The sequence below is a fragment of the Pseudomonas sp. NPDC089743 genome (assembly GCF_044748785.1).
Taxonomy (GTDB): domain Bacteria; phylum Pseudomonadota; class Gammaproteobacteria; order Pseudomonadales; family Pseudomonadaceae; genus Aquipseudomonas; species Aquipseudomonas putida_X.
Genome location: NZ_JBIVGS010000004.1, coordinates 227,040 through 284,710, shown reverse-complemented (window position 1 = coordinate 284,710; position 57,671 = coordinate 227,040). Strand labels below are relative to the sequence as shown.

The 57,671-nt window shown below is 63.9% G+C and carries 40 protein-coding genes (2 of these 40 cut by a window edge); 19 read left to right on the top strand and 21 right to left on the bottom strand.

Annotated features, from left to right (window positions below; genetic code table 11):
• From ACIPZC_RS10430 to ACIPZC_RS10405, 6 genes are all read left to right on the top strand, one after another.
• Positions 1–804: the 3' portion of a vWA domain-containing protein gene (locus tag ACIPZC_RS10430; protein ID WP_400626708.1), read on the top strand. 189 nt of this gene lie to the left of the window's left edge; the window shows 804 of its 993 coding nt (coding positions 190–993); the start codon falls outside the window, past its left edge; its stop codon occupies positions 802–804.
• Complete coding sequence (locus ACIPZC_RS10425; RefSeq protein WP_400626706.1) at positions 805–2,400, top strand: VWA domain-containing protein; 1,596 nt, start codon at positions 805–807, stop codon at positions 2,398–2,400.
• On the top strand, positions 2,400–3,704 hold the full coding sequence (locus ACIPZC_RS10420; protein WP_400626704.1) for a hypothetical protein: 1,305 nt from the start codon (positions 2,400–2,402) through the stop codon (positions 3,702–3,704). Before ACIPZC_RS10425 ends, ACIPZC_RS10420 begins: the two co-directional genes overlap by 1 nt.
• A 43-nt stretch (positions 3,705–3,747) precedes the next feature.
• Positions 3,748–4,749: an HAD family hydrolase gene (locus ACIPZC_RS10415; RefSeq protein ID WP_400626702.1), complete on the top strand. Its 1,002-nt coding sequence runs from the start codon at positions 3,748–3,750 to the stop codon at positions 4,747–4,749.
• 98 nt (positions 4,750–4,847) lie between these two features.
• Positions 4,848–6,413, top strand: a complete 1,566-nt coding sequence (locus tag ACIPZC_RS10410; protein ID WP_400626700.1) for an arylsulfatase — start codon at positions 4,848–4,850, stop codon at positions 6,411–6,413.
• 83 nt (positions 6,414–6,496) lie between these two features.
• Positions 6,497–9,025 (top strand): fused MFS/spermidine synthase, encoded by a 2,529-nt coding sequence (locus ACIPZC_RS10405; protein WP_400626698.1) that lies wholly within the window; start codon positions 6,497–6,499, stop codon positions 9,023–9,025.
• Positions 9,026–9,063: 38 nt separating this feature from the next.
• Here the strand turns inward: ACIPZC_RS10405 and ACIPZC_RS10400 are convergent, their stop codons facing one another.
• Positions 9,064–9,936: a DMT family transporter gene (locus ACIPZC_RS10400; RefSeq protein WP_400626696.1), complete on the bottom strand. Its 873-nt coding sequence runs from the start codon at positions 9,934–9,936 to the stop codon at positions 9,064–9,066.
• Between the two features lie 121 nt (positions 9,937–10,057).
• Here ACIPZC_RS10400 and ACIPZC_RS10395 point away from each other — a divergent pair, with 121 nt between their 5' ends.
• Together ACIPZC_RS10395 and ACIPZC_RS10390 are read left to right on the top strand one after the other, a co-directional pair.
• Positions 10,058–11,440 (top strand): PLP-dependent aminotransferase family protein, encoded by a 1,383-nt coding sequence (locus ACIPZC_RS10395; protein ID WP_400626694.1) that lies wholly within the window; start codon positions 10,058–10,060, stop codon positions 11,438–11,440.
• Positions 11,441–11,545: 105 nt separating this feature from the next.
• Positions 11,546–12,061, top strand: coding sequence for a ProQ/FinO family protein (locus ACIPZC_RS10390; RefSeq protein WP_400626692.1), 516 nt, complete (start codon positions 11,546–11,548; stop codon positions 12,059–12,061).
• 185 nt (positions 12,062–12,246) lie between these two features.
• Here ACIPZC_RS10390 and ACIPZC_RS10385 read toward each other — a convergent pair whose 3' ends face one another.
• The 4 genes from ACIPZC_RS10385 to lpxO form a co-directional block, all read right to left on the bottom strand.
• Positions 12,247–13,950 carry an amidase gene (locus tag ACIPZC_RS10385; RefSeq protein ID WP_349974861.1) on the bottom strand — a complete coding sequence of 568 codons (1,704 nt, stop codon included), beginning with the start codon at positions 13,948–13,950 and terminating at the stop codon, positions 12,247–12,249.
• Positions 13,951–14,117: 167 nt separating this feature from the next.
• Entirely contained in the window at positions 14,118–14,957 is an 840-nt protein-coding gene (gene yghU, locus ACIPZC_RS10380; RefSeq protein ID WP_400626690.1) for a glutathione-dependent disulfide-bond oxidoreductase, read from the bottom strand.
• Between the two features lie 85 nt (positions 14,958–15,042).
• The gene (locus tag ACIPZC_RS10375; RefSeq protein ID WP_349974860.1) at positions 15,043–15,612 is read right to left on the bottom strand and encodes an N-acetyltransferase; all 570 of its coding nucleotides are present in this window, start codon (positions 15,610–15,612) and stop codon (positions 15,043–15,045) included.
• Between the two features lie 23 nt (positions 15,613–15,635).
• Positions 15,636–16,535, bottom strand: coding sequence for a lipid A hydroxylase LpxO (gene lpxO, locus ACIPZC_RS10370; protein WP_267816723.1), 900 nt, complete (start codon positions 16,533–16,535; stop codon positions 15,636–15,638).
• Between the two features lie 169 nt (positions 16,536–16,704).
• On the opposite strand from lpxO, the gene thpR reads away from it, so the two are divergent.
• Entirely contained in the window at positions 16,705–17,250 is a 546-nt protein-coding gene (thpR, locus tag ACIPZC_RS10365; RefSeq protein ID WP_241805228.1) for an RNA 2',3'-cyclic phosphodiesterase, read from the top strand.
• 70 nt (positions 17,251–17,320) lie between these two features.
• On the opposite strand, the gene ACIPZC_RS10360 is transcribed toward thpR, so the two are convergent.
• Positions 17,321–18,226 (bottom strand): AraC family transcriptional regulator, encoded by a 906-nt coding sequence (locus ACIPZC_RS10360; protein WP_241805227.1) that lies wholly within the window; start codon positions 18,224–18,226, stop codon positions 17,321–17,323.
• Positions 18,227–18,407: 181 nt separating this feature from the next.
• Between ACIPZC_RS10360 and calA the strand changes: the two genes are divergently transcribed.
• A complete protein-coding gene (calA, locus tag ACIPZC_RS10355) occupies positions 18,408–19,460 on the top strand; it encodes a vanillin reductase (RefSeq protein ID WP_241805226.1) in 1,053 nt (350 codons plus the stop codon).
• Positions 19,461–19,669: 209 nt separating this feature from the next.
• Positions 19,670–20,869, top strand: coding sequence for a sugar transporter (locus ACIPZC_RS10350; RefSeq protein WP_400626687.1), 1,200 nt, complete (start codon positions 19,670–19,672; stop codon positions 20,867–20,869).
• 62 nt (positions 20,870–20,931) lie between these two features.
• Here ACIPZC_RS10350 and ACIPZC_RS10345 read toward each other — a convergent pair whose 3' ends face one another.
• The 3 genes from ACIPZC_RS10345 to ACIPZC_RS10335 all read right to left on the bottom strand — a co-directional run bounded on the left by ACIPZC_RS10345 (position 20,932) and on the right by ACIPZC_RS10335 (position 23,370).
• Complete coding sequence (locus tag ACIPZC_RS10345) at positions 20,932–21,516, bottom strand: LysE family translocator (protein ID WP_400626685.1); 585 nt, start codon at positions 21,514–21,516, stop codon at positions 20,932–20,934.
• Positions 21,517–21,566: 50 nt separating this feature from the next.
• Positions 21,567–22,397 carry an AraC family ligand binding domain-containing protein gene (locus ACIPZC_RS10340; RefSeq protein WP_400626683.1) on the bottom strand — a complete coding sequence of 277 codons (831 nt, stop codon included), beginning with the start codon at positions 22,395–22,397 and terminating at the stop codon, positions 21,567–21,569.
• 82 nt (positions 22,398–22,479) lie between these two features.
• The gene (locus ACIPZC_RS10335; protein ID WP_400626681.1) at positions 22,480–23,370 is read right to left on the bottom strand and encodes a LysR family transcriptional regulator; all 891 of its coding nucleotides are present in this window, start codon (positions 23,368–23,370) and stop codon (positions 22,480–22,482) included.
• A gap of 103 nt (positions 23,371–23,473) precedes the next feature.
• Here ACIPZC_RS10335 and nfsB point away from each other — a divergent pair, with 103 nt between their 5' ends.
• Complete coding sequence (gene nfsB, locus ACIPZC_RS10330) at positions 23,474–24,127, top strand: oxygen-insensitive NAD(P)H nitroreductase (RefSeq protein ID WP_241805221.1); 654 nt, start codon at positions 23,474–23,476, stop codon at positions 24,125–24,127.
• A gap of 33 nt (positions 24,128–24,160) precedes the next feature.
• On the opposite strand, the gene ACIPZC_RS10325 is transcribed toward nfsB, so the two are convergent.
• Positions 24,161–25,315, bottom strand: a complete 1,155-nt coding sequence (locus tag ACIPZC_RS10325) for a cysteine desulfurase family protein (RefSeq protein WP_400626679.1) — start codon at positions 25,313–25,315, stop codon at positions 24,161–24,163.
• 166 nt (positions 25,316–25,481) lie between these two features.
• A complete protein-coding gene (locus ACIPZC_RS10320) occupies positions 25,482–26,408 on the bottom strand; it encodes a LysR family transcriptional regulator (RefSeq protein WP_400626677.1) in 927 nt (308 codons plus the stop codon).
• 139 nt (positions 26,409–26,547) lie between these two features.
• On the opposite strand from ACIPZC_RS10320, the gene ACIPZC_RS10315 reads away from it, so the two are divergent.
• Positions 26,548–27,777 carry an acyl-CoA dehydrogenase gene (locus tag ACIPZC_RS10315; protein ID WP_241805218.1) on the top strand — a complete coding sequence of 410 codons (1,230 nt, stop codon included), beginning with the start codon at positions 26,548–26,550 and terminating at the stop codon, positions 27,775–27,777.
• Positions 27,778–27,839: 62 nt separating this feature from the next.
• On the opposite strand, the gene ACIPZC_RS10310 is transcribed toward ACIPZC_RS10315, so the two are convergent.
• The 8 genes from ACIPZC_RS10310 to ACIPZC_RS10275 all read right to left on the bottom strand — a co-directional run bounded on the left by ACIPZC_RS10310 (position 27,840) and on the right by ACIPZC_RS10275 (position 49,011).
• Entirely contained in the window at positions 27,840–28,904 is a 1,065-nt protein-coding gene (locus ACIPZC_RS10310; protein WP_400626675.1) for a TerC family protein, read from the bottom strand.
• A 171-nt stretch (positions 28,905–29,075) separates the two neighbouring features.
• A complete protein-coding gene (locus ACIPZC_RS10305; RefSeq protein WP_400626673.1) occupies positions 29,076–30,383 on the bottom strand; it encodes a substrate-binding domain-containing protein in 1,308 nt (435 codons plus the stop codon).
• Positions 30,384–30,482: 99 nt separating this feature from the next.
• Positions 30,483–32,375 carry a penicillin-binding protein 2 gene (gene mrdA / locus ACIPZC_RS10300; RefSeq protein WP_400626671.1) on the bottom strand — a complete coding sequence of 631 codons (1,893 nt, stop codon included), beginning with the start codon at positions 32,373–32,375 and terminating at the stop codon, positions 30,483–30,485.
• Between the two features lie 271 nt (positions 32,376–32,646).
• Entirely contained in the window at positions 32,647–34,155 is a 1,509-nt protein-coding gene (locus ACIPZC_RS10295; RefSeq protein ID WP_400626669.1) for a TolC family protein, read from the bottom strand.
• 35 nt (positions 34,156–34,190) lie between these two features.
• Positions 34,191–44,729, bottom strand: a complete 10,539-nt coding sequence (locus ACIPZC_RS10290; protein WP_400626668.1) for a VCBS domain-containing protein — start codon at positions 44,727–44,729, stop codon at positions 34,191–34,193.
• Positions 44,730–44,826: 97 nt separating this feature from the next.
• Entirely contained in the window at positions 44,827–46,917 is a 2,091-nt protein-coding gene (locus ACIPZC_RS10285) for an HlyD family efflux transporter periplasmic adaptor subunit (RefSeq protein ID WP_400626666.1), read from the bottom strand.
• Positions 46,917–48,263: an efflux RND transporter periplasmic adaptor subunit gene (locus ACIPZC_RS10280; RefSeq protein WP_400626664.1), complete on the bottom strand. Its 1,347-nt coding sequence runs from the start codon at positions 48,261–48,263 to the stop codon at positions 46,917–46,919. The genes ACIPZC_RS10285 and ACIPZC_RS10280 overlap by 1 nt, the downstream gene beginning before the upstream one ends.
• Positions 48,250–49,011, bottom strand: coding sequence for an efflux RND transporter periplasmic adaptor subunit (locus ACIPZC_RS10275; RefSeq protein ID WP_400626662.1), 762 nt, complete (start codon positions 49,009–49,011; stop codon positions 48,250–48,252). Before ACIPZC_RS10275 ends, ACIPZC_RS10280 begins: the two co-directional genes overlap by 14 nt.
• Before the next feature lie 285 nt (positions 49,012–49,296).
• On the opposite strand from ACIPZC_RS10275, the gene nhaA reads away from it, so the two are divergent.
• The 4 genes from nhaA (at position 49,297) to ACIPZC_RS10255 (ending at position 52,686) form a co-directional block, all read left to right on the top strand.
• Positions 49,297–50,655: a Na+/H+ antiporter NhaA gene (gene nhaA, locus ACIPZC_RS10270; RefSeq protein WP_400626660.1), complete on the top strand. Its 1,359-nt coding sequence runs from the start codon at positions 49,297–49,299 to the stop codon at positions 50,653–50,655.
• A 145-nt stretch (positions 50,656–50,800) separates the two neighbouring features.
• Positions 50,801–51,316, top strand: a complete 516-nt coding sequence (locus tag ACIPZC_RS10265) for a DUF3455 domain-containing protein (protein ID WP_372490496.1) — start codon at positions 50,801–50,803, stop codon at positions 51,314–51,316.
• A 105-nt stretch (positions 51,317–51,421) separates the two neighbouring features.
• A complete protein-coding gene (locus tag ACIPZC_RS10260) occupies positions 51,422–51,970 on the top strand; it encodes a sigma-70 family RNA polymerase sigma factor (RefSeq protein ID WP_400626658.1) in 549 nt (182 codons plus the stop codon).
• On the top strand, positions 51,967–52,686 hold the full coding sequence (locus ACIPZC_RS10255) for an anti-sigma factor domain-containing protein (protein ID WP_400626656.1): 720 nt from the start codon (positions 51,967–51,969) through the stop codon (positions 52,684–52,686). The genes ACIPZC_RS10260 and ACIPZC_RS10255 overlap by 4 nt, the downstream gene beginning before the upstream one ends.
• A 66-nt stretch (positions 52,687–52,752) precedes the next feature.
• Here ACIPZC_RS10255 and ACIPZC_RS10250 read toward each other — a convergent pair whose 3' ends face one another.
• Entirely contained in the window at positions 52,753–54,111 is a 1,359-nt protein-coding gene (locus ACIPZC_RS10250) for an 8-oxoguanine deaminase (protein WP_400626654.1), read from the bottom strand.
• A gap of 448 nt (positions 54,112–54,559) precedes the next feature.
• Between ACIPZC_RS10250 and ggt the strand changes: the two genes are divergently transcribed.
• Both ggt and ACIPZC_RS10240 read left to right on the top strand, forming a co-directional pair.
• Positions 54,560–56,350 (top strand): gamma-glutamyltransferase, encoded by a 1,791-nt coding sequence (gene ggt, locus ACIPZC_RS10245; RefSeq protein ID WP_400626652.1) that lies wholly within the window; start codon positions 54,560–54,562, stop codon positions 56,348–56,350.
• A gap of 44 nt (positions 56,351–56,394) precedes the next feature.
• A complete protein-coding gene (locus tag ACIPZC_RS10240; RefSeq protein WP_400626650.1) occupies positions 56,395–57,276 on the top strand; it encodes a LysR substrate-binding domain-containing protein in 882 nt (293 codons plus the stop codon).
• A 55-nt stretch (positions 57,277–57,331) separates the two neighbouring features.
• Here the strand turns inward: ACIPZC_RS10240 and dctM are convergent, their stop codons facing one another.
• Positions 57,332–57,671: the 3' portion of a C4-dicarboxylate TRAP transporter large permease protein DctM gene (dctM, locus tag ACIPZC_RS10235; RefSeq protein ID WP_241805207.1), read on the bottom strand. 944 nt of this gene lie beyond the right edge of the window; 340 of the gene's 1,284 nt are visible here — the last part of the coding sequence; the start codon falls outside the window, past its right edge — the gene reads right to left on this strand; the stop codon is at positions 57,332–57,334.

Here is a 57,671-nt window from a genome sequence, read left to right as displayed (position 1 = left end):
AACCTGCTGGTATGGGGCCTTCTGCTGGCCGCCTGCGCGCGGCCCGTACTGGTGGAAAAGGCCATCGAGCGTGAGCAGCCCATCCGCGACATGCTGCTGGCGATCGATATTTCTCAGTCCATGCAGGCCAAGGACTTTACCGACGCCAATGGCCAGCAAGTGGACAGGTTGAGCGCGGTGAAAGCGGTGGTGCGCGACTTCATCGCCCAGCGCAAGCAAGACCGCATCGGCTTGATCGTATTCGGCACCGGTGCCTACCCACAGTCGCCCCTGACCCTCGATCACGCCAGTCTCTCGCTGCTGCTCGATGAAGTCGAGGTGGGCATGGCCGGGCCGAATACCGCCATAGGCGATGCCATTGGCCTTGCCATCAAGCTGCTGGATCAGGCCAAGGAGCAGGAAAAGGTGATGGTGCTACTGAGTGACGGCAATGACACCGGCAGTGCGATCACACCCGAACACGCGGCAGGCTTGGCCAGTGAGCGGAACATCGTGGTACATACCATTGGGATCGGCGACCCCCAGGCCAGCGGTGAAGACAAGGTCGATCTGCAAGCGCTGGAGGGCATCGCACGCACCACCGGTGGCAGGTTCTTCCGCGCCGACGACCGGGGCGCGCTGGCCCAGGTGTATGCCACGCTGGACCGGATCACCCCCCACAGCGTGAAGACCTTCAGCCACCAGCCCAAGCGTGACCTGTTCTGGTGGCCACTGGGGGCGGCCTTGCTGTTGCTGGCCTTGGGGCATAGCCTGGCAGCCGTGGCTGGCCCGTTGCGGGCACGGCCTGCGCAGGGGAGGCCATGAATGGACATCGACCTTAGTGCCTTGCACCTGCTGCGCCCCTATTGGTTGTTACTGTGGCTACCGGCCGCGCTGCTGCCCTGGGCATGGCAGCGGCGCAATGACCTGAAGCGGCAGTTGCACGGCGTGATCGCTCCACACCTGGTCGAGCATCTGCTCATCACCCCCGAGGAGCAAGCGCGGTTGCGGCCCGTTCACCTGCTGGCAGCACTGCTCGGCCTGGGTGCCCTGGCCGCCGCGGGGCCGACCTGGCAGCGCGACATCCCCGCGTTCGTCGACAACCGTGCGCCGCTGATCCTGGCGCTGGACCTGTCGCCGTCGATGGATGCCGACGACGTACCCCCATCCCGCCTGCAAGCCGCCAAACATACCTTGCACGACCTGGTGATGCGCCGCGCAGGGGCACGCACAGCGCTCATCGCGTATGCCGGCAGCGCGCACCTGGTGCTGCCCGCCACCGAAGACCCACACTTGCTCGACACCTTCTTGCAAGCACTGACCACCGATTTGATCGCGCAACCCGGCAAGGATGTAGCAGGGGTGATCGACGTGGCGAAACGCTTGCTGGCAGCCGAGCAGGTGCCCGGCACGCTGGTGCTGCTGACCGATGGCGCCGATACCGGGCAATTGTCGGCACTGACGGGCGCGCTCAAAGGCAGCGACCTGCAGGTGATGGTCCTGGCCGTGGGCAGCCAAGACAGCGGGGTTGTGCATGACGCTCAGGGCCGTACCCGGGTCGATGCCGAAGGGCGCCCGCTGCAGGCGGACTTCGATCAGCAGGGCTTGAGGCAGTTGGCCGACGCCGTCAACGGCCCGCTGGGCAGCCTGACCCTGAGCGACGATGATCTGGACTGGATCGAACTGCATGCGCAGCAGCATTTTCAGGCAGCCCAAGGCGACCCGCAGCAGGTGCACTGGAAGGACGCCGGCTACTGGCTGTGCTGGCCGCTGGCGCTGCTTGCGCTGCTGTGCCTGCGCCGTGGCTGGAAGGTGCACTGGCTGGCCACCGTGCTGGTGGCGGTCGTGTTGGGCACGCAGCCGCAAAGCGCGCGGGCCGGGCCTGTCGCGGATGCCTTCTTCACCCCCGACCAGCAGGGCCGCTGGGCCTTCGAGCATGGCCATTACCCGCAGGCCGCAGCGCATTTCAACGACCCTTACTGGAAAGGCCTGGCTGCCTACACCGCCGCCGACTATGACGTTGCCTTGGCCAGCCTCGGCAAGCTCGATACCGCCCAGGCTTTTTTCTACCGGGGCAATATCTACGTGCGCCAGTTCAAGTTTCCCCAGGCGGTTCAGGCCTACCAACAGGCTTTGCAGCGCCAGCCTGCGTTCCCCGAGGCCAGTGCCAACCTGGCACTGGCGCAGGCGCTGCTCAAAGACTATGAAGACCAGCAAAAGGCAGGCACACCCGACGAGAAGGCCGACAAGGTGGTGGAGGACCAGACGCCTTCCAAAGGCGCCCGGCAAAAGCAGCAGCAAACGCCCCAGGCCGCTTCGGACCAGGTCTGGCTGAATAACCTGACGACGTCGCCGGAGCAGTTCCTCAGGCGCAAGTTCCTGCTTCAGGATGCCTCACGACAAACAGCGGAGGGCACCTGATGAAACGCATGCTGTTGCTGCTAGGGCTCTACCTGCCATTGCTCGCGGTCGCGGCACCCGAGGCTCGTGTGCAGGCGCGCCTGCTGCCGGCCGGCGACACGGTGGTAGGCGCGACGCTCGAGTTGCAGGTCGATCTGCTGGTAGACACCTGGTTCACCCAGCCGGCCGTGCTGCCGGTGATCGAGTTGCCGGGTGCTACGGTGAGCGCACCCAGCGGAGAAGCGCAGCATCTGAACGAACGGCTCGACGGCAAGGCCTTCTTCGGCCTGCGCTACACCTATCAGATCACCCCGCAAACGGCCCAGGCCTTCACCCTTCCTGCGCAAACCTTTCAGGTGTTCCCCGGCCAGTCGGATGCGCCGGTCACACTCGCCAGCGAGCCGCTTTCATTCGTCGCCAAGGCCCTCGCCGGTGATGCGACCGTGCACCGCCTGGTGGCACGCAAGGTCAGCCTTGAGCAACAAACGCAGCTGTCGCATTCACCGCTGCGTGCAGGGGACAGCATTACCCGTCGGGTGGTGACGCGAGCCGAAGGTGCGCAGGCGATGCTCATACCACCGCCACCGCTGATCGAGATCGAAGGCCTCAAACGCTATGTGCAAACCCCTCGTGTTGCGCCGCTAAGCGATGGGCGAGGGGGCTCGACCGGCGGCCAGCGCGAGGACAGTGTGAGCTATGTGGTATCGACCGCCGGACGTTACCAGCTGCCCGCGATCGAACTGCAGTGGTGGGATGCGGCGACGGGTGAGGCCAGGCAAGCAACGTTGCCCCCGATCGATGTCACCGCCATCGAGGGTGGTTACAAAGCGCCGTTTTCCATCGACCAGGACCTGCGCGCGCTCGGCCGTCAGGCACAGTTGCGCCTGCCTGGCCACTGGTTGTGGGCTGCAGGCTTGCTGCTGCTTGGCGGGGCGCTGATTTACGTTGCACGGCCGTGGCTGTGGGCGGTATGGCGGCATTTGCAAAGCTGGCAAGCAGCGCGGCGTATGACGCGGTTGCACTCTGTTGAGCATGCCTGGCGGCAGGCGCGTGCTCAACTTGCGCAAGACCCGCCGCAGCTCGACGGGCTGTACCTGTGGATTCGCAGGGCTACCGGGCAGCGCACAGTGTCAGCATTTTCCTCAGCTTTGCCGCCCCAATTGCGAATACGTCTACTAGACTGGCTCCAGAACCGCTACGGCAATGGCCGTGAAGTACGCCAGAGCGCGCCGTCACTGAGCCCGATCCTACCAGCGTTGCGGCGAGCGGCAGTGAGCGGGCGGCAGGTCAGCCACCCTGAAGGCTTGAAACCACTCAACCCATGAGTCTTTGCCTGAAGTGATAGGCAGCACTGAGAAGGGATACTTCATGCTCGATCTACACCGTGCGCGCTGGTGGTTGGCCTTGTTACTCGTGTTGCCTTTGGCGGTGCAGGCGGCCAATGCGCTGCCTTCCTGGCGGGATGGCCCCTCACGGCAAGCCATCGAAGCGTTCGTGGGCGCTGTGACCACCGAAGGCAGTGAAGACTATGTGCCCGAGGCCGAGCGCATTGCCGTCTTCGACAATGACGGCACGCTATGGAGCGAGCAGCCGCTGTATTTTGAGGTGTTGTTTGCCCTTGATGAGGTCAAGAGGCTCGCACCGCAACACCCGGAATGGACCAGCCAGCAGCCGTTCAAGGCCGTTCTGGAGGGCGACCAGAAGGCTTTGAGTGACAGCGGCATGGACGGCATGCTCAAGATCGTCGCCGCCACTCATGCCGGGGTCAGCACCGAGGCGTTTATCGCCAATACCCAGCGTTGGCTGGCAACGGCCGTACACCCTCGCACCCACAGGCCGTACACCGAGATGGTCTTCCAGCCCATGCTCGAACTTTTGCAGTACCTGCGGGGCAACGGTTTCAGGACCTACATCGTCTCGGGCGGTGAGGTGGCGTTCATGCGTGCATTCGCAGAGGAAGTCTACGGGGTGCCGCCAGAGCAGGTGATCGGCACCACGCTGGAGGCTCGCTTCATCGATGACAACGGCACACTGTCGATCGAACGTCTGCCCAAGTTGCTGCACAACGACGATGGCCCAGGCAAGCCGGTGAGCATCGATGCCCATATCGGCCGTCGCCCGATCTTCGCCTTTGGCAACTCCGACGGCGACCTGCAAATGCTGCAATGGACCATGGCTGGCGAAGGCAAGCGCTTTGCCGGCCTGGTCCATCACACCGACGCGACACGCGAATGGGCCTATGACCGCGACAGCAAGGTCGGGCGCTTGGACAAGGCGCTGGATGCCGCCAAGGGTGCGAACTGGACCTTGGTCGATATGGCCCGCGAGTGGCAGCGCATCTACCCATTCGAAAGCAACCAGGCTCAATGAAAGAGAACCGCAGGGCACAGGGAACCAGCCAAGCAGTAGGTCGATCGTGCACGTAGTCGTGGCCAACGCCAGTAGACGTGATACGGAGGAACCGCCCCATGAAGTCCAGCAGAAGATGGATAACCACATTCGCGCTAGCCGCTACTGCAGCGGTGAGCGTGTGCACGGCAACCGCCGCGGAAAAGCCCAATATCCTGGTGATATTCGGCGATGACATTGGCCAGACCAACATCAGCGCCTATGGCAAGGGCGTGGTCGGCTATCAGACGCCCAACATTGACCGCATCGGTCAGGAAGGCATGTTGTTCACTGACTATTACGCCGAGAACAGCTGCACCGCTGGGCGTTCCTCCTTCATCACCGGGCAGACACCGCTGCGCACCGGCTTGTCCAAGGTCGGCATGCCGGGTGTGCCCGTGGGTTTGCAGGCGCGCGATGTCACCATTGCCCAGGCGCTCAAGGCGCAGGGCTATGCCACTGGCCAGTTCGGCAAGAACCATTTGGGCGACCGGGATGAATACCTGCCGACCAATCATGGCTTCGACGAGTTTTTCGGCAACCTGTATCACCTGAACGCCGAGGAAGAGCCGGAGCGTGAACTGTGGCCCAAGGATGACGAGGCATTCGTCAAGGCTACGTCGCCACGGGGTGTGATCAAGTCGAGCGCCGATGGCAAGATCGAGGATACCGGTGCGTTGACCAAGTCGCGCATGGAGACCATCGACGACGAGACCACCCAGGCGGCAATCAACTTCATCGACAAGCAAGCCAAGGCTGACAAGCCGTTCTTCGTGTGGATGAACACCACCCGGATGCACCTTTATACCCACGTGCGCGAGTCGATGCGCGGGCAGAGCGGTATGCAGGGCAATGAGTATGCAGATGGCATGGTCGAGCACGACGGTGACGTGGGCAAACTGCTCAAGACCCTCGATGATCTGAAGATCGCCGACAACACCATCGTGGTTTACACCACCGATAACGGCCCTAACCAGTTCTCCTGGCCTGATGCCGCGACCACACCGTTCCGCAACGAGAAGAACTCCAACTGGGAAGGCGCCTACCGCGTGCCGGCGATGATCCGTTGGCCTGGCAAGGTCAAGCCGGGCACGGTGTCCACCCAGATGTTCTCGGGGCTGGACTGGTTCCCGACACTGCTGGCCGCAGCCGGTGACACGGGCATCAAGGACCGCTTGCTCAAGGGCGCCGATGTGGGTGGCAAGAACTTCAAGGTGCATCTGGACGGTTACAACCAGCTGGACTACCTGACCGGTAAAACGGACAAGAGCGCACGTAGCGAATTCTATTACTTCAACGATGACGGTGAACTGGTGTCGATGCGCTTCGGCGACTGGAAGCTGGTGTTCTGCGAACAGCGTGCCCCCGGTGGTTTCGCGGTTTGGAGCGAACCGTTCACCTGCTTGCGGGTGCCCAAGATCTTCAATTTGCGTATGGACCCGTATGAGCGCGCCGATGTGGTCTCCAACCAGTACTACGATTGGGTGACCAAGAACGACTACCTGATCTTCCAGGGGACCCGCAAGGCTGCCGCCTTCCTGCAGACGTTCGTGGAATACCCGCCCAGCCAGCGTCCGGCCAGCTTCAGCATCGACCAGATTCGTGCTGACGTGGACAAGAAGATCGAAGAGAAGATGAAGCAGTAAACGCGATGCCCGCGCCCGCCGTTGGCGGGCGCATTCTTTCCTACCCAGTGCGGACAGAGGTGTGGGTCCGCTAAGGCTTGTCGATGCCCGCAGTCGTGAACCTTCCCCGCGCTGACAGTTCCAGCTCTAGCGAAACGCAGGCACCGTTGCCATGGCTGCTGCCTGCGGCGCTGCTGTTCGTTTCTGGCGGTGCAGCGCTGATCTATCAGGTGCTTTGGGTCAAGCAGTTGTCTCTGGTGGTTGGGGTTGAGGTGTATGCCATCACCGCGGGCATCAGTGCGTTTTTTGCCGGGCTGGCCATGGGGGGGCTGCTGTTCGGTCGCTGGGCTGACCGGTTGCGCCACCCGGTCAAGCTCTATGCGGGGCTGGAGTTGGCGGTGGCAGTGCTGGCGGTGGCCGCAACCCTGGGGCTGGCGCAGAGTGCGGCACTGTTTTCCCGCCTGGAAGCGAGTGTTGGTTTGCTGGCCTGGCTGCTGCCATTGAGCCTGGTGGGGCTGCCGGCTTTTTTGATGGGCGGCACCTTGCCTGTACTGGTGCGAGCGCTGACCCCCACTGATGCCCAGACGGGGGAGGCGGGCGGTCGGCTATACGCCGCCAATACCGCTGGCGCGATCTGCGGCACCTTGCTGGCGGCATTCGTCTTGCTGCCGCAGCTTGGCGTCACCGGAGCCGCCTGCGTAGCGGGTGCGCTGAATCTGCTGGCCGCGCTGGGTGCCTGGTGCGGGCGCGGCAGGGATGAGCGGGCCTTGCCTGCTTGCGCTGCGGCCTCGCTGCCGCGCACGCCGCAGGCTCGCTTGGCCATCGCCCTGTATTGCCTGGCAGGTGGCGTGGCGCTCGGTTACGAAGTGGTGTGGACGCAATCGATCGTGCAGTTCATGAGTACCCGCGCGTTCGCCTTCTCCGTGGTGTTGGCCACCTACCTGACGGGGCTGGTGCTGGGCAGTGCGCTGTACGCCCGGCGCGCCGACCGCATCCGCGACCCTTGGGGGCTGTTCGGCCTGCTGATCGCGTGCGCCGGGCTGCTGGCGTTGTTGCAGATTGCCGGGCTCGGGCGCTGGCTGGTGGCCTGGCAGACCCTGCTCGAAAGCCATGTACTGCAACTGACCGGCAGCCAGTTGGCAGGGATGTGCGCGCGCTTCGCGGCTGCCGCAGTGTGTGTGGTGTTCATCCCGACCACCTTGCTCGGGGCGGCGTTTCCCCTGGCCCTGCGCCTGGCCGTGGACAGTGGCCAAGTGGGGCGGGACGTGGGCGCGGTGGTTGCCCTCAATACCTTGGGCGGCATCGTCGGTGTCATGCTCACGGGGTTTGTCCTGGTGCCTGGAATAGGGCTGGTGCGAACCTTGGTGGTGCTCGCCTGCGTGGCGGCGGCCATCGGCGCAGTCGCGACATGGCGCGGCCAGGCCGTGCACAAGGGCATGCGGGCAGCGGTCCTGCTGGTTGGCGGCGCGACCCTGGTTACCGGCGCGCTCACCCCACCAGAACGCTTGGCACAGTTGTTACCCGGCGCGCGTAGTGGTGAGCTGGTGTTCTACCAGGAAGGCCGCGGCGGCACGGTAGCGGTGGTCCACCAGCAGCGTCAGGGGCAAGCGTTCAACCGCCTGTACATCCAGGGTGTGTCCAACACTGGGGATGCCATGCCGTCACTGCGCTACATGCGCCTGCAGGCGTTGCTGCCTTTGCTGATACATCGCGGCGAGCCGCGCTCGGCGCTGGTGATCGGCTTCGGCACCGGGATCACCGCCGGGGCAATGCTGCGCTATTCAGGGCTGGAGCATCCGGTGGTTGCCGAGCTGCTGCCGCAGGTGCTGGCAGCGGCGCCGCTGTTCTCTGGTAACTTCGATGCGGTGAACGACCCGCGCCTTGACATTCGCCTGCGTGATGGGCGCCGTGAGCTTTTGCGTAACGCGCAACGCTACGACGTGATCACCCTGGAGCCGCCACCGCCTTCGGCGGCAGGGGTGGTGAACCTGTACTCGCGCGACTTCTACCAACTGGCAGCGTCGCGCCTGCAGGAGCATGGGCTGGTCGCCCAATGGCTACCGCTCCCCACTCAGAACGACGAGGACAGTCGCTCGCTGGTACGCAGCTTTCTTGACGTGTTCCCGCATGCCTCGTTGTGGACCACCGAGTTTCACGAGATGCTCTTGATCGGCTCGGCAACGCCGATGGAGCTGGATGTACCGCGTATCCGCCAGCGCTTCGAGCAACCCCAGGTTTCGGCTGCTTTGGCCCAGGTGGGCGTGAGTTCGGTCGAGGCATTGCTGGCCACTTGGGTCACCGACAGGCAAGGGCTTGAGCGTTATGCCGGCGATGCACAGCCGGTTACCGACGATCGGCCCCGGATCGAGTATGCGCCGTGGGTCAGGCCGCGCGAAATCACCCGCGTGCTGCCGGCATTGCTGGCGCTGCGGGTGGCGCCGCCCTTGGCGAATGCCGCCCCCTCGGTGCAAGCCGCGGTGAATGATGAGTGGGCGTTGCTGCGTCGTTTTTATGGGCTGTCATTGCTGGCTTACAACGGCAATCGCCAGGCCTGGATGCGCGAGGCGCGGGCCTTGGCACCGATCAGCGCACAGAACCCTTACATGCGCTGGTTTACCGGCGGCAACCGCTGAGCTGAACGCAGGGCGCGCGGCAAGCACGCAGCGAAACGTCACGCGCTGGCGTATTTCTTGGCTCCGGCAACACAGATGACCGCACCCAGCGTTACCACAAGCATCACCCAGCTGACGTGCTCGTGCAGAAGCAACGCAGCCAGCCCAAGCCCCATGAACGGCTGAAAAAGTTGCAGTTGGCCCACGGCGGCGATGCCGCCCTGGACGAGCCCTTTGTACCAGAACACAAACCCGATCAGCATGCTGAACAGCGAAACGTAGGCGAAGCTGAACCAGGCGCCGGTGCTGACCCGGGCGAAGGCATCGGGCGCCGGGAAATTCGCGATAGTGAGCAGCAGCATGAACGGCAACGCTACCAGCAATGCCCAACTGATCACCTGCCACCCACCGAGCGTGCGCGACAGGCGCGCCCCTTCGGCATAGCCCAACCCACAGACCACCACCGCCGCCATCATCAGCAGGTCGCCCAGCGCCGACGCCTCGCCTCCATTCATCACCGCATAGCCAACGACCAGCCCGGCACCGACCAAGGAGAACAACCAGAACAGGGGCCCAGGTCGTTCACCGCCCCGCAGCACGGCGAACCCTGCAGTACACAGCGGCAGCAGCCCGACGAACACGATGGAATGAGCAGAAGTGACGTGCTGGAGGGCCAGCGCCGTCAGCAGCGGAAAACCGATAACGACGCCAAGCGCTGTGACAGCCAGTGACGACAGGTCACCACGCTGGGGCCGGGGCTGGCGTAGCACTATCAAGAACAGCGCACCCAACAGGGAGGCAATGGTTGCCCTGGCACATGTCAGAAACGTAGGTTCGAAGGCCGTCACAGCCACACGGGTCGCGGGCAAGGAGCCGGCAAATATGGCCACGCCGATGAAGCCGTTTATCCACCCGCTGGTTGTTTTGTCCATCCGTGAGTCCTCGATAAGTCAGGGCTCAGTACACCACTGACGGGTTCGCCGAGGCCATGTACACTCCACTACAATTCAACCGAACTGTTATGCAAGTGAATCCAGCACAGTTGAGGGTGCGATGAAACGTAACGGAACGCGGATCCGAGCTGTGATGGGGGAGGTCCAGGCCAAGATCGCCTCGCGAAGCTACACGCCAGGCGCGAGAATTCCCTCAGTTCGCGCAATGGCTCAGAGCATGCAGGTATCGGTTTCTACCGTTCTGGAGGCCTATGAACGGTTAAGCGCAGAGGGTGTGCTTAGGGCCCGCCCTGGCTCCGGCTTTTACGTGGCTGGGCCGGTTGCGCCATTGGCACTGACTGAGCTCGGCCCCAAGCTCGATCGTAATGTCGACCCGCTGTGGATCTCGCGTCAGTCTTTGGAAACCTCCGGCGATGCGTTGAAACCCGGGTGCGGTTGGCTACCCCCCTCCTGGCTGTACGAAGCCGGCATGCGTAAAGCGCTACGAATGGTCGCGCGTTCTGACACGTTGAAGCTGAGCGAATACGCTTCACCGCTTGGGCATCCGCCTCTCAGGCAATTCTTGTCGCGACGCCTGGCGGGCATCGGTGTAGAGGCCCCTCTGGAACAGATCATGCTCACGGAGTCCGGCACCCACGCCATCGACCTGGTTTGCCGTTTTCTGCTGGAACCGGGAGACACTGTGCTGGTGGACGACCCCTGTTATTTCAATTTTCACGCATTGCTCAAGGCACATAGGGTCAATATCGTCGGGGTGCCCTACACGGCAAAGGGCCCAGATATCGATGCGTTTGGCGCCGCGCTGCTCGCGCATGCTCCGCGGTTGTACATCACGAATTCCGGCATCCACAACCCGACCGGGGCCACCTTGTCGCCCGTCACAGCACACAGGCTGCTGAAGCTGGCCGACGCCTCCAACCTGGTCATTGTGGAGGACGACATTTTTGCTGATTTCGAGCATAGCCCGGCTCCACGACTGTCTGCCTTCGATGGCCTGGTTCGGGTGATCCAGATCGGTAGTTTTTCCAAGACCATTTCCGCGTCGATCAGGTGCGGCTATATCGCTTCGCGCAGGGAATGGATCGAGAGCCTGGTCGACCTCAAGATTGCCACCACATTCGGAGGTGGGCGCATGGCTGCGGACATTGTTCATCACGCGATTACCGATAGCGGGTACCGAAAGCACATGGAAGGTGTCCGCCTCAGGTTAGCCGAGGAAATGGACAAAACAGTCGCGAGGCTCCAGGCGATTGGGATCAAGCCTTGGCTGGAGCCCCAGGCAGGCATGTACCTGTGGTGCCAACTCCCTCAGGGCAAGGATGCAGCGACGCTGGCCAGGGTGTGCTTGATGGAAGGCGTGGTGCTCGCGCCCGGCAATGCGTTCAGCCAGTCCATGAGTGCGGGTGATTACCTGCGTTTCAACGTCGCGCAATCTGGTGACAGCAAGATCTACGAAGTGTTGAAACGGGCGCTGAATGCTTAGTCGCAGCCCCCATTTGGCGGCGGTTTATCCTGTTCTAGCTGCGTTCAAGGCTTGCATGGCATATCCTTGCGTAACGCAATCAACCTCGAAGCAGTGAATTGAACGATGGGTTTTGAACAACTAGCTGAGCTACGTGACCGCCTCAGGTCGGAAAAAGAGCAGGTAAAAGGCGAGGGTGGTAAACACCCCAAGCGCAAGGCTTCCCCCCAGGCGAAGCCTCGCGACCTGGACCCTGCAGTGCAGGCGATCTGGCCATTGCAGAAGCATTTTCCATTGGCCTTCCCGGTCAATCCGGCGCCCAAGGTGCCGCTCAAGGAGGGTATTTTCAAGGATGCCGAGCAGCACCTGGAACTGCTCGGCCTGACCCGCGAACAACTCAAGCTGGGCATTTCTACCTGGTGCCGCGGAGCGCGGTACTGGACAGCCATGGTGGAGAATGCACCGCGCCTTGACTTGAATGGTCAACCCTCTGGCACCGTGACCGCCGCTCAGGCGCTGCATGCCAAGCAACAGGCTTCGCGGCAACGCAGCCAGGGCCGACGCAACCGTGCGAAGGCCGCAGCGAGTGTCCCGGCCGCAACCGCCGATGGCACCGCGCAGCAGATTACCGACGTGAAGTGATTTGTGGCGCTGCCAGCTCTCTCGATGCCCGCGCAGTTCTTGAGGCATGCGCGGTAACGGTAGGAGCTGGCTTGCCGGCGATGGGCCGCGAAGCGGCCCTGGATCGCGTGACTGACAGGCCTCAACGCGCCTCAAACGGCGCTCGACCCCAGGGATGGGCAAGCAAATGGCCTTTCAGGCCATCCTCAGCCCAGTGCCGGTGTACGCGGCGGCACCATGCGGCGTGAGCCGGTCGCCTCAAAGGCCGCGGCAAAACTCAACAGTGCATTGTCGCTGTAGGCACGCCCGGCGAATGTCAGCCCCACCGGCATGCCGATGTCAGCCATCACGCCCATTGGCACGGTGACGGTCGGCACGCCCAGATGGCGAATGGCGAGGTTGCCGTTGGCCACCCAGATGCCGTTGCTCCAGGCGATGTCCGCCGAGGCTGGGTTCACGTCGGCGTCGGCCGGGCCGACATCGGCCACGGTGGGGAACAGCACCGCATCGAGGCCTTGAGCGTCCATCCAGTCTTCCAGGTCCAGCTTGCGCGTCTTTTCCAGGCCGCGCAGCCCGTCTGGCAGGGTGTCGATCTGGTCCCAGCCCTTCAAGCCGCGTTTGGCCATGTTGACGTACTCGTCCATGCCGGCGGCCAGGTCGTCTTCACGGTTGGGCAGGGTGCCTGGGTCGTGGGGGAATATCAGCGGGCCGTCGACATCGGCCAGGCGGTTGAGCTTGGGATCGTTATTGGCGCGCAGGAAATCGTCGAAGCCCCAGCCGGACAGTTCCCACAGCTCGTCATGCAGGAACGCCTTGCTGACGATGCCGCGGTTGTACACGGTCGGTGCGCCGGGGCGATCGCCCTCGCAGTTGGAAACCAGCGGGAAATCCACCTCGACCACTTCCGCGCCCGCTGCTTCCAAGGCCTGGCGCGCCTGTTGCCACAGCTCGATGACCGTGGCACGGGTGTTGATGCGCTGGCCGGTCGGGCCACCGATGCCAGGTTTTTCGGACGTGCCGGCCTCGGGGTCGGCATTGATGTACATGCGCGGTACGCCGAAACGCTTGCCCTTGAGCGCGCTGGCGTCAACCGCCAGGTCCAGGTAGGACGCCGGGCGGACCGAAGAGGCCGCCGGGATTGGCACCCAAGGCTGCAGGCGCCAGAGGTCGCCGCGCTTGTCGGCATCGTCGGCAACCACCACATCGAGCACTTCCAGCAGGTCGGCCATGGTACGGGCGAAAGGTACTACCACGTCCATGGTCGGTGTCAGCGGCCAGTTGCCGCGCACCGAAATGACCCCGCGCGAAGGGGTGTATGCGCACAGGCCGTTGTTGGAGGCCGGGCCACGGCCACTGGACCAGGTTTCCTCGGCCAGGCCGAAGGCGCTGAAGCTGGCAGCGGTGGCGGTGCCGGCGCCGTTGGATGAGCCGGAGGCGAACGGTGCGGTCAGGTAGTTGGCGTTGTATGGGCTTTCGGCACGGCCATAGACGCCGCGCTGCATGCCACCGTTGGCCATGGGCGGCATGTTGGTCTTGCCCAGGCAGATGGCGCCGCCGGCGCGCAGGCGCTCGACGGTGAACGCGTCGCGCTGGGCTACCAGGTCCTTGAACGCCGGGCTGCCGGATGCCGCGGTCAGGCCCTTGACCAGGTAGCTGTCCTTGGCGGTGTAGGGGATGCCGTCGAGCGGGCCAAGCAGTTCGCCGCGGGCGCGGCGCGCGTCGGACGCCTCGGCCTCCTTGATCGCCTCGGGGTTGCGTACGACCACAGCGTTCAGCGCAGTGGGGGTATCGGCTCCATCGTAGGCGTCGATGCGCGCCAGGTAGGCCTTGACCAGCTCGACCGCCGTCGTGCGGCCCTGTTCGAGCGCATCGCGCAGCTCGGCAATGGAAACCTCGGTTACCTCGATCATGCTTTCACCAAAATGTGTGCAGGTGGGGGCTTTTGCGAGGAGTGTACAAGAAGGGCTGGGCGGAAGCAGGTTTGCGCGGGGGCAAATGGTTTTTTGCAGCGGGGCATTGTCGGGCACTGCGGCGGCCGGCGTGCCCGGCGAAGGGCCGCCAGGCGGCCCTCACGTGTTTAATCCAGGTCCGCTGCCGAATGGCGCTCGGGCACCTGGCTGGCTTCGTCCCCCCAAGTGCGGTTGACCCGGGTGCCCCGCTGTACGGCCGGGCGCTGCGCGATTTCCTCGGCCCAGCGCTGCACCTGCGGGTATTCATGCACGGCAAGGAACTCTGCTGCGTCATACAAGTTGCCGCGCACCAATTGGCCATACCACGGCCATACGGCGATATCGGCGATGCTGTACTCGTCGCCACCCAGGTAGCGGCTTTGCGCGAGGCGCCGTTCGAGCACATCCAGCTGGCGCTTGGCTTCCATGGTGAAGCGGTTGATGGCGTATTCGAACTTTTCCGGGGCATACACGTAGAAGTGACCAAAGCCCCCACCCAGATAAGGCGCCGAACCCATCTGCCAGAACAGCCAGTTCAGGGTTTCGGTACGCGCGGCCGCACCGCTGGGCAGGAAGGCCGCGAATTTCTCGGCCAGGTACAGCAGGATCGAGCCCGACTCGAATACCCGCACCGCTGGCTCGACGCTGCGGTCGAGCAGGGCGGGGATCTTCGAGTTGGGGTTGACCTCAACGAACCCGCTGGAGAACTGGTCACCTTCGCCAATGCGGATCAACCAGGCGTCATACTCGGCGCCGCTATGGCCCAGAGCCAGCAGTTCCTCAAGAAGGATGGTGACCTTCACACCGTTTGGGGTGGCCAGCGAGTACAGCTGTAGCGGATGCTTGCCGACAGGTAACGCCTTGTCGTGGGTAGGGCCGGCGATGGGGCGGTTGATGCTGGCGAACTGGCCGCCGGAGGCAGCTTCGTTACGCCAGACCTTGGGTGGAACGTAGGGGGGATTGTTCATGCGGGGCTCCTTGAGTGGCGCAAACGGTCACATACAGGCGTTGACCTGCATCTATGCCACGGGTTCGCCGAAAAGTGCAACGCACCTAGCGCCCACGCCGCCGCGACACGCGCGCCTCGATGTTCTTGCGGCCAATCAGCAGCGGTGGTTTTTCCACTACCGGCTCGTCGGCCAGCCATTTGTACATCACCAGGCAATCCACCAGGCCCAGGCGGGCATGGCGGTAAGCCTTGGGCAAGCGGCCGACGGTCTCGAAGCCCAGTTTGTGCCACAGCGCCACGGCCACTTCATTGCTGGCCACCACCGAGTTGAACTGCAGCGCCAGGAAGCCTTCCTGGCGCGCCAGTTTCTGTGAATGCTCGCACATCAGCCTGGCCACGCCACGGCCACGGGCGGCTTCGTCAACCATGTAGCCGCAGTTGCCGACATGGGCGCCGGGGCCCGCGGCATTGGCCTTGAGGTAGTACGACCCCAGCAACACACCGTCCTGCTCGGCCACCAGCGTGCGCAAGGGCAGCTCCAACCATAGCTGGCGCGCCTGTTCGAAGCTCAGGGCAGGGTCGTAGGCGTAGGTTTCGCGGGCCTGGACAACGGCCTGAAAGGTGGGCCAGAAACGCTCGAAATCCTCGGGCGTCATGGGGCGGATGTGGATCATGGCGGCAAAGGCTCCCGGCCCATTCAGATATAGATGAACACCAGAACCAAGGCCGCCACCACCAGCCACTTCTCCAGGTAGTAGCGCATGCGGTTGCGTTTTTTCAGTGCCTTGCCCCGTTCGCGGATCTTGTAGATCCGGGTGAACAGGCGGTTGATGCCGCCAGTCTTGTCATTGGCATTGTTCGGCGCTGCCGCGGCAGCCATGACATTGCGGCTGAACCAGCGGTTGAACGCCGTCGCCCAGCGGTATTTCAGCGGGCGCTCGATGTCGCAGAACAGAATGATCCGGTTGTGCTCGGTGGTGTTGGCGGCGTAGTGGATATAGGTCTCGTCGAACACCACGGCTTCGCCGTCACGCCATGAGTACTTCTCTCCATCCACATCGATGTAGCAGCCATCGTCGTTCGGCGTGTCCAGGCCCAGGTGGTAGCGGTACGAGCCGGCATACGGGTCGCGGTGGCGCACCAGCTTGGCGCCCGGCGGCAAGGTCGCGAACATGGCTGCCTTGACCGAGCCGATGCCTTGCAGCAACTCGGTGGTGCGTGGGCACAGGTTCATCGCAGACGGGTGGCTTTCGCCGTACCATTTCAGGTAGAAGCGCTTCCAGCCGGTCTTGAAGAAGGAATTGAAGCCAACGTCGTCGTAATTGTCGGACTTCTTGATCTCGCCAACATGCAGCAACTGCTGGGCCTCCTGGCGGATTTCCTGCCAGTGATCCTTCAGTGGCTGCAGCTCGGGGAAGGCCTCGACCGGCAGGTAGGGTTTGGCCGGGTGCCTGGAGAACAGGTAAAGGAAGCTGTTGACCGGGGCCAGGAAACTGGAGTGGTCACCCAACTGGCGGGTGAGCTTGTGGCGTACCCGACCGCGCAGATGAACATAGGCGATCGAGAGGGCGAAGATGAGTACGAGTGCAATTTTCATGGACGATTACTTGTCGAAAAATGGCCATGCGCCATGGCATAAGCCCGCCAGCATAAACAATCATGGGGGGAGTTTGTACAGATAGTTTGCACCGTGGTTGGCGAGATTTGCGGCCGACCAAGGTGCAATGGCCGCAGTATGCGCAAACGTTTAACGTAAAGGAGCACGCATGGTTCAGGATCAGCGCCTCACTGGCGCCCCCTTCAAACGGCTGTTTTTCGCCCTGCCGGTCACCGACGCCCAGCAGCGTGCTATCGCCCAGTGGCGGCGTGGCCTCCAACTGCGTAGTGGCAAACCGGTGCCGAGTGCCAACTTCCACCTGACCTTGATGTTTCTAGGCGATGTGGATGCCGTGCAGGTGCCGGCGATTTGCGCTGCGGTGGACAACCTGGCGCGTCCCGATGCCCCCCTGCGCCTGCTGCTCGATCAGCTCAAGGTCTGGCCCCGGGCAAACGTGCTCGTGCTCGAGCCGCAGCAGCCCCCGGCGGCGCTGCGCCAATTCGTCTATGGGCTGCAGCAGGCACTGCTGCCCATGGGGTTTGCCGAGCAGGCCCGGGAGTACCGGCCACACCTGACCCTGTCACGGGACTTTCGCGGCCAGGTGCCCGAGGCCAGCGTGGCCCCCGATTTTTTCATCGCAGCCCGGCACTTCACGCTCTACGAATCGCGCAAAGGCCAGTACCTGCCGCTGGCGCAGTGGCCGTTGACGCCCTGAGGCGGGTACTGGTCGATCTGCCGCCATGCTTGCGCGGCAATCACGACGGGGGGCTCGTGGCTGCCCGCCGTCACACAGGCAAACTCTGATAGGCCTGCTCATCCCCCGGGCTACGGGCAAACTGGCGTTTGTACTCGCGGCTGAACTGCGAGGTGCTCTGGTAGCCCACGCGATGCGCTGCCTGCGCCACACCCAGCCCTTCGCCGATCAGCATCTGTTGCGCCTTGAGCAGCCGCAGGCGCTTGAGGTATTGCATCGGCGCCATGTCGGTGCAGCGCTTGAAGTGCTCGTGGAAGGTCGACACGCTCATGTTCGCCCGTGCAGCCAACGCTTCCACGCTCAGCGGCTCGGTGTAGTGTTCACGCAGGTGAGCAAGGGCGGCGCCGATGCGCGCGAAGTGCCCCTGCTGTTCGACCAGCGCCCGCAACACCCCGGCCTGGGGCCCGCGCAGTGCGGTGTACAGAACCTCGCGCACCCGCGCCGGGCCGAGCACCTTGGCATCTGTCGGATCCTGCAGGCAGCGTAACAGCCGCTCGACGCACTCGCGCATGGGCGCATCCAGCGCCGCCGAGGTCATCGATTGCGGCGTCTGCGCCTGCACTGCAGGGTCAGGCGCCAGCGCCATGCTTTGTACCAGTTCACCCAGCACGCCGCGGTCGATGTCCACTGCAACGCCCAGTAACGGCGCTTCGGCGGTGGCGAAGGTTTCGCACATGAACGGCACCGACAGCGCCTGCACGAGGTAATGCCCGGCGCCATACTCCAGCGTGCGCGGGCCAAGGCGCGCCAGCTTGCTGCCTTGGGCCAGGATCATCAGGCTGGGTTCATAGATCTGCGGGCTGCTGGCCACGTAATGGTCCCAGCTCAACACCTGGACTTGTGGCAGATGAGTGGGCACGAAGCCCGGGCGTGTGGCCAGGCTGCGGATCAGGGCGCACAGCGTGGCGTTGGCGTCGACGTGGCGGGTCAGTTGCATGATGGACCATGGGCAGAGAATCAGACACTTGCATCATCTCAGATCCGTGGCGCGGCGCCAGGTGGCTCAGGCCAGGTTCGGAGAATAAGGCATTCACCTCGGAGGATTTGCTGTGGGCGGGAAAGGCGAGGACGGCGAAAATATACCGCCTGAATCGTTTCACTGTCACCTGAGGTCTTGTATGTACACTGCTATCGGTTACGCCGCGCAAACCCCGACCAGCCCCTTGGCGCCCATGACCTTCGAGCGTCGCAGCCCGCGCCCGGACGATGTCGCCATCGAGATCCTCTACTGTGGCGTCTGCCACTCCGACATCCATCAGGCCCGCAATGAGTGGGGCATCGCCGTGTACCCGCTGATGCCCGGCCACGAGATCATCGGCCGCGTCACGGCGGTGGGCGAGAAGGTATCGGCGCACAAGGTCGGTGACCTGGTCGGCGTCGGCTGCATGGTCGACTCCTGCCGCCACTGTGAGGCTTGCGCCAAGGACCTGGAGCAATACTGCCTGGAAGGCCCGACCATGACCTACGCCACCCCGGACCGGGTCGATGGCAGCAATACCATGGGGGGGTACTCCAGCAGCATCGTGGTCAGCGAGCACTTCGTGGTGCGCATCCCGGCTGGCATGGACCTGCCCAGCGCGGCGCCGATTCTGTGCGCCGGTATCACCACCTACTCGCCGCTCAAGCACCATGGCGTCGGCCCTGGCCACAAGGTCGGCATTCTTGGCATGGGTGGCCTGGGGCACATGGGCATCAAGCTGGCCAAGGCGTTGGGCGCTGAAGTGACCCTGTTCACCCGCTCGCAGGCCAAGGCTGATGAAGCCCGTCGCCAAGGCGCCGACCATGTGATCGTCTCCACCGATGCCGAGCAGATGCGCGCCGCTGCCGGGCGCTTCGACTTCCTGCTCGATACCATCCCGGTGCAGCACGACTTGAACCCGTACCTGGAGACGCTGAAGTTCGATGGCGTGCATATCCTGGTGGGCCTGATCGAGCCGATCGACCCGGCGCTGCACGCGGCCAACCTGGTGATGAAGCGCCGGGTGCTGGCGGGCTCGCTGATTGGCGGTATCGCCGAGACCCAGGAAGTACTGGATTTCTGTGCCGAGCACGATATCCGCTGCGATATCGAGATGCTGGATATCCGTAATATCAACCAGGCTTATGAGCGCATGATCGCCGGTGATGTGAAGTACCGTTTCGTGATCGACATGGCGACGTTGCAGGGCTGATCCTTCCCAGCCAGGCGTTGCCCCCAGACCCTCCGGGCGATCGGGTCTGGGGGCGGCCATTCCCCCGTGCGCGCCTGGTTGTGAGGTGCGCTGTTGACGCGTACCATGCCGGCATTCCCTCCAATAACAAACCCGTGCCTCAGCGCGGCCGATACTTGGCCCCTGACGCGCGTCTTTTCGCCTTGCCTGCGGAGAATAAAATTCGCCCCATGAACGGACCCATCCCCACCAACCTGCCGCCAACCGCCGGCGGCGGCAGCTGGCTGAGTGTGATCGCCCTGGCCCTTGCGGCTTTCATCTTCAACACCACTGAGTTCGTCCCGGTGGCGCTGCTCAGCGACATCGGCCGCAGTTTCGACATGAGCACCGCTCAGGTCGGCCTGATGCTGACTATCTATGCCTGGGTGGTGGCCTTGGCCTCGCTGCCCATGATGCTGCTCACGCGCAATATCGAGCGTCGGCGCCTGCTGTTGTGCGTGTTCGTGGTGTTCGTGGTCTGCCACCTGCTGTCGTGGCTGTCGCAAAGTTTTGCGGTACTGCTGCTGAGCCGCATCGGCATCGCCCTGGCCCATGCCGTGTTCTGGTCCATCACCGCCTCGCTGGCCGTGCGTGTGGCGCCGCCAGGCCAGCAGGCCAAGGCGTTGGGCTTGCTGGCTACCGGTACGACCCTGGCAATGGTCCTGGGCATCCCGCTGGGGCGCGTGGTCGGCGAAGCGTTGGGCTGGCGGGTCACCTTCCTCAGCATTGCCGGGGTGGCGCTGGCCACCATGCTTTGCCTGGTGAAATCGCTGCCGCTTTTGCCCAGCCAGAACTCCGGCTCGCTGCGCAGCTTGCCGATCCTGTTCAAGCGCCCGGCGCTGGTGATCACGTATGTGCTGGTGACCCTGGTGATCACCGCGCAATTCACGGCGTACAGCTACATCGAGCCGTTCGCCCTGCAGGTGGCGCAGATCAGTGGTGAGCGCATCACCTTGTTGCTGCTGCTGTTCGGCGGTGCGGGGGTGTTTGGCTCGGTGCTGTTCAGCCGCTACAGCGAGCGCTTTCCGCATGGCCTGCTGGTAGGCTCGATCGGCTTGCTGGCGGCGTGCCTGCTGCTGCTGTTGCCTTTGGCCGGCAACTTCTATCTGTTTGCCGGGCTGAGCATGTTCTGGGGCGTCGCGATCCTCAGCTTCAGCCTGTCGCTGCAGTCCAAGACGCTGAAGCTCGCGTCCGATGCCACGGACGTGGCGATGGCGTTGTTTTCGGGCATCTATAACATCGGCATTGGCGGCGGGGCGCTGCTGGGCAGTATTGTCAGCAGCCAGATGGGGGTGGCCTCCATCGGGTGGGCCGGCGGCACTGTGGCGGTGGCCGGGTTGCTGCTGGCCTTGGCCAGCACCCGACGCTTTCGCGAGGCCCTGCGTCATTGATTGATGGTGCCGGCCCTGTCGTCGGCTTGCTGCCGACAGGGCCGGTACAGCCTACCTTCGGCTCAGCCAAGCAGCGCGGCCCAGGCCGACACCAGCAACATGCCCGCCAACCCTCGGTTGAACCACAGTAACCGCTCCGGCGTCTGCAACCAGCGTGCACTTCCGACCCCCAACAGTGCCCAGGCCGTCATGCACGGCAGGGCAATCACTAGAAACACCAGTGCCAATTGCCACACCGGCAGTGACGGCGCGGCGAACACCCCGATCACCGCCACTGCCATCAGCCACACTTTCGGGTTGACCACTTGCAGCGACGCGGCACTGAGGGCGCCGAAAGGCTTGGCTGCACTGACATCCAAGGGCTGCCCCGCGCTGCGCAAAATGCGCCACGCCAGCCAGCTCAACCACAGTACGCCGGCCCAGCTCATCACCTGCTGGGCCAGCGGGTGACGCATCAGCCACTCACCAAGGCCCAGGCCGACCAGCAATACGACCGCTGCCGCCGCACTGCAACCCGCCAGGATCGGCGCCACACTCGCGCGCAGGCCCTGCCGTGCGCCATGGCCTAGGATCAGCAGGTTGGTCGGCCCTGGGCTGATGCTGGCGACCAGGGCGAAGAGCATGAACGGCAACAACGAATGCGACATGGTGAACGGCTCCTATTGAACAGGGCACCATGCTGGCCGATTGCTGTGTGTCAGTCTGGAAGGTTTGAGCAGCGGCGCCGGTAGTCCGCGGGGGTGAGCCGGTAGGCACGGCGGAACCAGCGCCCCAAGTGGCTCTGGTCAGCGAAGCCCAGGGCCATGGCCACTTCGGTCGGGGTCCGGCCTTGGGCAAGCAGACGCCGGGCGCGCGCCAGGCGCAGCTGGATCAGATAGGCGTGCGGTGCCAGGCCAAATGCAGCTTTGAAGGCACGGGTCAGGCGGAAGCGGTCCACGCCGCAGGCCAGTGCCAGGTCGTCGAGGCCGATGTCCTGATCGAGGTGTGCATGCAGGTAGTCGCGTGCCCGCTGGGCGGTCAGCGGCAGGCGCGGATCGGGGTTCAGGCGTTTGCGCCAGTGCAGGTGGCCGGTAAGGCAACTGAGCAGGTCATCGGTGGCGGTTTGCCGCACGATGCGCAGCTCCCCGCCATGCACCGCCTGAAAGGCGAGGGTGGTGGCGCAGGCAAGCTGGCGATCATCGCACAGCGTATCGGCGAAGCTTGGCAGGCTGTCACTGGGCGCTTGCTCGAACAGCACGCGCAACTCGGCCTCCAGCCAGGTCGGCTCCAGGTACAGGGTCGAATAGGTAAAACCTTCTGCCGTTGGCGCATCGCCGTCGTGAATGTCGCCTGGCTCGAGCAGGAACACCTGCCCAGGTGTGCTGTGATGGCGTGTACGCCGGCAGTGGAACTGCTGCACACCCTGCTCGGTGACGCCGACCAGAAAGCTCTCATGCCAGTGCGGGTCGTAGGCGTGGCCAACGAAATGCGCACGCACCGACTCGATGCCGGTGTCGGCGTCTTGCTTGAGGTCGATCCAGTCTGGCATGGCGGCAAGGCTGCAGAGGGTAGGGCAGTTCACCTTAATGCAGAATCCGCCCTGCGTTTAGAATAATTGTGCACAGCAGGCTTCAGCGCGGCTGCTGCGCGGCGAAACGCTCGCGCAGCCATAGATGCAACTGCGATACCCCAGGCGACAGCTGCTTGCGGTGTGGGCACACCAAGGTTACCGGGCTCAGTTCACCCGGGTGCTCCGGCAGCAGCACTTGCAGCTCGCCAGTTGCCACATTGGCGCTGACATCCAGCCACGATTTGTAGGCGATACCCTCGCCAAGGATGGCCCAGCGCCGCACCACATCGGCATCGTCGCTGAACAGTGGGCCACTCACCTGAACGGTACGGTTGCCCAGCCGCCACTTGTCGTAGATACGCCCCTGTTGCAGGTAAAGCAGGCACGCATGCTGCTGCAAGTCATCCAGCGTCTGCGGCCGCCCGTGACGCGCGAGGTAGGCCGGCGAGGCCACCAGCACACGACGATTCCACGGTGCCAGGGGCAGGGCGATGTAGTTGGCTTCTTCGTTCAGGCCATAGCGTATGGCCACGTCCACCGGATCGCGGAACAGGTCGGCGACTTGGTCGGACAGGTGCAGGCGCAGGGTCAGCTCAGGGTGCTCGCGGCGGAAATCACTCAACCATGGCAGCAGGATATTGCGCCCAAGGTCCGAGGGCGCCGACACCTGCAGCACCCCACGCAGGGTGCTGTTGGCGCCGTGCAGGTTCTCCCGGCCTTGGCGCAGGCTTTGCAGCACGCTGAGCGCGGTAGGCAGGTACAGCTCGCCCTCGGCTGTCAGGCGCAGGCTGCGGGTGGTCCGTGCGAACAGGCGCACGTCGAGGTCACGCTCCAGGCGTTTGATGGCAGCGGCGACCTGCCCGGGCAGCAGGTCGGCCTCGTGGGCGGCGGCGGTGAAACTGCCCAGTGCGCTGCTGCGCACGAACAGCTCGAGGTCGGTGATGCGGAGCATTTTCACTCCAGGGGTGAAAGTGTTGCTGCATTTTGCTGCTTTTTTTGATTGGCAGGAAAGATAATATGCGCCGCACGTCCCGTTCCGCTTAAGGAGTTGCAACATGGATACCGTTTCTCTGGCCAAGGGCCGCTACACCACCAAGGCCTACGATGCCGCGCGCAAGATCCCTCAGGCCACCATCGACGCCTTGCTCGAGCAGCTGCGCCACAGCCCATCCTCGGTCAACTCGCAGCCATGGCACTTCATCGTGGCCGACAGCGCAGAGGGCAAGACACGCCTGGCCAAGAGCACCCTGGACGGTTTTGCCTACAACACGCCGAAGATCCTCGATGCGTCCCATGTGATCGTGTTCTGTACCCGCACCGACATGACCGAAGCACACCTGGACGCCGTGCTCGACCAGGAAGCGGCCGACGGACGTTTTCGCGATGATCAGGCCCGTGCCGGCCAGAACCAGAGCCGTCGCCATTATGTGAGCCTGCACCGCTACGACCAGAAAGACCTGCAGCACTGGATGGAGAAGCAGACTTACCTGGCCCTGGGCACTGCATTGCTCGGCGCTGCCGCCCATGGGCTGGACGCAACGCCGATCGAAGGTTTCGACAGCAAGATCATGGATGCCGAACTGGGCCTGCGTGAGCAGGGGTACACCAGTGTGGTGGTGCTGAGCCTGGGTTACCGTAGCGAGTCGGACTTCAATGCCGGGCTGAACAAATCGCGCCTGCCGGCTTCGAAGGTCTTCACCTTCCTCTGAGAGAGGCCGGTGCAGCAAGCGGTAACGCCAGGTTCACCACAAGGCCAGCGAAGCGCCCGCAACTGTGCGTTCGAACACCTCGATCGCTTTGTCCACCTCTGCTTCGCTGGTAAACCGCCCGATGCTCAAGCGCACGCTTTTGCGCGCCTGCGCCTCATCCAGCCCCAGCGCCAGCAGTACATGCGACGGCGCGTGACTCGCCGAGTTGCACGCCGAGGTGCTCGATAGCGCCAGTTCCCTGGCCAGCGCCAGGCTGTTGAAGCCCGGGGCCTCGATACAGAGGTTCAAGGTATGCGCTACGCGCTGGCGGGCGCAGCCGTTGAGGCGGACCCCAGGCACGGCCAGCAGCCCTTCGCGCAGCCGCCGGGCGAGCTGCTCGATGCGCTGGTGCTCGCTGTCGCCAGGCTGGCCGGCCAGGGCGAAGGCGCTGCCCATGCCAACGATCTGATGGGTAGGCAGGGTGCCTGAGCGCAGGCCAAGCTCATGGCCACCCCCGTGGATCTGGGCCCGCATCCAGGCGCGTGCGCGAGCGCCGACATACAGCGCGCCAATGCCTTTTGGCCCATAGACCTTATGGGCAGAAAACGACATCAGGTCTACCGCCATCGCCCGCAACTCGATGGCCAGCTTGCCCACCGCCTGGGCCGCATCCACGTGCAGCAGGGCGCCATGGGCACGCACGCGCTCGCCAATGGCAGCGAAATCGGTGACGGTGCCCAGTTCGTTGTTGACTGCCATCAGCGAGACCAGGCGGGTATCCTCGCGCAGGGCCGCCTGTACGTCGTAGGGCTGAATCAGGCCGGCAGCGTCCGGGGCCAGGCGGGTGACTGCCCAGCCCTGGCGCTCCAGTTCGCTGACGGTATCGAGTACGGCCTTGTGCTCTAGTGCACTGGTGATCAGGTGGCCTGGCTGGCCGATGCCTTGCGCGATGCCTTTGAGCGCAAGGTTGTTGGACTCGGTGGCGCCCGATGTCCAGACCAGGTCTTCAGCGCTCGCCCCGACACGCTCGGCCACTTGCTGGCGAGCCTGCTCCACGGCCTCGCGAGCCCGCTGGCCGTAGGCGTGACCCGAGGAGGCGGGGTTGCCGAAGTTCACCTGGCGGCCGAGGCAGGTGAGCATGGTCTCAATGACGCGGTCGTCTACCGGTGTGGTGGCGGCGTAGTCGAAATAGAGTGGGGCGCTGGGCATGGCGGTGGGTCCGTAGCTGTCGCCGCGGGTTCGGCGATCCTGGCAGCAAGCGTACCCCGGGCGCTGCGAAAATTTTTGCCCTTGTTTTCATGGTTTACCCGTTTCTGTAGAAAACTATTCTCCAAAAGTGACCGATCGTAGGTTGTTTCATAAGCTAGGCCGACGCTCAAGCGCTTTCCAAACTCCGCTCTTCTTCAGCCACTACCCGTTGGCACAACTCGATGATCTGCTCGCGCATCCAGCGGTTGGCCGGATCCTGGTCGGTGCTTTCGTGCCAGTACAGGTGCGTCTCGAGCGCAGGCACTTCCACCGGCAAAGGCTGGTAGCGCAATTGGTGGCGGCGGGCGAACCGTTCTGGCACGGTCATCGCCATGTCTGTCTGTTGCAGCACCTGGGAAGCCATCAGGTAATGCTGCGAGCGCAGGGCGACTTTGCGTTGCACACCCATCTTGCCTAGCGCCAGGTCGACATAGCCCAGGCCGTTTCGGCGGCTGGAGATATGGATATGGGTCATGCCCAGGTAGCTCTCGACGGTGAGCTTGGCGTCGGCCAGCGGGTGACCCTGGCGTACGGCGCAGACGTAGCGGTCCTGCATCAGCTTGACATGGCGCACTTGCGGATCGGTGTTCAACGGTGCGTCGACGGCAAAGTCCAGGCGCCCTGCAGCCAGCTCCTTGGTAGTTTCACGCCGCTTGCACAGGAAGCTCTCGATCAGCACCGCAGGCGCCAGGCGCCGCAGGCGCTGGAACAGCGGGGGCAGGATCACCGCTTCGGTCAGGTCGGTCATGCTGATGCGGAAGGTCTTGTTGGCCTGCTGCGGGTTGAAGATGCGGCTTTCCTGCACCGAGGTGCGCAGCAGCGCCAAGGCGTTGCGCACCGGGCCGATGATGTTCTGCGCCATGGGGGTCGGCACCATGCCCTGGGCGGTGCGCACGAACAACGGGTCGTTGAAGGTTTCGCGAAGGCGCGAGAGCGCGTTGGACACCGCTGGCTGGGTAATGCCGACGATCTGCCCGGCGCGGGTCAGGTTGGCTTCGGTATAGATGGCATCGAAGACGATGAACAGGTTCAGGTCGACCTTGCTGAGGTTCATGGGCGCCGCTCTTTGTTGGAATTATCGGCCGATCATATATCGGTTATGAATGTTTATACACATAGAAAATAGACTAGGTGGATTGAGCTGTGCTGCTCTAGGCTCTGCCCATGTACTTCGAACCGTGAAGGTAGCCCCGATGGATTTCGCCTATTCACCCAAGGTCCAGGCTCTGCGCGAGCGCGTCACCGCGTTCATGGATGCCCATGTCTATCCCGCCGAGCCAGTGTTCGAGCGCCAGGTTGCAGAAGGTGACCGCTGGCAACCTACCGCAATCATGGAGGAGCTCAAGGCCAAGGCCCGCGCCGAGGGCTTGTGGAACCTGTTCTTGCCGGAGTCGCAGTACGGTGCCGGCCTGAGCAACCTGGAGTACGCGCCCCTGGCCGAGATCATGGGCCGCTCGCTGCTGGGGCCGGAGCCCTTCAACTGTTCGGCGCCGGACACGGGCAACATGGAAGTGCTGGTGCGCTATGGCAGCGAGGCGCAGAAGCAGCAGTGGCTGGAGCCGCTGCTGCGGGGCGAGATTCGCTCGGCATTCGCCATGACCGAACCTGACGTAGCCTCCTCGGACGCCACCAACATGGCCGCCACTGCCGTGCGTGACGGTGATCAGTGGGTGATCAATGGCCGCAAGTGGTGGACCTCCGGGGCCTGCGACCCGCGTTGCAAGGTGATGATCTTCATGGGCCTGTCCAACCCTGACGGGCCGCGCCACCAGCAGCACTCGATGGTGCTGGTGCCGACTGACGCACCGGGGGTTAAGATCGTTCGGCCGTTGCCCGTGTTCGGTTACGACGACGCCCCCCATGGCCACGCCGAGGTGCTGTTCGAGAACGTGCGTGTGCCCTACGAAAACGTGATCCTTGGTGAGGGTCGCGGCTTTGAGATCGCTCAGGGCCGCCTGGGCCCAGGCCGTATTCACCACTGCATGCGCTCGGTCGGCATGGCCGAACGGGCGCTGGAGTTGATGTGCCGGCGCTCGGTCGAGCGCACGGCGTTCGGCCGGCCGCTGGCACGGCTGGGCGGCAATGTCGACAAGATCGCTGATTCACGCATGGAAATCGACATGGCGCGGCTGCTGACCCTGAAGGCGGCGTACATGATGGACACGGTCGGCAACAAGGTGGCGCGCAGTGAGATCGCCCAGATCAAGGTGGTGGCGCCGAATGTCGCATTGAAGGTGATCGACCGTGCCATTCAGCTCCATGGTGGTGCAGGGGTGAGTGGGGATTTCCCGCTGGCATACATGTACGCGATGCAGCGTACCTTGCGCCTGGCTGACGGGCCGGATGAGGTGCACCGGGCGGCGATCGGCAAGTACGAGATCGGCAAATATGTGCCGGTTGAAATGTTGCGTAGCGGGCGGTGAGCGCGGCCTCGATAAACGCTTGTTCGGTATTCTGAAAGCAATGTGCGCAGCAGATGCAGGGATCAGACCCGCAATTGCGGGTCTTCTTCCTTTTTGGCGCTTTCGGGCTGCGTGGGTGGGAGCTGCTCCCCTTGCACGTCGCCCACGACCGCTTTCTCGCCGCGGGTCTTGATCAGCGACACCACGACCCCACCGAGCAACAAGCCGAACGTCACGCCCAGCGACAGCAGTGCCGGCACCTTGCCGACCATACCGTGGTAGAAGATCTTGCAGCCAATGAAGATCAGCACCAGCGCCAGCGCGTACTTGAGGTACACGAAGCGGTGCATCAATGCCGACAGGGCAAAGTACAGCGAGCGCAGACCCAGAATGGCAAAGATGTTCGAGGTGTAGACGATGAACGGGTCCTGCGTGATGGCGAAGATTGCCGGCACGCTGTCGACCGCAAACACCAAATCGGCCAGCTCGATCAGCACCAGCGCGAGGAACAGCGGTGTGGCATAGCGCAGTGCCTTGCTCTCGCCTGGCGGGGTGAGGCGCACGAAGAAGTGTGAACCATGAATCTGGTCGGTCACGCGCATGTGCCGCTTGACGAATTTGAGTACCGGGTTGTTGGCCAGGTCGGGGTGGCTGTCTTCTTTCGAGAACGCCATTTTTACCCCGGTAAACAGCAGGAATGCCCCGAAGATGTACAGCACCCATTCAAAGTTCTGCACCAGCGTCGCGCCCACGCCGATCATGATCGCGCGCAGGAACACCACACCCAGAATGCCCCAGAACAGTACCCGATGCTGGTAACGGCGGGGGATGGCGAAGAAACCGAAGATCATCGCCATGACGAACACGTTGTCCATCGACAAGGACTGTTCGACCAAAAAGCCGGTGTAGAACTCAAGCGCCGACTGCGCGCCCAGTTCATACCAGACCCACGCGCCGAACAACACGCCCACGCTGAAATAGCCCGAGTACAGCAGCAGGCTTTCGCGCATTTCGATTTCGCGTTCTTTGCGGTGCAGCACACCCAGGTCGAGTACCAGCAGCCCGATGACGATGGCCAGGAACACCAGCCACAACCAGGTGCTGGTGCCGAGAAATGGGGTTGTGAGAAAGGTCTGTAGAGCTGTCATGAGCCCCTCCTTGATTGTCGACGTTGCATGGCAACAGTGATCCGACATGGCGGCGCGCAGCCGTCAGAGGGGCCCGGTATCACATGGATTTGAGCCTAGCCCCATTTCCCTGTGATGCCGAGTGGCGTGCTGTTACAAATTTTTGCCTGAGCCCGTGCGCGGCGGCCTGCCTCAGTACACCCAAACCTCCACCCGGCGGTTACGCAAGCGCCCCTGTTCCAGCTCGTTACCCGCGACCGGCAGCTCGTCGCCCATGCCGGTGACCTCCAGCACCTCGACGCCATCGCGCGCCAGTTCACGGCGTACCGCCTGTGCTCGCAGGCGCGAGAGCAGGGCGGCGCGGCCTGGTGTTTCCTTGGGATCGCCAAAGCCGACCAGCACCGCCTTGCTTTGCAGCTTGCCGGCCTGGCGCAGGTAGTCGGCGACCCGCTGTACATCGCGCAGGGCTTTGTTGTCGAGGCTGGCGCTGCCTTCCTGGAAGCGGAAGTTGACGCTCAGGCGTTGCGCTTGCTGGGCCAGGTTGCGGTAGCGCGGTGGCATGTCGGCTTGCGCCGGCACTGCAAGAGGCCGGATCTGCTGTGAAACGAACCCCTGCTCAGCGACGATCGACTGGCCAGCAGGGCTTTGCGCGAACTCCGCCAGGGCCTTGGCCTGAGGTTTGGCGTTGGCGGGCAGATACAGATACAGCCGGCGCGAGAGGGGGTAGTCCTCGCTGGCCACTTGCGGGCGCTCAGGTAGCATGGCCGGCGCATTGCCTTCAGCAATCGCCAGCACCTTGGCCCCGTGCACGGCTGCCAGGCTGCTGAAACCGATGGCCTGGCGATCGGCAACCACGTTGTCGGCCAGCCTGTCACCGGACTCGAAGCGCTGTGCTCCGGGGGCCAGTTCACCTTGATGCGGCTCCAGCACCAGCGCCTTGAAGGTCTCGAAAGTACCGGAGCGATCGTCGCGGGCATACACGTGGATTGGCCCCCCCGCGATACCGAGTTGCTCCCAAGTGCCGATAGCGCCGGAAAACACCTGAGCCAACTGCGCAGTGGTGAGCTGCGGCAGGGGATTGTCGGGGTGGACGATCACTGCCACGCCATCCAGGCCGATCACCTGCTCGGCACCGGCTGCACGCAAGTCGCCCAGCGCCTTGAGCTGGCGCACCTCGGTATCGTTGATGGGGCGAGACGCTGCCGCCAGATCGGCCTCGCCACGGCCAAGCGCGATAAAGCCGGTGCTCGAGCCGTGCGCCGCGATGTCGATGCGCAGCGGCTGACCGTGGGTGTCTACGGCGGTTATCACGGTCTCATTGGCCACAGCGCCCGGGCGTTGCTCGATCGCCGTTGCCTGTTGCGCCCACAGGTGCCCTTGCACCAGCGCGGGCAACAGCGCCGCGCCGATGGTGTTGGACCCTTGCACCCGCAGGTGTACGGGGTCGGCCACGGCCGTCAGCGGGAGCAGGTGAAGCAGCAAGAGCAACAGACGGAGCATGCCGGGCGACCTTTGGCACAGAATTGCCCGGCAGATTACGACGGTAGCGTGACCGAAATGTGACTATGGGCGTGCCGGCGATCAGTGTGCCGGGCAGCCTCAGGCGTGTGGGACCTGCTTGGGCGCTGCATCACCGGCATACTGCGGTTTCAGGTGCCCCTGGTCATCCAGCAGGTATGCATCCATCACCTCGCGCACCACAGGGCCGGCCACCCGGCCACCGGCCTCACCGTTCTCGATCAACACCGCCACGACCACGCGCGGGTGGTCAGCGGGTGCAAAGCCGACGAACAGGGCATTGTCACGGTGGCGCTCCAGTGTCTTGTTGCGGTTGTAGCGCTCACCTTGCTTGATCGCCACCACCTGCGCCGTGCCGCTCTTGCCAGCGATGCGGTACTGCGCGCCGGCGGCGGCGGCGCGGGCAATGCCGCGCGGGTCATGCATGACCATCTGCATGCCCTGGCTGACCTGGTCCCAGGCGTGCCGGTCGTGCAGCACGATGTCCGGCATCGGGTTCGGGTCGACCGGTGTTTCGTCACCCACGGTCAAAGCCAGGTGTGGGCGGTGCCATACGCCCTTGCTGGCCAGAAGGCTGGTGGCCTGAGCCAACTGCAGCGGGGTGACCTGCATGTAGCCCTGGCCGATGCCCAGGATCAGCGTTTCGCCGGGGTACCAGGCCTGGCGGCGGGTGGCGCGTTTCCATTGAGCAGACGGCATCAACCCCGAAGCCTCTTCGTTCATGTCCAGCGAGACCTTCTGGCCAAGGCCGAATTCAGCCATGTAGTCGTGCAGGCGGTCGATCCCGAGCTTGTGCGCCAGGTCGTAGAAGTACGTGTCGTTGGAGCGCATGATGGCGGTGTACATGTCCACCCAGCCATCGCCGCTGCGGTTCCAGTTCCTGTACTTGTGCGCGTAGTTGGGCAGCTCGTAGTAACCCGGGTCGAACACCCGGCTGCCGGGGGTGATCACGCCACTGTCGAGGCCGGCGATGGCCACTTCCGGCTTGACCGTCGAGCCCGGTGCATACAGCCCGCGCAGCACGCGGTTGAACAGCGGCCGGTCGATGGAGTCACGCAGGGCGGCGTATTGCTTGAAACTGATGCCCTTGACGAACAGGTTGGGGTCGAAGCCTGGGTTGCTGACCATTGCCAGCACGTCACCGTTGGCCGGGTCGAGCACCACCACCGCGCCGCGGCGGTCACCCAGGGCTTTTTCGCTGGCCAGTTGCAGGTGCGCGTCGAGGCTGAGGTGGATGTCTTTGCCGGGGATCGGGTCCTGATGGTTGAGCACGCGCATCACCCGGCCCTGGGCGTTGGTCTCGACCTCTTCATAGCCGACGTGGCCGTGCAGCTGGCTTTCATAGAAGTGTTCGATACCGGTCTTGCCGATCGACTGGGTGCCGCGGTACTCGGTGCTGTCGAGGGTCTTGGCTTCCTTTTCGTTGATCCGCCCGACATAGCCGACCGAGTGGGCAAAGTGCTCGGCCAGCGGGTATTCACGGATGAACTGCGGTTCGACATCCAGGCCGGGCAGGCGGAACTGGTTGACTGCCACCAGGGCGATCTGCTGCTCGGTCAGGCCAACCATCAGGGTGACCGGTTCGAACGGCTTGCGCCCACGGCGCAGGTCCTTGTCGAACTGCTTGCGTTCATCCTCGCTCAAACCCAGCACCTGGATCAGGGTATCGAGCACCTTGGCCGGGTTGCCGGCGCGCTCACGGGTCATGGTCAGGTCGAAACTGGGCTTGTTGTCGGCCAGTACCACGCCGTTGCGGTCATAGATCAGCCCGCGCTCGGGGGCGATGGGCAGCACGTGTACGCGGTTGTTTTCCGATACCGCGCTTTGCTGGTCGTGTTGCAGTACTTGCAGCACATAGAGACGGCCGATCAGCACGGCGACCAGGCTGAAGACCAGGGCAGCGCAAGCCAGGAGCCGGCGGTTGACCAGGTGCTTTTCCTTTTCGTGGTCTTTGAGAGGGATCGGTTGGGGCATGGGCGGTGATGTGTCGGCTGAACGCGAACCTGTGGGAGCCGGCCTGCCGGCGACTACGCCAGGCCAGCCAACATGGATGTAGACGAGTGCCATGCACTCGAATCGCCGGCAGGCCGGCTCCCACAAGCATGCGGGGCGGCGATGCTACGCGTGCCGGGGGCTCCGCTCAAGACAGCTGCCATGCGCAAAACCGAGCATCCGGCGTTTCACCCCGCAGCCCGGGCGCTCACAGGCACTATGAAGATTTGTTCATGCATCGCCGGTGCGTGGCCTACTTGCCTGCCGCCAACAGGTTGTCCCGCGTCTGTTGATCTACCGTTCGCTTGATCTCCCGCGCCAGGGTCTTCACGTCATGTTGCTCGATTTCCTTGGGCATGACCCGGAAGCCGATCGAGTTGTACAGGCGCCCCCAGGCAGCCTGGGCATCGGAGTAGGCCGCTTCGCGCTGGTAGCGTGACAGCAGCAGCCGGCCTTCGGCGCGGATCAATTCCAGCTCGCTGCCCAGTGCGGCGTTGCGTGATGACTGGGCGTAGTTGAGCAGGCTCTGGTCGACGCGCAGGCTTTCGTCGGCAAACTCTACTTCCTGACGCGCCAGCTGGTAGCGCAACAGGCCGACGCGGACCTGGGTCAGAATCGCCATGGACAGCGCTGTGCGGCGCATGTCATCGGTCTTTTCCTGGCTTTCCTCCGCCGCCGTGATGTCCGGGTACTGCAGCAGGCGCAGCAGGTTCATCGAGACGTTGATGCCGGTCTGGTTCCAGTCACTGTTGTACAGGTACTTGTTGGAGTCATACTCGTAGCCGTAGTTGAAACTCACGTTTGGCCACAGCTGAGCCTTGGCGATCTTCAGATCGTTCATGCTCACGCGTTTGCGATACCACTCTTCCATGATTTCCGGGCGGCGCTCCAGGGACAAACGCTCCAGCTGTTCGACGTTGCTGGTCAGCAGGGGCAGCGGCTGCTCGGTGACGTCGGCCAGCACCATGCGGGTGTTGGGTGGCAGCGACATCAGCGCGGCAAGCTCGGCGCGGGCGAACTCCAGGTCCTGGCGGCGTACGGTGAGCATGTACACCGAATCGAGCAGGGCGCGCTGGTAGGCGAGGATGTCCTGGCGCGGCAGCAGGCCTTTGCCTTCCGCTTCGCGAGCTGAGGTCAGGGCGCGGTGGGTGCGCATCAGCAGGCCGTCGACCTCGGGCAGCAGGCGCTGTGCGCCAAGGGCGCGCCAGTAAGCGTTGCGCACATCCTGCAGCACGTTTTGCGCGACCTTTTCACGGCGCTCCTCGGCCATCAGCATCTGGTCGTTCTTCTGTTGCGTGCGGAAGTAGGCGACCCCGAAATCCAGCAGGCTCCACGACAGCCCGAGGCTGTAAAGGGTGCGGTAACGTTCTTCGGAAGTGGACGGACGCAAGCTGACCTGGCGGTCCTCGATGCCGATCGATGTGCCCCCGGAGTCATTGTTGCGCCCGGCATAGCCGGCGGAGGCTACCAGGCGCGGCAGCATCTCGTGGCTGGAGACATCGCGCAGGTCAGATGCCAGCGCGCTTTCCAGAAGTTTCAGGCGGTAGTCCAGATTGTATTTGAGGGCGCGTGCCGAGGCCTCGTAGAAGGTGATCGGTCCATTGACCGGCTCCTGCTCCTTGTACATGCGGGCCTGGTCTTCGATCACCCGCTGGCGCATCTGGTCCTCGGTGTAGGGCTTGGGTGCGAAGGCCGAACAGGCGCTGAGCAGCACGCTGACAGCAGTGAAAGTGCTCAGGGCTTTACAGGTCGATACTGACATAGGCAGTCCTTGGTCCATCCGTGTATGTATCGGCGTCAGGGGGCTACGCTGCCACGACGCTGCGCGGCTTCTCGCAATTGCGCACGAAAGCCCTGCGCTGGCTGTGAGCTTTCACCCGGTTGCGCCACCATGTCGGCTTGCGCCGTTGCCCACAGCGAAGGGTCGGGCAAAAGGCCGTCTGCGGTGAGGCTGATGACGCCGTGGCGGCCGTCGATCCAGTTCTGGTCCTCGGCGCTGGCCCGCCGGCTTTGTGAGACTGCGCTGGCGACGAATTGCCCTGCGACCTGCCCGAGCTCGCTGCCGAGCGACTGGCTTTCGATTTCTGGCGTGGCGAACAGGCGCACATCACTGCCATCGGCGCTCCAGGCGGACAGGGTCAGGCTTTCGTTGATGCGTTCCACCACCGGTGCGACGAAAACCGCTGGGTTGACGTTCGGCAGCGGCAGGCCCGTCAGGCCGTCGCTGCCATTGCTGTCCAGATGAGGGCCGGCGGGAATGAATGGGCTGGCGATATCCAGCGTTATGACCAGTTCAGCCTGGTCGGTGGCTCCCGCCAGATCACTGAGGGTGTAGGTGAAGTAGTCCTTGAGTACCTGCCCAAGGCCCGCAGCCGCCAGCACGTCGGGATTGCTCAGGTCGATGGTGTAGGTGTAGCTGCCGTCGGCATTGAGCACCAAGGTGCCGTACCGGCCAGCGACCGGCCGGCCGATCACGCCGGCGGTCCCAGCGCCGGACTCTTGCCCGGCACGGATGGCGGTCACCGTCAGCTCGTCGCCGGCATCCACATCGCTGTCATTGGGTAGCACGTTGCCGCTGGTGTGCGGTGCCGGTACCTGGTCGCTGGCTGTATTGGCATCGTCGCGGGCCACTGGGTTGTCGTTGGCGCCCTGCACCGTCACGCTCAAGCGCGCCTGCGAGGTGACGCCGTCGGTGTCGCGCATGCGGTAGGTGAACACCTCCTGCAGCGACTGGCCAGCGCTGCGCATGGCCTGCACGGTCGGGTTGCTGTTGTCGACGACGTACCGGTAGCTGCCGTCTGCATTGATCAGCAGAGTGCCGTACAGGCCTTGTAGCACCTGGCCGGCGGCTGCGGTTCTGCCGTTTTCGCTGGTGTACTGCACCACGGTCTTCGTCTCGCCGTACTGCGTGCCGTCGATATCGGTATCGTTATCCAGCACATTGCCGCTGGGGTCGACGCCCGCCGTAGCATTGTTCACGCCACCCGCTTCCACCGCGGTGGCGGTGTCATCATTGGCGGTAGGGTAGTCATTGCGCCCGTCGATGGTGATGGTCAGCAGGCCGTTGGCGGTACCGCCCCAGACGTCTGCCAGCAAGTAGGTGAAATTGTCCACCACGGTCTGGCCGCTGACGCGCAGTGCCTGTACTGCCTGCAGGCTGTTGTCCAGGACATAGCTCCAGCTGCCGTCGCCATTCAATGTAAGGTCGCCATACTGGCCGCGCAGGGTTTGCCCGACCTGGCTGGCGTTGCCTGGCAGCGGGCCGTCGCCCGTCCAGAACGCCAGCACCTCGAGCACTTCCGGGAACAGGATGTTGACGGAATCCGGGTCGCTGTCGTTGTCCATTACGTTGCCGCTGGGGTCGCTGCCCGGGATACCGTTGTCCATGCCGCCCGCTTCGACCGCTTGGCCCTGGTCGGGGGCGGCAACGGGCGGCTGGTTCTCGCCACGGATCAGAATGGTCAGCGTTGCAGTGTCGCTCAGCCCGCCAGCGTCGGTCACCTGATAGGTGTAGCGCTGGATGACGAAGCCCAGCGCGCCGAGGGCAATGATGTCGGGGTCGTTGGAGTTGACGACGAAGCGGTAGCTGCCATCGGCGTTGAGGGTCAGGGTGCCGTAGCGCGTGGTGACGGTCGCGCTGTCGGTCAGTGGGTCGAGGCCAGGGTTGCTGCTTTCGGCGCCCACGCCCACGGCGGTGACTGTCTTGGTATCGTTGGCATCCACGTCGGTGTCGTTGTTCAGCACATTGCCGGTGGGGTTGCGCCCACCCGTGCCGTCGTCGTCCACCGCTACCGCGTAGGCAAGGTCGTCGCGAGCTACCGGAGCATCGTAGCGGCCTTCGACGGTGATGTTGATTTGCGCTTGGGCGCTGGCACCGGCAGTGTCATGCATGCGGTAGACGAAGGTTTCGCGCAGTCGCTCACCGGCCTTGAGTGCTTGCACGGCAGCGAGGCTGTCATTGACGGTGTAACTGTAGTTGCCATTGGCATCGATGCTCAGCGTGCCATAGCTGCCGGCGACCACGGTCGTGCCTGCGTTGACCTGAATGAAGGTACCGCCGGCTGCCAGGGTACCCAGGTAAATGCCATCCACCGTCTTGCTGTCGCCTGCGTCCACATCGCTGTCATTGCTCAAGGCGTTGCCGCTGCCTGGCTGCCCTGGTGTGCCGTTGTTGCTGCCACCGGCTTCGATGGCAATGGCGTTGTCGTTGGCCGCCAATGGGGTGTCGTTGCGGCCATGGATGACCACGGTGAAGGTTGCCGTGACGACCTTGCCGTTGGCATCGCTGACGCTGTACTGGAAGACCTCGGTGAGCCTGTCGGCATCGCTGCGCAGTGCCTGCACCGCACTGTTGCCGTTGTCCACCACGTAGCGGTAGTTGCCCTGGGCATCGAGCACCAGGCTGCCGTAATTGCCGGCCAGGGCTTGGCCCGGCGCGCCGTTGATGCCGTTCGGGCTGATGACGCCGCTGATGGTCAGGGTGTCGCCATCCGGGTCACTGTACGCCGCACGGATGCTGCCACTAGGGTCCAGGCCTGGGCTTGCGTTGTTCAGCCCGCCAGCCTCGATCGCGTCGATGCTGACCGGGTTGACCACGGGCGGGTCGTTGACCCCGGTGACCGTGATCACCAACTGCGCACGGTCGGTCAGCCCGCCGCTGTCCTGGATCTGGTAGGTGAAGATCACATTCAGGCTTTGCCCGGATGTGAGTGCGCGGATGGCCGGGTCAGCGCTATTGACCACGAAGCTGTAGGTGCCGTCATCATTGAGGGTGAGCTGGCCGAAGTTGCCACTGATCAGACTGTTGTCGGCCAACCGGGCCACTGAGCCGGTGATGACGGCGGGCGCGCCGCTGGCCACCTGCGTGAGCACGCCACCTGCGCTTTCCAGCCCACTGCGCACACCGTCAACCTTGAGCTGGGTAGCGGGTGGCTGGTCCAGATTGTCAACGTCGGTATCGGCGCCCACGCCACCATTGCCGGTGATCACGTTGCCCGAGGCGTTGACCGGCGCTGGGCTGTTGTCGCTGGCCCCTGCACTGGCACTGCCCCGATCGTCGACGGCCACCGGGGCATCGTTGGCGCCCTGGACGGTGATGACCAGCACGCTCACGGCGCTCAAGCCATCGGTATCGACCATCTGGTAAGTGAACTGCTCGACCAGCGTCTGCCCTGGGGACAGCGCCTGCACGGCTGTGTTGCTGTTGTCGACGACATAGCGGTAGCTGCCGTCGGTATTGATCGTCAACGTGCCGAAAGTCGCCGTCAGGTTGACCGGCTGGCCGCTGACAACCGGGATGATGCGACCGCCGCCCGGGCCGTCGTAGCGCACCGCGCTGAGCTGTTTGGTTTCGCCCAGTGCCACAGCGTCCACGTCGGTGTCGTTGGCTAGCACATTGCCGATGGCATCTTGCCCTGGCGTGCCGTTGTTGGTGCCACCGGCTTCCGTTGCCGTGGCGGTATCGGCTACGGCAACGGGGGTGTCATTGGCGCCACGGACAGTGATCTGCAGCACAGCGCTACTGGTCAAACCACCGCTGTCGGCAATCTGGTAGCCGAACGACTCGGTGAGAAAATCACCCGCTGTGCGCAGCGCTTGTACGGCAGGGTTGTCGTTGTCGACGATGTACTGGAAGCCGCCGCCGGCGAGAATGGACAAGGTGCCGTACAGCCCCTGCAGGGTGGTGACGCCATTGGCTGCCACCGCCACGCCGCCGGGCGTGATGTCGTTGGCAATACGGGTCACGGTGAGCACGTCGTTGTTGGTCTGTACATCGACGTCGGTATCGTTGCTCAGGACGTTGCCGGTAGGGTTCACACCTGGGTCGTCGTTGTTGAACCCACCGGCTTCCACTGCCGTGGCCAGGTCGGCGTTGGCAATCGGTGCATCGTTGACCGGGTCGATGACGATATTCATCACGTCCGTGTCGGTAAGCGCGTCGGCGGGGTTCTGCCCAGGTACTCCATCACCGTTCAGAGGCGCATCGCCGAAGTTGCCCTGGTCATTGGTGACCATGGTCAGGGTTTCCCGGTCGCGGAAGGTATTGAAGTCCGGATCACCTTTGTAATACAGCTGACTCAGCAGTACGTTCAGCTCGGCCAGGGTACCGCTGAGCACCAGGCTGCGGCCTGCACCGGTTGGGGGGGTGGCAGTGGCCGCAGGCGGGGTGGCGGCCTGCCAGATGACACCATGCACCACCGTCAGGGTGATGGTCATGACGCCATCGACAGTGCCTGCGTTCACATCCACGTCACTGGTGACCAGACCGCCAATGTGCAACACCGTGTCTTCCTGGCCGTGTTGATCGGCGACGGTGTTGATCGGCGCTTCGTTCACATGCACATAACCTGCATCGGCGGTACCGGTCGAGCCTTCGGCGAGGGTGACGCCTATGCTGCCCAGCCCGACAGCCGCAGCGCCGCTGTCGGTATCGATGCGCACATGAAAGTTGTTGTTGGCACTGGCCTGGTGATCCTGTGCCACTGCGATCAGGTAACTGCCCGAAGGCAGCAGCGCAAACTGGTAGAGGCCACCATTGGCAGTCACGGTGTTGAACGTACGGTCATCGGAACTGCCGAACACGCCATCCTCGCCGGCCCAGGTCAGGCTGACGCCGATGCCGTCAAGGCCAGGGCCGTCCGGGTTGACGTCGTCGGTAGCGCTGCGCGTATCGTCCCATAGCGTGCCCTGGACCACGCCCATGCCGGCACCTTCGCTGAGGATATAGTTGTTCAAGCCATTGGCGCCGTCCTGCCCGGTGCGCTCGCCACTAGCGCCACCGGCGGTTGCGGGGAGCGAGCCACCCCAGCCGGTGGTTTCGAAGTCGGTGGGCAGGCTGGTCCACGTCAGTACGGCGGCGCTGGCGGCATTGTCGGCGATGGTGACATTGGGCAAGGTGACGGTGTAGATCACCTGGACCGAGTCGTTGGGCGCGAGCCGGGCGAAGTCCACCGCGATTGCCGTGCCATCGCTGAAGGTCACCCCACTGGGCAGATTGCCAAGGTCCAGCGCCACGCCGTTGAGCAGGATGCTTTGCACCTGGTAGTTGCTGCCACTGGGGAACTGGTCGGCCAGGTGTGTGTTGTAGGCCGGCGCTTCGCCATTCTGGGTGAAACTCACCGACACGGTGGCATCGGTGGTGCCGCTGCCTGGGGACACGTCGATCACCGACTTGTCCAGGTTGCTGAAGCTGGGCTCGACGATCCGCTCGAACAGGGTATCGCTCTTGCCCCGGTCCACGCCGCCGTTTTCGCCCACGTGTTCGAACACCGTCATGCCCAACTGGCTGTTGGCCTGGTTGCCGGCCACGTTGTTGACCCGCACGTTGAACTCCAGGATCACCCCTTCGATGTCACTGTCGTTGGTCTCGGTATTGGTCAGGTTGCCCAGGTTGAAAGTGATGGTCTGGCTGCCGTCGGCATGGGTGGTGATCACCAGCCGCCCGGCGTTGGTGCCGTCGAAGGTGCCGGACGGTGTCGTGCCGCTGAGGTCTGCCTGGATCGGCAGTGCCACAGCGCTGTCCTGGTTGCCGGTCATGTACAACGTTCCGCCACTGAGCAGGTCGGTGGCGTCCGTGGTAAGGCCCCCCAGTTGGCTCGACACCATGGCAATCAGGATAGTGTTGAGGTCGGCGGGGATGAACTCCAGGCCCGCCGCCAGTTCGATGCGGATCTGGTAATCGGGGTTGTCGCCGGTGGGCACCAGCACCGCAACGCGGTAACGGACGATTTCCCCGACCACCACGGCCTCCTGTAAACCACTGGTGTCGGTAGCGCCGCCGCTGTTGGTGGCCGGGGGCGTATCGGCCACGCCGCCTACTCGAGATACCTGAATGCCATTGGTGACCGGGATCAGCAGCGCACTCAACACGCGGTAATCGTTGAGTGCGCCTGAATTGAGCCGGCCGTCGTCGCCGCTGCGTTCGCCATTGGCGGTGTCGGTCGTGCTGCTGGTGCCGTTCAGGCTGCTCCAGCGCACTTCGACATTGTTGGGGATCGCCGCTTCGCCTGCGGCAGTGGCGTTGACCACGCCAGACAGGGTGATGACGATGCTGCCGCCGTTGGCAATGTCGATGTTGGCGCCATTGGCGGTCACCAGTTGGCCGTTGAGGATGACGAAATCGAGGCCGCCGTTGTTGCTGGCCCCGCCGTTGTACTGGATCGTGCCACTGATCACCAGGTTGTCGATCTCGGTCGGCAGCACATCCAGCAGGCTGATGTCGAAGGCGTCAGTGCCAGAGTTGTTGGCCACGGTGATGGTGAAGGTGACGGTATCGCCTTCGTCGAATCCGCCGAAGGATGGGGTCGAGGTCACCTGCTGGGTGACGCTCAGGGTGGGCTCGACGATGGTCACCCCAGGTTGCTGGGCACTGCTGATGCTGCGGTCCACCGCCGTGGCGCCATTGGGCGTGTCACCGTCCGGGTCGCTGTACACCAGCCGAGCATCGTTGTTGAGTGGCGTGCCTTGCTGGTTGCCGGCCACGTTGCTGGCCACCAGCACCAGGCGGATGACGAAACTGTTGTTGCCAATGATATTGTCGGCAGTGCTCCCCGCGCTGCCGAACGACAGCAGCAGGTCGGCGCCGTCACTGCCATCCAGGGCCACCGGGTTGACGTTGAGCACACCGTTGAAGTTGGCCGCCAAGGCAGCGCTGCCTGCCGTGGTCGTGATGATTTCGTACCCCAGGTTGCCGTTGAAGCGCGGGTCCAGGCGCAGCCCGGGGGGGATCAGGTCACTGATGCGCAGGCTGCCCGTGGCCCCTTCCGGCAAGGTGACCACGATGTCGTAGGTGATGCTTTCGCCGATCACCAGGTTGCTGCCAGTGGTGTGCGTGGCGCTCGAGTCATCCTCGCTGAGGGCGCCGTCCTTGTAGGTCTTGCTGACGGTCGGGGCGGCAACCTGCTGGTTGGCGACCTCGACCAGATCGGTCGGGGTGAAGTCCTGGCCGCCGTCGACGCTGGCATAGTTGGTCAGTGCTGCGGTGCTTTGCAGGGTACTGGAGGCGAGGATGGCGTTGGCCACGGTCACGTCATAGGTGATGACCACCACGTTGCTGCCGGAAAGGTCAGCAGCGGTGCCGGCCCGGCCGGCCAGCAAGGTGGCCAGACCGTTGGCGTCGAGGAACGTGATGGTGTTGCCGTTGACGCTGTAGTCGGTGCCCTGCACCAGCAGCGTGCCGTCGCCGCGGTAGATCTGCAGGTTGGCCGCACCCAGGCTGCCCCCTGCAAACGACAGCCCTGCAGGCAGTGTGATACTGGTGCTGACGTCGTAAGCACCGCCGCCGCCGCTGTTTTTCAGGGCAGTGGCCAGCCGCAGGGTGTCGGCGCCATCGATGCCGCTGACATTGCCGTCCACCGCGGCCAGGCTGGTGACGCTGCCGCTGAACGGCACGCCACTGCTGCCGGGCGCCGCCCAACTGCCGGTGGTGCCGGTGACTGTGCCATTGCTGCTGGCTACCACGCCGTGCTTGATGTCCAACACCGGTTCGGCGACCGACTCGATGACCGCCACATCCGATGATGTGAGTACGGTCTTGTCAACGGTGGTGGTCTGGCTCGATTGCGCCAGCACATCCAGTGCGCGCTGGTCGGCAAAAGGCTGATCGCCCACGACCATGGTGAAACGCACTTGCACCGTACCGCCGTCCAGCCCCCCGGACACGTAGTTGCCGAAGTCGAAGACGATCGCATTGCCGGGCCCGGTGGTAACGCTGTCCGGCACGTCGAGAATGGTATTGCCGCTGCCGAACGACCATTGGCCAACGCCTGTGCCGAAGCTCCAGTTGATTCCGGCCGCGTTGAGAAGGGGCAGGGGCAGGTAGGCCGTGAGCTTGAAGTTCTCGTAGTCGGCTACCAGCAGGTCGTAGCTGATGGTGAAGGTCACCACGTCGCCCGGGCGCAGTTCGCCGCTGCTGGGTGGGTTGCCACCATTGACCTGGGTGAGTTCGATATCGACGGTGGAGGACTGGATGGTGCTGGTGGTGGCCGAACCATCGGTCTGCCTGCCGCCGATGTTGACCGCATCGCGCAGCACGGTGGCCTCCACCGTGGCGTTGTTGCCAACGCTGTCGCCCTCGTTGAGCTGGTCGTGGGGCGGGTGGTCGGTGGTGTAGGTGGCGTCGATCTGGGCGTCGTAGACGATGCTCAGGCGCGTGGCGCCTTCCTGCAGGGTGTCGTCGTAGAGGTCGCCGAACAGGGCCGCAACGCCGGGGCCGGCTACCGCTTGGCGAATGGATTCGGCAACGTCGAAGACCAGCGTCGTGCTGCCGTCGGCATTCACGGTCTGGGTGTAGATCAGGGTGATGCTCTGTGTGGCGCCATGCTGTTGGACGAGCAGGGTCGGCGGGTTGCTTGGGTCGAATGTCTGGCCATCGCTGAGCAGGTCAGTCAGGGTGAACTGGCCTTGTTCAAGGATATTCTCACCGAAGGCAAAGAAATCGGAGATCGCCACATCCAGGGTGTAGCGCAAGGTGTCGCCAGGTGTCAGGCCGGTGGTGCCGACGTCGTTTTGCAGGTTGACCTGTTTGAGCAGGGTTATCGACTTGGCGACGAAGGTCACGCCTTGGCCGTTGCCGGTTTCGTCGAATGGGTAGCCTTCCGGGGCGGTGGGGCGGTCGCGTGGGTCCAGTGGGTTCCAGTCACCCGACACGCTGGCAGTGCCGAAGTTGATCGTTACCGGGTTACCGGTGCTCGGGTCGATCACCGGTCGGCCGTTGGCGTCGATTTCCGGTACATAGAAACTGACTTGCGTCGTGCTGGCGGCGCTGAGGGTGTCGTAGTGGATGTCATAGCTGGCCACGAAGGCATTGGGGTTCGCCAGTGCCAGAGCGATGAGGGCCGGGTTGGTCAGGACGGTGCCGTCATGCAAGGTGATCGAGGTCAGGGTGCCGCCCGGCCCTGGCGTGATGGCGCTGACGTGTACCTGGTCAGGCACGGTCTGGGTAACGGTGACATTGCTCAGGGTCTGCCCGGGGGCCGGGGTGACGGTGACGGTCTGGGTGCGGGTGAAGTTGGGCCCGGTGACCGTTTCGCCCTCTGGCATGTTCAACGTCTGGGTGACTTTGAGCAGGGTGGGCGTCACGATGAAACTGTGCAGGGCGCTCTCCACCAGGCTTGGGTCCTGCACCGGGTTGTTCAGCGAATCGTTACCGTATTCAAAGCCCGCACGGGTATTGATGGTGAGGTTGGGCGAGCCGTCGGAATAGTTGGTATCGGCCAGGTTGCTCAACTGTGCGGTAATTTGGATGTCGATGCTGGGCTGGCCGTTGGTGACGCTGGCGTAAGGCAACTGCAGCACCACCATCTGGTCACCGGGCTTCATGCCTACGCTGGCTGCGTTGATGACCAGCGCGTTGCCGCTGGCATCTTTGGCAAGAGGGTGGGTGGCATTGCCGTTGGCATCGAACGTGATCACGAAGCTGTTCACCGCCTGGCCCAGGTAGGTGGCGGAGACGAAGGTGGCACCATCATCGCCGTCGCGCCCGCTGGCCGGCATGAACACATCGAGGAAGGGGGCGTAGCCTTCCTGGCTCGACGGGTTGTTGAAACTGACGGTGAAGGTGAACTGTTCGCCCAACTGCACCTCGGCGCCACTGCTAGCCAGGCTGGCGCTAGGGCTGGCGTCGGCCAGCAGGCCCTGGAAGCTGTCGAGGGTGGTCGCTGCCAGGGCAATGGCTTTGTCGATGTCGCCATTGCTGACCTCAAGGCGCCAGTCGCCGCCGGCCAGCGCGTTGCCTGTGGCATTGCTCGATGCGCCAACGTCAGCACCGGTCCAGCGTGCCAGTTCGTTGACCAGCGCCTGGCCCGCGCTGCCGGTACCCACATCACACCCATACAGCTGAATATCTGCACCTGCGTTCAGCTCACTGCGCCAGGCGCTCAGGCGGTCACCCAACTGTTCGACCGTCTGGCTGGTGAACACCTGATTGCCAAGGGTGAACTGGCCTGAAGCGCCATGGGAGAACACCTGAATGGCGTCGACCTTGCCCAGTTGCGCCAAGGCAGTGCTGATGGCAGCGATGGCATCCTGGCCAGGGTCCACCACCAACGCAGTGGTACCGGCTGGCAGGTTGGCAGCCAACTGGTCGCGGTTTTCCACGCGCGCATCGATGACCACCAGGTTGCGTGGCGTGGTTGGCGCAGCGCCAGTCTGCGCTTCGCTGGCGGTCGGCGCAGGGTGGCTGGTATCTTTGCTCTGGGCATCGCTGGCATCGCTGTGGTGCTGTTGATCGACAGCGGTGGCTGCAGCGCCATCGAAGAGAATGCGTTGCTCAAGGGCAACGGTGTGCGACCGAGGGCGCGAGGCAGTGACAAAGCCAGCTCTGCTCTTGATGTCCATTCTCATCCCTGCCCAGAAGTTCGTCGCCAGATGCGAAGCTTTAGCAATCGTAGTCGGGTTTTCTCGGGGTGTGGGAGCAGGCGCCGGATGGCAATGTTCAGAAACCGCTCTCACGCAGGCCAACGCCTAGCAGCCATTTGCCCAGGTCGCCCAGCACGCTGCGCTTTTCCCCATCGATCTTCAGCTTGCCGCGGGTTTCGCGCACGCTGGCCAGCGGTTCATCCAAGGCCACCAACACCTGAAAAAGCGCATGGCTGGGCACCAGCGCTTCACCGCTGGTGGGCACCGGGCCGCCAAAGTGTGACGAGAGCATGCGGTGGGCCAGATGCCCGGCGCGTGTGCTGCCTATCGCCAGCACCTTGCCGCGCAGGGCGATGGCCTGGCCTTCGGGATAGAATTTCACCGGGTTGCCCACGGCCAGCAGGTGCACCTGGTCCTGAGCGACGTAGGCATCGATCTGCCAGTGGCGGGGGTCTATCAGGATGCCCAGAGGTTGCTCACGGTTGAGCCACTGGCCGGTCTGCCAGCCTGGTTCAAGGTCCAGCCAGCTGCCCGCGAATGGCGCCTGCAGCCTGAGACGGGCAATCTCGCTGCGCGCGGCGCGTGCTTCCTCGTTCTGCACACGCAGGCGCTGCTGGGTGGCAGCGTCTTCGGCGAGCCCCGCAGGGTCGGCCAGCAGCCCCGACAAGCGTGCCTCATAACTGCGGGCGCTGGCCTCACTGCTGCGCATGCGTGAGTTCAGGTCAGGCTCTTCAAGCACTGCCAGCACCTCGCCAGCCTTGACGGGCCCCGCTTGGTGCAGGCTTTTCAGCCTTGCTGGATAGGGGGTATAGATGCGCAACTGGTGCTCGGCGCGGGCCACACCCACGGCATTGACCTGGCTGTGCCAAGGCACTGCCAGGGCCAGCAGGGCCAGGCCAAGGCACAAATAGAATACCCTCTTGCGCTGCCCCGGGATGCGTGCCCGCTGTTGCCACCAGTGGCTCAGCTCACGTTTAACCGGTAGCGCGATGAACCACGCCAATTCGACCATGAACAGCACGATCCCCAACAGTTTGAAGAAAAACAGGTAGACCGCCACGGCTATGCCGAGAAACAGCACCAGACGGTACAGCCAGGTAGCGAAAGCGAAGCCCACCAGCAGGCGCCGGTGGCCTGCAGGAAACGGCTCCGGCCATGCCTCGTCAAGGCCTAACAGGCTGCGGCGCAGGGCCACCCGCGCCAAGGCAGAAGAGCGTTCGTGCAGGTTGGGGAAATCGAGCAGGTCGCTGAGGATGAAATAGCCGTCGAAACGCATGAACGGGCTGGCATTGAGCGCCAGGGACAGGACCCAGCTGGTGGTCGCCAGGTACAGCAGGGCGTTGCGCAGGGCGCCATCGTCGCACAGGGCCCAGCCAAGGGTCGCCAAACCCGCCAGGGACAGCTCGGTGACGATACCCGCCGAGGCGATCGCCAGGCGCTGGTGGGCACGCTTGAGCTTCCAGCTTTCGCCGGTGTCGGTGTAAAGCATCGGCCACAGCACCAGAAACGCCACACCCATATGCCCGACCCGCAAGCCCAGGCGCGTGGCGACCAGGGCATGGCCGAGCTCGTGCAGGGTCTTTGCCACTATCAGCGCCAGGGCAAAGCTGAACAAGCCTTCGGTGGAGAATGATTCGACCACGGCATGGGTGAAACTGTCCCATTGTTGCATCACCAGGATCACGCCCAGCAGGGTCAAGCCGGCTACCGTCAGCCCGGTCAGCGGGTGGAACAGCCAGCCCAAGGCAGCGGCCAGGCGCTGCAGCCCCGCTTGCGGGCGCAGCAGCGGGACGCGAAAGAAGAGGTAGTGGTGCAGCCACCAGCGCCAGCTCGACCAGGTGCGCGCCTCGTTGGCGGTTTGCAGCCTGGCCAGTTGCTCGGGCCCTGGGCGCAGCAAGTGGTGTTGTTCGAGAAACGCACGCAGTGCCAGGACCTGCTCGACATCCGGCTTGAGCGCGCTGTGGTGCGACACCTGCTCGCTGATCTGGCGTGGTGTCTGGCCCCAGCGCAGCAGGCATTCGAACTCCAGCCAGCCTATGCGGTAGAAGCGGTTGAGCACGGTGTCGTGGATCATCCACGCCGGTTCACCCTCGCGGCTGTCGGCGGCCTCGCACAGGCGCAGGTCCTCGCGCAGTGGCGGCAGCGGCAGGTCGGTGAGGTCCATCATCACCAGCCGCTCCAGGCGCGCAACGTAGCCAACGGCCGACGCAGCAGGTAGTAGCCGAGCAGGACCCGATCGCCGTAGAGCTTGGCGGTGCCATGCAGGCCCAGGCGGGAATGTTCGGCGTGTGCGTCGATGCTTGCCAGCAGGCGATAGGCGACGACGCCATCGTCGCCGGGCTTGGCCTGGTAGCTGGTTTCGAGGATGTGGCCCCTGATTGGGCTGAGCGGGTAAGCCGTCAGGAACAGGGTCACTTCGGCGCCCGGTTCCAGGGCAATGGCATCGGCCACGGCGAGTTGGATCTGCATGGCCGGTTGCGTAGGGTCGGCGACGTGCATGATGCGTTCGCCGGTCGTTACCGGTTTACCGAGCCAGTCGTTGGGGTCGCTGAACACCGCGACCCCGTCGCGTGGAGCCAGCACCTGGGTGCGCCGCAACTGCGCTTGTACAGCGGCCAGTTCGGCCCGTCTTTGCTGGACACGGCCTTGAAGCAGCGTCAGTTCATTCTTGCTCTGCGGGTTGTCGAAGGCCCGCTGGCTGGCAGCCTGCAACTCGGCATCGGCCACGGCGACCTCCTTGCCGAGCACCTCGGCGCGGCTGCGCAGCGTGGTTTCGTCGAGGGTGAATAGCGGCGTGCCGGCTTGTACCGGCTGATTGGGGCGGACCATTACGTTTGCGATCACGCCGTCGATCGGAGAACTGACAATCTGTGCCTGGCGCGAGACGATCTGCGCCGGTGCCAGTGCCGTCTGCCGCACGGGCACCAATAACAGCGACGCAGCCACCAACAAGGTCAGCAGCACCTGGCGCCGGCTGGGGCGCCACCGGCCGAGCCGGCGGCGGCGTGTCAGCGTGTTCCAGCAGTAGGCCCAGGTGCGTATCAGGCCATCCAGCTGCTGATGCACCATCGGCGGCGGGGCCTCTTCGAGCAGTAGTACAAGCACGCCCAGGCGCTCGCCGGCAGGGGCGTGCAGCGGTATGCACCACAGCCCCGAAGGCCACCATTCGGCCCAGCCCTGGGCGATGTCGTCGGGTGGCGAGGCATGTTGCAGGGTCAGCCAGGCGGGCTGCGCATCGCTCAGGCGTGCGGCCAACCAACGGCTGGCGCGCCTGAGCCAGACCAGGTAGGGCGAGTCTTCGCTGGGCCGCGCCAGCCCCGACACGCACAGCAGCTCAAGGCCGGCCTTGCTTTGGCCGAACACCAGTGCCTGGTGGAAGGGCAGCAAAGGGTACAGGTCGTTGGCCATGCTGAACGTCAGTGCCCCCAGGGTCTCTGCGGCCATGGCCTTGTCGCGCAGGGCGTCCAGCTGCAGCAGCAACTGCGGGTGAGGCAGCGGCCTATTCACGGTCATGGTCGAACCGCGCGGTGCCGCTCATGCCGGCCATCAGTTCGGGAAAGCGCTGATCGAAGCGCGCCTCGAGCTCCACCGTCTGTGCCACCGCGTCAACCCTGGCGTTGATCACGCTGACCTTGGCCGGGTAGGCCTTGCCCGTTTCGTGAACGTTCACCGTCAACGGCTGGCCAGGGCTGAGCGTTTTCAGCTGGCTGGAAGGGACATTCAGGCGGACCTTCAATGCCCCATCGCTGACCAGGTCGAACAGCGGTGTTCCTGCGCTGACGGTTTGGTAGGGCTTGACGTAAACCTTGGCCACATGGCCCGAAAACGGGGCGAGTACCCGACAGTAGCTCATCTGCGCCTCACCCATGGCGCGGGCCCCATCGGCCTTCTGCACTTCGGTTCTGGCTGCGGCCACTTCGATGTCGCCTACCGCGTCCAGCTTGCGCAACTGTTGCTTGGCCTGCAGGTTCTGGCGGGCCATGGCCAGTTCAGCCACGGCGACCTTGCTGCGGGCCTGGGCTTCGTTGCAGTTGAACCTGGCCAATGTCACGCCCTTGGCCACCTGATCGCCGAAGCGCGTGTGGAGTTCGCCCAAGGTGCCGCTCATCTGGCTGGACAGTGTCGTTTCCAGCTCGGCAGCCAGCAGCACGCGAATCAGTTGCGGGTCCTCGGTTGCGGCGCCTTGCTCGGCCACTGCGCCAGCGCTGGCCAAGGCCAGCAACAAGGGTAGATACCGTTGAGCAATGACAGGCAAAGGCATTCTCGACTCCTTGTAGAGACAACCAGCTAGCGCGCAACGCAATCGCTGTGACGTCTTCATACTAGGAATGAATTCGCCATCTGCCCAACCCCACTTGTAAATGTGACCGCTGTTGCGGTGTTGCGGGGGGAGGCATTCACGTGGTGCATCAAAGCGTTGAAGACGGTTTCGTGCACACCATCGAGGTTTTGCGCTAGAATCCCCGCCGGGTGCTAGCTGCATGAAGCAGTGACGCAGGTTAAATAACTACGCAGGTCGGGCCGCCATGCGGGAGTTCTTGTGCCCATGCAAAAACATGCAATGCCCCGTGCCCAGCAACTTGCCCAGCGTGCATTCGCCAACTTCGAGCGCTTTCTGCACATTGAGGCCGTGAGCGGTGTCGTACTGTTGATCGCCGCCGTTGCAGCACTCATCTGGGCGAATTCGCCCGCTGCCGAAAGCTACGACGCCCTCTGGCACACGCCGATAAGCTTCGGCCTCGGCTCCCTGGTCTATTCCCAGTCACTGCACTTCTGGATCAACGACGGCCTGATGACCATCTTCTTCCTGGTCGTGGGTATGGAGATCCGTCGCGAAATCCATGAAGGCGCGCTGTCCAGCCTGCGCCAGGCCACGTTGCCGATGGCGGCAGCAGTCGGCGGTGTGGTGGTACCCGCGCTCATTTACCTGGCGTTCAATCATTCGCCACCCGGGCTAGAGGGCTGGGCTGTGCCCACCGCCACCGACATTGCCTTTGCGGTGGGTGTACTGGCGCTGCTGGGCAAGTCGATTCCTTCCAATGTGCGGGTGTTCCTGCTCGCCCTGGCGATCATCGACGACATCATCGCCGTGCTGATCATTGCCTTCTTCTACTCCGGTGGCCTGGATTACAGTGGCTTCGGCGTCGCTGGCATCGGCCTGCTGCTGGTGCTCGGCCTGCAGAAGATCGGTGTCGGTTCGGCCTATGCCTACGTCATTCCCGGGTTCATCACCTGGGTAGGCATGTTGATGACTGGTGCCCACCCCACTTTGGCGGGCGTGGTACTCGGCCTGATGACACCGGTCAGGGCGATGCCCTTGGGCGAGCGCCCGATGGAAGCCGTCAGGCGCTTTACCGACGACCTGCTAGGTCGCGCCAAGGCACCGCAGATCGATGACAGCGAACTGATGAACCCGTTGAAAAACCTGCGTGTGGCGCAGCGGGAGCTGGTTGCTCCTGTGCTGCGCGTGCAAGGCTATCTGCACCCTTGGGTGGCTTTCGCGATCATGCCGCTGTTCGCCCTGGCCAACGCCGGTGTCGGGTTGTCTGGTGTCGACCTGTCTGCCGATGGTCCTCACTGGGTGATGACAGGCGTCGCTGTGGCGCTGGTGCTGGGCAAGCCGTTGGGTATCGTGACGATCAGCTGGCTAATGGTCCGTTTGGGCTGGTGTGCGCTGCCGGCGGGCGTTACCTGGCACGGCATCACGCTGATCGGGCTGTTGGCGGGCATCGGCTTTACCATGTCGATCTTCATTGCCAACCTGGCGTTCTCTGACCCTGGCGTTCTGGGCGCGGCGAAGCTTGGCGTGCTGTCCGGCTCGGTCATCGCGGCTGTGATCGGCCTGACTTGGGGTGTATGGAGCCTGCGCAAGGCAGCCAAGGCGGCACCCGCCCAAGTTGGCTGATGGGCGAGCCGGGTAACGGGCGAGTGGGTGCACATTTTTTTCTGCAGGTGCATCCAATCTGCAACCTGGCGGGTATTACCGGTAGCGCGACTTCGCGCTGTCGATTACTCGCCAGGAGATTTGCACCATGAACAGCCCAGTTACCATGTTGATGCTCACAGGCGGCTTAGTCTTGATCGTGGCCAGCCAAGCCGCACACGCTCAATCCGCGTTGCCTGCCGCGGTCAAGGTTCCGGACGGCCACAGCGTCATGCTCGAAACCGTCGGTGTGGGCCAGGTCACCTACGAATGCCGCGACAAAGCCAATGCACCCGGCCAGACCGAGTGGACATTCGTCGGCCCCAAAGCGGTACTCAAGGACAGGTCTGGCAAGGCGGTGGGCGACTACTTCGGCCCCCCAGCCACCTGGCAGGCCAAGGACGGTTCGAAGGTCACCGGCACCCAGTTGGCCGTGGCGCCAGCGGGCAAGGGCGACCTGCCTTACCAACTGGTTCAGGCCAGCCCGGCCGAAGGTAAAGGCGCCATGACGGGTGTGAGCTATATCCAGCGCGTGGCTACCCGTGGCGGGGTCGCCCCGGCAACTGCCTGCTCGATGCAGAACAAAGGTGAGCGCAAAATCGTCGACTACCAGGCCGACTATATCTTCTGGGCGGCAAAATGATGGCAGTGCGTATAGGCAGGTGAGCCACTGGCGTCTACGCTGATCGACAGCCCCCCGGCCCAATGGCCGGGGGAACCGTCCAGGGACTACAGGGCTGACCTTGCATTGAACTCACCTTTGCCCCCTTTCGACTTTCAGCGTTGCCTTGAAGCTTGCGCAGAGGGAGACCGCCGAGCGCTGCATGCACTCTACGAGGAGGAGGGCGCACGCCTGTTAGGTGTGGTGCGCCGTATCGCCCGTGACCACGCTACAGCGGAAGACATCCTGCACGATGCCTTCATTCGGATATGGTCCCGCGCAGCCAGCTTCGATGCTTCACGTGGTTCTGCGCGGGGCTGGATCTATAGCGTGACCCGGCACCTGGCGCTCAATTACATACGCGACACCCGGCGCGAGGTCGTGCTGGATGAAGAAACGTTGGACAGCGCACAAGTCCCGTTGCCCTATGCCAGTGATATCGATCTCATGGCGGACTCGGCCAAGGTTCACCGTTGCCTGGAGCAACTGGAGCCTTCACGCAAGCTGTGCATCCTGCACGCGTATGTCGACGGTTGCAGCCATGCCGAAATCGCCGGGTTGCTGAACACGCCGCTGGGCACCGTCAAAGCCTGGATCAAACGCAGCCTGAAGGCGTTGCGGGAGTGCATGGGATGAAGAAGCCACAAGGCGAGACCGCCGACGCACTCGATGAACTGGCCGGGGAGTATGTGCTGGGTACCTTGTCGGCTGAACAGCATGAGGCTGTGCGTCAACGCCTTACGGAGGATCAGCCGTTGCGTGCTGCTGTGGATGCCTGGGAGCAGCGGCTATTGGCGTTGAATGCGCTCGCTGAGCCTTTGGCGCCCAGCCCACGGTTGTGGGCGCGGATCAGCCGCAGCGTCGATGCACAGCAACAGCCGCAGCGCGTCGGGCCGCCAGCGCAGGCCGAGCGTTGGTGGCATCGCTTGGTGCTGTGGCAGGGCCTGGCCGGTGCAGGCCTGGTTGCCAGCCTGTTGTTGGCCTTCACGCTGCTCACCGCCAAGGCGCCAGAGCCTTCCTACCTGGTGGTGCTGGTTGCGCCGGCAGACAGTGCCCCGGGTTGGGTGGTGCAGGCAAGCGATACACGCAGCATTCAGCTGATACCCTTGGGGCAGTTCGCGGTACCGAGCGACAAGGTGCTGCAGTTCTGGACCAAGGGCGAACAGTGGCAGGCGCCACTGTCGCTGGGCCTGGTCAAACCTGGCGAGCAATACCGCGTGCCCGCCGATGGCCTGCCCCCGCTGGAGCCCAACCAACTGTTTGAGTTGACCCTGGAAAGCGCCGGTGGCTCGCCGACCGGACGCCCAACCGGGCCGGTGCAGTTCATCGGTCGGGCGGTGAAGGTGCTGTGACAGCGCCTTGCGCAGGGCCCGACAAAGCGGCGCCTGCGCGCCGCTCCACGGGCTTGCATGCCGCTATCAGTCGCCGCTAACCAGCTGGCGGGCCAACTGGTTGTGGCGCTCCAGTACCAGCGGCAGGTCGACGGTGGTGATGCGCCCATCCGTGACCACTACACGGCCGTTGATCACGCTGGTGTGGACCTGGGTCGGGGTGCAGAACACCAAGGCCGCAAGCGGGTCGTGGTGGGCGCCTGCGTAGGCGACATGGCCGAGGTCGAAGGCGACGACGTCGGCGACCATGCCCGGTGCCAATGCCCCAATGTCATTACGGTTGAGTACCTTGGCACCGCCCAGGGTGGCAATTTCCAGCGCTTCGCGGGCGGTCATCGCATCAGGGCCGAAGCCGACACGTTGTAGCAGCAGAGCCTGGCGCACTTCACCGATCATGCTCGCGCCATCGTTGGAGGCCGAGCCGTCGACCCCCAGGCCTACCGGCACCCCGTGGTCGCGCATCTTGCGGATCGGCGCGATACCGGAGGCCAGGCGCATGTTCGAACACGGGCAGTGAGCAACGCCGGTGCCGGTACGGGCGAACAGCTCGATGCCGTGCTGGTCGAGCTGCACGCAGTGCGCGTGCCACACATCATGGCCGACCCAGCCCAGGTCCTCGGCGTATTCAGCCGGTGTCATACCGAACTTTTCGCGGCTGTAAGCGATATCGTTGACGTTTTCAGCCAGATGAGTGTGCAGTGAAACCCCGTAGTTGCGTGCCAGTACCGCGGCTTCGCGCATCAGGTCGCGGCTGACCGAGAACGGCGAGCAGGGCGCCACGACCACGCGCAGCATCGAGCCATGGCTGGCGTCATGGTAGTCCTCGATCAGGCGCTGCGACTCCTTGAGGATATCGCTTTCCTTTTCCACCACCGAATCTGGCGGCAGGCCGCCTTGGCTGCGACCCACGCTCATGCTGCCGCGCGCGGCATGGAAACGCATGCCGATTTCCCCGGCGGCGTGGATACTGTCGTCGAGCTTGCAACCATTGGGGTAGATGTACAGGTGGTCGCTGGAGGTGGTGCAGCCGGAGAGGATCAGTTCGGCCATCGCGGTCTGGGTCGACACCGCGATCATCTCGGGCGTCAACCGTGCCCAGATCGGGTAAAGGTTGGTCAGCCAGTTGAACAGTTCACCGTCCTGGGCCGCTGGCACCACGCGGGTCAGGCTTTGGTACATGTGATGGTGGGTGTTGACCAGCCCCGGGATGACCACCTTGCCGGTCATGTCCAGAATCTCGTCGGCATGCTGGGGCAGTTCGTCGCTGGGGCCGACCTGCTTGATCAGGTTGTCTTCTATGAACAGGCCGCCGCGTCTGATTTCGCGGCGCTCGCCGTCCATCGTCACCAGCAGTTCGGCGTTCTTGATCAGCAAAGTCTTTGGCATAGGTATTCCTTCCCGCTAAGGGCGGGGTGCAATTTGTCAGTGCGGACACCTGGTTGTCATCGAGGTAACCAGGCCCGGCTTGGAAAACACGGTGTGGGCGGCAGGGCCGGTCAGCGCAGCCGGGCACGCACCGACGACGCCGGGTCACTAAGACTTGGCGTAAGGCGGTGGAGGGGTGCAGAGGGCAACGGGTGAACGGCGAATGCGTCGATTCGCAAGGGGCGCTCGAAGGGAATGAGCAGATAGGGGTAGTACATGGCTTTAGCCTGTCGCAATACGCAGCAGCGATTACCACTGTCGTAGGCGCGGGTTGATGTAACCAGAAATGTTCATTTTTGTATACGAGAAATTGTGCATTCAATGCCCAGGTGGTGCCACGGCGCTTTGCGCAGTACCTGCCCTGGTTTATGTTGGGCGGCCACGGCACGCACTTCGACAGGACGCCACCATGCCATCGTCTTCCCAATTGATCAGCACCCTGTGCCTTGCCCTGGCCAGTCCCTGGGCTTGGGCCGACCAACCGCTGCCTGCGCCGCCTGAGCTTGAGTCCGGGTACCGCTCTGGCCTGCAAGCGGTTTACGCCAACCGGCACATGGTGGCGGCTGCCAACCCGCTGGCCAGTGAAGCCGGGCGGGCAATGCTGCGTGCCGGTGGCAGCGCTATCGATGCCGCGATTGCCATGCAGATGGTACTCACCCTGGTCGAGCCGCAATCGAGCGGCATTGGCGGTGGGGCGTTCATCCTGTACTGGGATGGCCAACGGGTGCAGGCATTCGACGGCCGCGAGACCGCGCCGGCAGCGGCGACGCAAACGCTGTTCCTGCAACCGGACGGCAGCCCGATGCCGTTTCGGGCAGCGCAGATCGGCGGGCGCTCGGTAGGCGTACCCGGGGTGCTGCGTGCCTTGGAAATGGCGCACGAGCAACATGGCAAGCTGCCGTGGAGTCAACTGTTCGCGCCGGCCATCGCGCTGGCACGCAGTGGCTTCCCCGTGTCCGAACGCCTGCACGCGTTGCTGGCGGGTGACCCTTTCATCGCCAAATCACCCGCCATGGCCCGCTATTTCCTGGATGAGCACGGCCAGCCGCTGGCGGTGGGCACGCAACTGCGCAACCCCGAGCTTGCCCATACCTTCGAACGCATCGCGCAGCAGGGCGTTGAGGCGTTCTATACCGGTGAAATTGCCGAAGCGATAGTCGCCCAGGTACAGGGGCATGCCAATGCCGGGTTCCTGTCACTGGCGGATTTACGCGCGTACCAGGCCAAGGAACGCACGCCGTTGTGCGGCCCCTACAAGGCCTGGCGGATCTGTGGCATGCCGCCGCCCTCGTCCGGTGCGGTGACCGTGCTGCAGACCCTGGGTATCCTCGAGGCGCTGCAGCACGCCATGCCACAACGGGACCTTGCGAAGCTGCCGCCCAGCCCCAGTGCCTCGCCTGCAGGCCTTGAGCCTGCGCCGCTGGCCGTTCACCTGATTGCCGAGGCCGAACGGCTGGCCTACGCCGATCGTGCCCAGTACCTGGCCGACAGCGACTATGTGCCGATACCGCTCAAGGCACTGACCGCCCCAGCGTACCTGGCCCGGCGGGCCACGCTGATCGGTGACTTCAGCATGAAACAGGCCCGGCCGGGCAGGCCGCAGGGTGCGGACCTGGCCTTGGCCCCGGACCGCTCGCCGTTGCGTATTTCCACCTCGCACGTTTCTGCGGTGGATGACAGCGGTCAGGCGCTGGCCATGACCACCTCGGTAGAGGCGGCATTCGGTTCGCACCTGATGGTCAAGGGCTTCGTGCTGAACAATCAGTTGACCGACTTTTCATTCATTCCTCAGGAGAAGGGCAAGCCCGTGGCCAACCGGGTGGAACCGGGCAAGCGGCCGTTGTCGGCGATGGCCCCGACACTGGTGTTCGCGCGGGCGTCCGGGGAACTGGTGGCCAGCCTCGGATCACCCGGTGGCTCGCAGATCATCGGTTACGTGAACAAGGCGCTGGTGGGTTTGCTGGACTGGCGGCTCGACCCGCAACAGGCCAGCAACTTGCCAAATTTCGGCAGCCGCAACGTAGGTACTGAAGTGGAAGCCGGGCTGACCAGCCCGGCGCTGATCCGGCAATTGGCGGCCTGGGGCCATGAGGTGACGCCCATGAGCATGACCAGCGGCATGCAGATCATCCAGCGCTCCGGCGCAGGCTGGGCGGGGGGCGCCGACCCGCGGCGCGAGGGCGTGGCGCTTGGCGATTAGTCGTGGTAGAAGACAACCTTGTCATTCAAAAGTTGAATACCAGGATGTCTATCAGCGTTAAATCGAATAGGAGCCTGTTCGACCTCGACCTGCTGCGTGCCATTGTGGTGGTGGCCGATTGTGGCAGCTTCACCACCGCTGCCGTACGCCTGCATTCGACGCAATCGACCATCAGCCAGAAAGTCCGCCGTCTCGAGGACATGGTTGGCCACCGCCTGCTGGTGCGCGGGAACCGTGACGTATTGCCGACCGACGCCGGCCAGACCTTGCTCGGTTATGCCCGGCACATGCTGGCATTGAACGACCAGATGCTCGAAGCCCTGGCCGGTGCCATGGTCGGCGTCACCGTACGCCTGGGCGTTCCGGAAGATTTCGTCGGTGGGCGTACCACCAACGCGCTGTCGGCATTCAGCCGGCTGCACCCGCAGGTCAAGCTGGAGGTCACCAGCGGGCTGTGCCGCGACCTCAGCCAGGCCTATGACAACGGTGAACTTGACCTGGTACTGCTCAAGCAGCGCCGCAACAGCCGCGAAGGCGTGGCGTGCTGGCCCGAGCGCCTGCAGTGGATCGACAGCGCACGCATGCCTGCCTTCGAACTCGACCCGATCCCGCTGGTGACATTTCCGCCACGCGGGCTGTACCGCGATGACATGATCAGCGCCATCGAAGGCATGGGCCGGCGCTGGCGCATCAGTTTTACCAGTTCCAGCCTCAGTGGCATCCAGGCAGCGGTGGCCGATGGTATGGGCATAAGCCTGTTGCCGCCACGGGCGGCCACTGGGGAGCATCGAGTGCTAGGGGGGGAACAGGGACTGCCGGAGGTGGACAGCTACGAAATCGTCATCGTCCACCGGCCGACGGCAGATGTGATGGTCACGGCATTGGCCAAGGTGATGTCCCAGGTGCTGGAGGGCGGAGGCATCTGATGCCTTTACGGCCCCAGCGCCGGCGTGCCGCCGATGGGGCCGGATGATCCGCGCATCACGGCATGCCCAGCCACTGCGGCAGTGCCAGCGAAATGAACGGCACGTACGTCACCAGTATCAGGAACAGCAGCAGGATCGACAGCCACGGCAGTGCGGCGCGAATCGTCTGCCCCAGCGTCAGGCCCGTCACCGCTGAAGTCACGAACAGGTTCAGCCCCACCGGTGGATGCACCAGGCCGATCTCCATGTTCACCACCATGACGATCCCCAGGTGGATCGGGTCGATCCCAAGCTTCATGGCGATCGGGAAGAAGATCGGCGCCAGAATCAGGATGATCGCCGACGGCTCCATGAAGCTGCCCGCCACCAGCAGCACGACGTTGACCATGATCAGG

Coding starts and splice junctions, on each gene's coding strand:
- ACIPZC_RS10290 (WP_400626668.1), bottom strand. CDS start 44,729: ATGGACATCAAGAGCAGAGCTGGCTTTGTCACTGCCTCGCGCCCTCGG.
- ACIPZC_RS10325 (WP_400626679.1), bottom strand. CDS start 25,315: ATGCCCAGCGCCCCACTCTATTTCGACTACGCCGCCACCACACCGGTA.
- yghU (WP_400626690.1), bottom strand. CDS start 14,957: ATGAACAATCCCCCCTACGTTCCACCCAAGGTCTGGCGTAACGAAGCT.
- ACIPZC_RS10405 (WP_400626698.1), top strand. CDS start 6,497: ATGCCCGCAGTCGTGAACCTTCCCCGCGCTGACAGTTCCAGCTCTAGC.
- ACIPZC_RS10335 (WP_400626681.1), bottom strand. CDS start 23,370: ATGCTCCGCATCACCGACCTCGAGCTGTTCGTGCGCAGCAGCGCACTG.
- ACIPZC_RS10390 (WP_400626692.1), top strand. CDS start 11,546: ATGGGTTTTGAACAACTAGCTGAGCTACGTGACCGCCTCAGGTCGGAA.
- nhaA (WP_400626660.1), top strand. CDS start 49,297: ATGCAAAAACATGCAATGCCCCGTGCCCAGCAACTTGCCCAGCGTGCA.
- ACIPZC_RS10420 (WP_400626704.1), top strand. CDS start 2,400: ATGAAACGCATGCTGTTGCTGCTAGGGCTCTACCTGCCATTGCTCGCG.
- ACIPZC_RS10385 (WP_349974861.1), bottom strand. CDS start 13,950: ATGATCGAGGTAACCGAGGTTTCCATTGCCGAGCTGCGCGATGCGCTC.
- mrdA (WP_400626671.1), bottom strand. CDS start 32,375: ATGCCCCAACCGATCCCTCTCAAAGACCACGAAAAGGAAAAGCACCTG.
- ACIPZC_RS10280 (WP_400626664.1), bottom strand. CDS start 48,263: ATGACCGTGAATAGGCCGCTGCCTCACCCGCAGTTGCTGCTGCAGCTG.
- ACIPZC_RS10250 (WP_400626654.1), bottom strand. CDS start 54,111: ATGCCAAAGACTTTGCTGATCAAGAACGCCGAACTGCTGGTGACGATG.
- ACIPZC_RS10285 (WP_400626666.1), bottom strand. CDS start 46,917: ATGATGGACCTCACCGACCTGCCGCTGCCGCCACTGCGCGAGGACCTG.
- ACIPZC_RS10395 (WP_400626694.1), top strand. CDS start 10,058: ATGAAACGTAACGGAACGCGGATCCGAGCTGTGATGGGGGAGGTCCAG.
- ACIPZC_RS10375 (WP_349974860.1), bottom strand. CDS start 15,612: ATGATCCACATCCGCCCCATGACGCCCGAGGATTTCGAGCGTTTCTGG.
- ACIPZC_RS10410 (WP_400626700.1), top strand. CDS start 4,848: ATGAAGTCCAGCAGAAGATGGATAACCACATTCGCGCTAGCCGCTACT.
- ACIPZC_RS10295 (WP_400626669.1), bottom strand. CDS start 34,155: ATGTCAGTATCGACCTGTAAAGCCCTGAGCACTTTCACTGCTGTCAGC.
- thpR (WP_241805228.1), top strand. CDS start 16,705: ATGGTTCAGGATCAGCGCCTCACTGGCGCCCCCTTCAAACGGCTGTTT.
- calA (WP_241805226.1), top strand. CDS start 18,408: ATGTACACTGCTATCGGTTACGCCGCGCAAACCCCGACCAGCCCCTTG.
- ACIPZC_RS10255 (WP_400626656.1), top strand. CDS start 51,967: ATGAAGAAGCCACAAGGCGAGACCGCCGACGCACTCGATGAACTGGCC.
- ACIPZC_RS10350 (WP_400626687.1), top strand. CDS start 19,670: ATGAACGGACCCATCCCCACCAACCTGCCGCCAACCGCCGGCGGCGGC.
- ACIPZC_RS10345 (WP_400626685.1), bottom strand. CDS start 21,516: ATGTCGCATTCGTTGTTGCCGTTCATGCTCTTCGCCCTGGTCGCCAGC.
- nfsB (WP_241805221.1), top strand. CDS start 23,474: ATGGATACCGTTTCTCTGGCCAAGGGCCGCTACACCACCAAGGCCTAC.
- ACIPZC_RS10360 (WP_241805227.1), bottom strand. CDS start 18,226: ATGCAACTGACCCGCCACGTCGACGCCAACGCCACGCTGTGCGCCCTG.
- ACIPZC_RS10315 (WP_241805218.1), top strand. CDS start 26,548: ATGGATTTCGCCTATTCACCCAAGGTCCAGGCTCTGCGCGAGCGCGTC.
- ACIPZC_RS10425 (WP_400626706.1), top strand. CDS start 805: ATGGACATCGACCTTAGTGCCTTGCACCTGCTGCGCCCCTATTGGTTG.
- lpxO (WP_267816723.1), bottom strand. CDS start 16,535: ATGAAAATTGCACTCGTACTCATCTTCGCCCTCTCGATCGCCTATGTT.
- ACIPZC_RS10400 (WP_400626696.1), bottom strand. CDS start 9,936: ATGGACAAAACAACCAGCGGGTGGATAAACGGCTTCATCGGCGTGGCC.
- ACIPZC_RS10275 (WP_400626662.1), bottom strand. CDS start 49,011: ATGCCTTTGCCTGTCATTGCTCAACGGTATCTACCCTTGTTGCTGGCC.
- ACIPZC_RS10310 (WP_400626675.1), bottom strand. CDS start 28,904: ATGACAGCTCTACAGACCTTTCTCACAACCCCATTTCTCGGCACCAGC.
- ACIPZC_RS10240 (WP_400626650.1), top strand. CDS start 56,395: ATGTCTATCAGCGTTAAATCGAATAGGAGCCTGTTCGACCTCGACCTG.
- ACIPZC_RS10305 (WP_400626673.1), bottom strand. CDS start 30,383: ATGCTCCGTCTGTTGCTCTTGCTGCTTCACCTGCTCCCGCTGACGGCC.
- ACIPZC_RS10340 (WP_400626683.1), bottom strand. CDS start 22,397: ATGCCAGACTGGATCGACCTCAAGCAAGACGCCGACACCGGCATCGAG.
- ggt (WP_400626652.1), top strand. CDS start 54,560: ATGCCATCGTCTTCCCAATTGATCAGCACCCTGTGCCTTGCCCTGGCC.
- ACIPZC_RS10415 (WP_400626702.1), top strand. CDS start 3,748: ATGCTCGATCTACACCGTGCGCGCTGGTGGTTGGCCTTGTTACTCGTG.
- ACIPZC_RS10320 (WP_400626677.1), bottom strand. CDS start 26,408: ATGAACCTCAGCAAGGTCGACCTGAACCTGTTCATCGTCTTCGATGCC.
- ACIPZC_RS10265 (WP_372490496.1), top strand. CDS start 50,801: ATGTTGATGCTCACAGGCGGCTTAGTCTTGATCGTGGCCAGCCAAGCC.